The 57,671-nt window shown below is 71.5% G+C and carries 52 protein-coding genes and 1 pseudogene (2 of these 53 running past the window's edge); 20 read left to right on the top strand and 33 right to left on the bottom strand.

The annotated features are described in order from the left end of the window. Positions 1-7, bottom strand: partial view of a hypothetical protein gene (locus BLS21_RS08575; RefSeq protein ID WP_091216384.1) — the 5' portion only. 509 nt of this gene lie to the left of the window's left edge; only the first 7 of its 516 coding nucleotides appear in the window; it begins with the start codon at positions 5-7; the stop codon falls past the left edge of the window. A gap of 443 nt (positions 8-450) precedes the next feature. Between BLS21_RS08575 and BLS21_RS08570 the strand changes: the two genes are divergently transcribed. Continuing rightward, the gene (locus BLS21_RS08570) at positions 451-1,230 is read left to right on the top strand and encodes an esterase/lipase family protein (RefSeq protein ID WP_245700180.1); all 780 of its coding nucleotides are present in this window, start codon (positions 451-453) and stop codon (positions 1,228-1,230) included. A 937-nt stretch (positions 1,231-2,167) separates the two neighbouring features. Here BLS21_RS08570 and BLS21_RS25845 read toward each other — a convergent pair. Continuing rightward, positions 2,168-2,434 carry a hypothetical protein gene (locus BLS21_RS25845; protein ID WP_245700178.1) on the bottom strand — a complete coding sequence of 89 codons (267 nt, stop codon included), beginning with the start codon at positions 2,432-2,434 and terminating at the stop codon, positions 2,168-2,170. Positions 2,435-3,382: 948 nt separating this feature from the next. Between BLS21_RS25845 and BLS21_RS08555 the strand changes: the two genes are divergently transcribed. The 4 genes from BLS21_RS08555 to BLS21_RS08540 all read left to right on the top strand — a co-directional run bounded on the left by BLS21_RS08555 (position 3,383) and on the right by BLS21_RS08540 (position 9,736). Next, positions 3,383-4,042 (top strand): response regulator transcription factor, encoded by a 660-nt coding sequence (locus BLS21_RS08555; protein WP_091216537.1) that lies wholly within the window; start codon positions 3,383-3,385, stop codon positions 4,040-4,042. Positions 4,043-4,044: 2 nt separating this feature from the next. Further along, on the top strand, positions 4,045-5,220 hold the full coding sequence (locus BLS21_RS08550; protein ID WP_091216377.1) for a sensor histidine kinase: 1,176 nt from the start codon (positions 4,045-4,047) through the stop codon (positions 5,218-5,220). A 252-nt stretch (positions 5,221-5,472) separates the two neighbouring features. Next, positions 5,473-6,627 carry a heparan-alpha-glucosaminide N-acetyltransferase domain-containing protein gene (locus BLS21_RS08545; protein WP_217636041.1) on the top strand — a complete coding sequence of 385 codons (1,155 nt, stop codon included), beginning with the start codon at positions 5,473-5,475 and terminating at the stop codon, positions 6,625-6,627. A 568-nt stretch (positions 6,628-7,195) separates the two neighbouring features. Continuing rightward, complete coding sequence (locus tag BLS21_RS08540; RefSeq protein WP_091216374.1) at positions 7,196-9,736, top strand: HAD-IC family P-type ATPase; 2,541 nt, start codon at positions 7,196-7,198, stop codon at positions 9,734-9,736. Positions 9,737-9,903: 167 nt separating this feature from the next. Here the strand turns inward: BLS21_RS08540 and BLS21_RS08535 are convergent, their stop codons facing one another. The 10 genes from BLS21_RS08535 to BLS21_RS08490 form a co-directional block, all read right to left on the bottom strand. After that, complete coding sequence (locus BLS21_RS08535) at positions 9,904-11,397, bottom strand: UbiD family decarboxylase (protein ID WP_091216372.1); 1,494 nt, start codon at positions 11,395-11,397, stop codon at positions 9,904-9,906. Beyond that, positions 11,394-12,038 (bottom strand): non-oxidative hydroxyarylic acid decarboxylases subunit B, encoded by a 645-nt coding sequence (locus tag BLS21_RS08530; protein ID WP_281241919.1) that lies wholly within the window; start codon positions 12,036-12,038, stop codon positions 11,394-11,396. Before BLS21_RS08530 ends, BLS21_RS08535 begins: the two co-directional genes overlap by 4 nt. After that, positions 12,035-12,685, bottom strand: coding sequence for a UbiX family flavin prenyltransferase (locus BLS21_RS08525; RefSeq protein WP_091216370.1), 651 nt, complete (start codon positions 12,683-12,685; stop codon positions 12,035-12,037). The genes BLS21_RS08530 and BLS21_RS08525 overlap by 4 nt, the downstream gene beginning before the upstream one ends. A gap of 100 nt (positions 12,686-12,785) precedes the next feature. Continuing rightward, on the bottom strand, positions 12,786-13,805 hold the full coding sequence (locus BLS21_RS08520) for an amidohydrolase family protein (protein WP_091216366.1): 1,020 nt from the start codon (positions 13,803-13,805) through the stop codon (positions 12,786-12,788). After that, entirely contained in the window at positions 13,802-14,581 is a 780-nt protein-coding gene (locus tag BLS21_RS08515; RefSeq protein WP_091216364.1) for an NAD(P)-dependent oxidoreductase, read from the bottom strand. Before BLS21_RS08515 ends, BLS21_RS08520 begins: the two co-directional genes overlap by 4 nt. Beyond that, entirely contained in the window at positions 14,578-15,582 is a 1,005-nt protein-coding gene (locus BLS21_RS08510; RefSeq protein WP_091216361.1) for a VOC family protein, read from the bottom strand. Before BLS21_RS08510 ends, BLS21_RS08515 begins: the two co-directional genes overlap by 4 nt. Positions 15,583-15,622: 40 nt before the next feature. Continuing rightward, positions 15,623-16,702, bottom strand: a complete 1,080-nt coding sequence (locus BLS21_RS08505; RefSeq protein WP_091216358.1) for a 4-oxalomesaconate tautomerase — start codon at positions 16,700-16,702, stop codon at positions 15,623-15,625. Then, entirely contained in the window at positions 16,699-17,403 is a 705-nt protein-coding gene (locus BLS21_RS08500; protein WP_091216356.1) for a 4-carboxy-4-hydroxy-2-oxoadipate aldolase/oxaloacetate decarboxylase, read from the bottom strand. The genes BLS21_RS08505 and BLS21_RS08500 overlap by 4 nt, the downstream gene beginning before the upstream one ends. A 92-nt stretch (positions 17,404-17,495) precedes the next feature. Beyond that, a complete protein-coding gene (locus BLS21_RS08495) occupies positions 17,496-17,954 on the bottom strand; it encodes a universal stress protein (protein ID WP_091216353.1) in 459 nt (152 codons plus the stop codon). A 45-nt stretch (positions 17,955-17,999) separates the two neighbouring features. After that, entirely contained in the window at positions 18,000-19,382 is a 1,383-nt protein-coding gene (locus BLS21_RS08490; RefSeq protein ID WP_091216350.1) for an MFS transporter, read from the bottom strand. Between the two features lie 288 nt (positions 19,383-19,670). Here BLS21_RS08490 and BLS21_RS08485 point away from each other — a divergent pair, with 288 nt between their 5' ends. Next, the gene (locus BLS21_RS08485; RefSeq protein WP_091216348.1) at positions 19,671-20,603 is read left to right on the top strand and encodes a LysR family transcriptional regulator; all 933 of its coding nucleotides are present in this window, start codon (positions 19,671-19,673) and stop codon (positions 20,601-20,603) included. A gap of 349 nt (positions 20,604-20,952) precedes the next feature. Here BLS21_RS08485 and BLS21_RS08480 read toward each other — a convergent pair whose 3' ends face one another. The 5 genes from BLS21_RS08480 to BLS21_RS08460 all read right to left on the bottom strand — a co-directional run bounded on the left by BLS21_RS08480 (position 20,953) and on the right by BLS21_RS08460 (position 27,326). Beyond that, positions 20,953-21,957: an alpha/beta hydrolase gene (locus BLS21_RS08480; RefSeq protein ID WP_091216345.1), complete on the bottom strand. Its 1,005-nt coding sequence runs from the start codon at positions 21,955-21,957 to the stop codon at positions 20,953-20,955. Positions 21,958-22,756: 799 nt separating this feature from the next. Continuing rightward, positions 22,757-23,476 carry a response regulator transcription factor gene (locus BLS21_RS08475; RefSeq protein WP_091216342.1) on the bottom strand — a complete coding sequence of 240 codons (720 nt, stop codon included), beginning with the start codon at positions 23,474-23,476 and terminating at the stop codon, positions 22,757-22,759. Beyond that, complete coding sequence (locus tag BLS21_RS08470) at positions 23,473-24,675, bottom strand: sensor histidine kinase (RefSeq protein WP_175479494.1); 1,203 nt, start codon at positions 24,673-24,675, stop codon at positions 23,473-23,475. The genes BLS21_RS08475 and BLS21_RS08470 overlap by 4 nt, the downstream gene beginning before the upstream one ends. 40 nt (positions 24,676-24,715) lie before the next feature. Then, on the bottom strand, positions 24,716-26,131 hold the full coding sequence (locus BLS21_RS08465; protein ID WP_091216336.1) for a HupE/UreJ family protein: 1,416 nt from the start codon (positions 26,129-26,131) through the stop codon (positions 24,716-24,718). 1 nt (position 26,132) lies between these two features. Further along, positions 26,133-27,326: a DUF3500 domain-containing protein gene (locus BLS21_RS08460; protein WP_091216333.1), complete on the bottom strand. Its 1,194-nt coding sequence runs from the start codon at positions 27,324-27,326 to the stop codon at positions 26,133-26,135. A 474-nt stretch (positions 27,327-27,800) separates the two neighbouring features. On the opposite strand from BLS21_RS08460, the gene BLS21_RS08455 reads away from it, so the two are divergent. After that, positions 27,801-28,886 carry an FUSC family protein gene (locus BLS21_RS08455; RefSeq protein ID WP_091216331.1) on the top strand — a complete coding sequence of 362 codons (1,086 nt, stop codon included), beginning with the start codon at positions 27,801-27,803 and terminating at the stop codon, positions 28,884-28,886. A gap of 945 nt (positions 28,887-29,831) precedes the next feature. On the opposite strand, the gene BLS21_RS08450 is transcribed toward BLS21_RS08455, so the two are convergent. The 3 genes from BLS21_RS08450 to BLS21_RS25840 form a co-directional block, all read right to left on the bottom strand. Next, a complete protein-coding gene (locus BLS21_RS08450; RefSeq protein ID WP_245700177.1) occupies positions 29,832-30,530 on the bottom strand; it encodes a SixA phosphatase family protein in 699 nt (232 codons plus the stop codon). A gap of 193 nt (positions 30,531-30,723) precedes the next feature. After that, positions 30,724-31,161 carry a hypothetical protein gene (locus BLS21_RS08445; RefSeq protein WP_245700175.1) on the bottom strand — a complete coding sequence of 146 codons (438 nt, stop codon included), beginning with the start codon at positions 31,159-31,161 and terminating at the stop codon, positions 30,724-30,726. A gap of 198 nt (positions 31,162-31,359) precedes the next feature. Further along, positions 31,360-31,770, bottom strand: coding sequence for an Lsr2 dimerization domain-containing protein (locus BLS21_RS25840; protein ID WP_245700173.1), 411 nt, complete (start codon positions 31,768-31,770; stop codon positions 31,360-31,362). A 190-nt stretch (positions 31,771-31,960) separates the two neighbouring features. Here BLS21_RS25840 and BLS21_RS08435 point away from each other — a divergent pair, with 190 nt between their 5' ends. Next, complete coding sequence (locus BLS21_RS08435; protein ID WP_281241922.1) at positions 31,961-32,551, top strand: PP2C family protein-serine/threonine phosphatase; 591 nt, start codon at positions 31,961-31,963, stop codon at positions 32,549-32,551. A 1,196-nt stretch (positions 32,552-33,747) separates the two neighbouring features. Here BLS21_RS08435 and BLS21_RS08425 read toward each other — a convergent pair. Next, positions 33,748-34,443, bottom strand: coding sequence for a GAF and ANTAR domain-containing protein (locus BLS21_RS08425; RefSeq protein WP_175479493.1), 696 nt, complete (start codon positions 34,441-34,443; stop codon positions 33,748-33,750). A 701-nt stretch (positions 34,444-35,144) separates the two neighbouring features. Here BLS21_RS08425 and BLS21_RS08420 point away from each other — a divergent pair. Together BLS21_RS08420 and BLS21_RS08415 are read left to right on the top strand one after the other, a co-directional pair. Then, a complete protein-coding gene (locus tag BLS21_RS08420; RefSeq protein WP_091216319.1) occupies positions 35,145-35,375 on the top strand; it encodes a hypothetical protein in 231 nt (76 codons plus the stop codon). Between the two features lie 199 nt (positions 35,376-35,574). After that, entirely contained in the window at positions 35,575-37,689 is a 2,115-nt protein-coding gene (locus BLS21_RS08415) for a putative bifunctional diguanylate cyclase/phosphodiesterase (protein ID WP_175479492.1), read from the top strand. Between the two features lie 97 nt (positions 37,690-37,786). Here BLS21_RS08415 and BLS21_RS08410 read toward each other — a convergent pair whose 3' ends face one another. Then, entirely contained in the window at positions 37,787-38,503 is a 717-nt protein-coding gene (locus BLS21_RS08410; RefSeq protein WP_091216314.1) for a Crp/Fnr family transcriptional regulator, read from the bottom strand. Between the two features lie 341 nt (positions 38,504-38,844). Here BLS21_RS08410 and BLS21_RS08405 point away from each other — a divergent pair, with 341 nt between their 5' ends. The 4 genes from BLS21_RS08405 (at position 38,845) to BLS21_RS24590 (ending at position 41,461) form a co-directional block, all read left to right on the top strand. After that, positions 38,845-39,600 carry a GAF and ANTAR domain-containing protein gene (locus BLS21_RS08405; RefSeq protein ID WP_091216311.1) on the top strand — a complete coding sequence of 252 codons (756 nt, stop codon included), beginning with the start codon at positions 38,845-38,847 and terminating at the stop codon, positions 39,598-39,600. 82 nt (positions 39,601-39,682) lie between these two features. After that, the gene (locus BLS21_RS08400) at positions 39,683-40,456 is read left to right on the top strand and encodes a GAF domain-containing protein (protein ID WP_091216309.1); all 774 of its coding nucleotides are present in this window, start codon (positions 39,683-39,685) and stop codon (positions 40,454-40,456) included. A gap of 13 nt (positions 40,457-40,469) precedes the next feature. Beyond that, positions 40,470-40,823, top strand: a complete 354-nt coding sequence (locus BLS21_RS08395; RefSeq protein WP_139177060.1) for a hypothetical protein — start codon at positions 40,470-40,472, stop codon at positions 40,821-40,823. A 275-nt stretch (positions 40,824-41,098) separates the two neighbouring features. Next, positions 41,099-41,461 (top strand): hypothetical protein, encoded by a 363-nt coding sequence (locus tag BLS21_RS24590; RefSeq protein ID WP_139177059.1) that lies wholly within the window; start codon positions 41,099-41,101, stop codon positions 41,459-41,461. A gap of 362 nt (positions 41,462-41,823) precedes the next feature. On the opposite strand, the gene BLS21_RS08385 is transcribed toward BLS21_RS24590, so the two are convergent. Further along, entirely contained in the window at positions 41,824-42,534 is a 711-nt protein-coding gene (locus tag BLS21_RS08385; RefSeq protein WP_139177058.1) for a GAF and ANTAR domain-containing protein, read from the bottom strand. 302 nt (positions 42,535-42,836) lie between these two features. On the opposite strand from BLS21_RS08385, the gene BLS21_RS08380 reads away from it, so the two are divergent. Continuing rightward, positions 42,837-43,823, top strand: coding sequence for a helix-turn-helix domain-containing protein (locus BLS21_RS08380; RefSeq protein WP_091216299.1), 987 nt, complete (start codon positions 42,837-42,839; stop codon positions 43,821-43,823). 892 nt (positions 43,824-44,715) lie between these two features. Here the strand turns inward: BLS21_RS08380 and BLS21_RS08375 are convergent. The 5 genes and pseudogenes from BLS21_RS08375 to BLS21_RS25835 form a co-directional block, all read right to left on the bottom strand. Continuing rightward, on the bottom strand, positions 44,716-45,210 hold the full coding sequence (locus tag BLS21_RS08375; protein ID WP_091216529.1) for a hypothetical protein: 495 nt from the start codon (positions 45,208-45,210) through the stop codon (positions 44,716-44,718). Between the two features lie 547 nt (positions 45,211-45,757). Next, complete coding sequence (locus BLS21_RS08370) at positions 45,758-46,795, bottom strand: hypothetical protein (RefSeq protein ID WP_139177057.1); 1,038 nt, start codon at positions 46,793-46,795, stop codon at positions 45,758-45,760. Between the two features lie 114 nt (positions 46,796-46,909). After that, positions 46,910-47,197, bottom strand: a complete 288-nt coding sequence (locus tag BLS21_RS08365) for a hypothetical protein (protein WP_091216294.1) — start codon at positions 47,195-47,197, stop codon at positions 46,910-46,912. Positions 47,198-47,238: 41 nt separating this feature from the next. Continuing rightward, on the bottom strand, positions 47,239-47,466 hold the full coding sequence (locus BLS21_RS08360) for a hypothetical protein (RefSeq protein ID WP_139177056.1): 228 nt from the start codon (positions 47,464-47,466) through the stop codon (positions 47,239-47,241). Between the two features lie 645 nt (positions 47,467-48,111). After that, positions 48,112-48,263, bottom strand: a pseudogene (locus tag BLS21_RS25835) (IS30 family transposase); the annotation flags it as partial. A gap of 526 nt (positions 48,264-48,789) precedes the next feature. On the opposite strand from BLS21_RS25835, the gene BLS21_RS24580 reads away from it, so the two are divergent. From BLS21_RS24580 to BLS21_RS08350, 3 genes are all read left to right on the top strand, one after another. Then, complete coding sequence (locus BLS21_RS24580; RefSeq protein ID WP_139177055.1) at positions 48,790-49,446, top strand: DUF6338 family protein; 657 nt, start codon at positions 48,790-48,792, stop codon at positions 49,444-49,446. 374 nt (positions 49,447-49,820) lie between these two features. Then, the gene (locus BLS21_RS08355) at positions 49,821-50,093 is read left to right on the top strand and encodes a hypothetical protein (protein WP_139177054.1); all 273 of its coding nucleotides are present in this window, start codon (positions 49,821-49,823) and stop codon (positions 50,091-50,093) included. A 3-nt stretch (positions 50,094-50,096) separates the two neighbouring features. After that, positions 50,097-50,600 carry a hypothetical protein gene (locus BLS21_RS08350; protein WP_091216288.1) on the top strand — a complete coding sequence of 168 codons (504 nt, stop codon included), beginning with the start codon at positions 50,097-50,099 and terminating at the stop codon, positions 50,598-50,600. Positions 50,601-50,678: 78 nt separating this feature from the next. Here BLS21_RS08350 and BLS21_RS08345 read toward each other — a convergent pair whose 3' ends face one another. Both BLS21_RS08345 and BLS21_RS08335 read right to left on the bottom strand, forming a co-directional pair. Next, positions 50,679-50,801: an SRPBCC family protein gene (locus BLS21_RS08345; protein ID WP_245700169.1), complete on the bottom strand. Its 123-nt coding sequence runs from the start codon at positions 50,799-50,801 to the stop codon at positions 50,679-50,681. Between the two features lie 775 nt (positions 50,802-51,576). Further along, positions 51,577-51,828, bottom strand: coding sequence for a hypothetical protein (locus tag BLS21_RS08335; protein WP_139177053.1), 252 nt, complete (start codon positions 51,826-51,828; stop codon positions 51,577-51,579). An 80-nt stretch (positions 51,829-51,908) separates the two neighbouring features. Between BLS21_RS08335 and BLS21_RS08330 the strand changes: the two genes are divergently transcribed. Further along, positions 51,909-52,124, top strand: a complete 216-nt coding sequence (locus BLS21_RS08330; RefSeq protein WP_245700168.1) for an excisionase family DNA-binding protein — start codon at positions 51,909-51,911, stop codon at positions 52,122-52,124. A 41-nt stretch (positions 52,125-52,165) separates the two neighbouring features. Further along, positions 52,166-53,284, top strand: coding sequence for a site-specific integrase (locus BLS21_RS08325; protein WP_091216282.1), 1,119 nt, complete (start codon positions 52,166-52,168; stop codon positions 53,282-53,284). 204 nt (positions 53,285-53,488) lie between these two features. Here the strand turns inward: BLS21_RS08325 and BLS21_RS08320 are convergent, their stop codons facing one another. From BLS21_RS08320 to BLS21_RS08310, 3 genes are all read right to left on the bottom strand, one after another. Continuing rightward, entirely contained in the window at positions 53,489-56,203 is a 2,715-nt protein-coding gene (locus tag BLS21_RS08320) for an N-6 DNA methylase (protein ID WP_139177052.1), read from the bottom strand. A 73-nt stretch (positions 56,204-56,276) separates the two neighbouring features. Beyond that, the gene (locus BLS21_RS08315; protein ID WP_091216277.1) at positions 56,277-57,206 is read right to left on the bottom strand and encodes a restriction system modified-DNA reader domain-containing protein; all 930 of its coding nucleotides are present in this window, start codon (positions 57,204-57,206) and stop codon (positions 56,277-56,279) included. Next, positions 57,203-57,671: the 3' portion of a hypothetical protein gene (locus BLS21_RS08310; RefSeq protein ID WP_091216274.1), read on the bottom strand. It continues 134 nt past the right edge of the window; the window shows 469 of its 603 coding nt (coding positions 135-603); the start codon falls outside the window, past its right edge — the gene reads right to left on this strand; the stop codon is at positions 57,203-57,205. The genes BLS21_RS08315 and BLS21_RS08310 overlap by 4 nt, the downstream gene beginning before the upstream one ends.

The following is a 57,671-nucleotide window of genomic DNA, read 5'->3' as shown; positions in this document are numbered from 1 at the left end:
CCGACACGTCAGCTGACGTCGTCGGCGCTGGCCCGAGCTACCACGCTGCGATCCGGCCCCCCAGGGGCGCCACCTCGCGCTCGATGTCGACGATGCCGCCCCTCGGACACCGGAAGCTGGGGGGCTCAAGTCCCCCATCCCCGCACTGCCAGGGCGGCTGGTAGGGGTCCGCGGACGTCCGCGACCATCCGTTCGTCCAGGTCAGGCGCCAAGGCGGTCGTCAGGGAACCGCTGCGGACCACCGGGAACGCCGTCGTTTGGCCACCACCGTGGCACCACGCTGAGGCCGTCTGACCAACGCGCTGCGCCTCGTCGCCGTGGGACGACAACGGGACTCCTCGCCGACCAGGAGGGCGATGGGCCCGGATGAACAGCTTGCCTCTCGAAGATCCCGGTCATGCCCAGAAGGGTCTGCGGTGGACGGCCTGCCGGGGCGGCACGTTCCGCGCCATGGATGCTGTCCGGGTGCCTGCCGTCAAGCGCCACCCCTCACAAGCCGCGCTGCTCACCGAGCCGCCGCGGGCGGGCCTGGACGCCGCCGCCCTGACGGCTGCCTGGCCGCTGCTCGCGACCGCCCGCCGCGGTGACGGCCACCCGGTGCTGGTCCTGCCGGGGCTGATGACCGGCGACCCCGCCACCCTGGTGCTGCGGACCGCGCTGCGGGCCCTGGGCCACAACGTGTCCGGCTGGAGCCTGGGCCTCAACCGGGGCCCGACCGGCCGGGTGGTCCACACGCTGCGCGCACGACTCCAGCGGTTGCACCGGACCACGGGACGACGGGTCAGCCTGGTCGGCTGGAGCCTCGGCGGGCGCTACGCACAAGAACTGGCCAGAGCCGCACCGGGCAGCGTCCGCGGACTGGTCACCCTCGGCACGCCGGTGCTGCGATCGGCGCCCTGGGTCCGCACCGCCTCGGGCACCGTCGACGGCGGCACCCGCCTGCTGCGCGGAGCGGCAGCGGTGCCGCGGCCCTGGGCCGAGCGCGGCCCCCTGCGCGTGCCCGCCACATCGGTCTACACGCGGGCCGACGGCATCGTGCACTGGTCGTCGTGCCGGTACGAGGTCCGCTCCCGGCGGGAGAACGTGGAAGTCCGCGGCAGCCACCTCGGCCTGGCCTACAACCCGGCGGTGCTGTGGCTGCTGGCCGACCGACTGGGAATGGCCGAGGGCGCCTGGACACCATTCCGCCCCCCACCCGGACTCAGCCTGCTCTTCCCCCGCCGTCGATGACACAGGCAGGCCCACCCTTGGTCGTCGCCAGGTGGGCCGCTCGGTCATCTAAGCCGGTCGACCCGACGCCGACATAATCCCCAGTCACATTCGTGCGGTTTGCCGTCGTCGTCCGTCCCGGTGCGAGCTCGTTCGGACCGCGTGGCTGTACCCATTGCTGTAGTGATCCCCCGCGCTCGAGAGCGTCGTCCACTGTGCTCAGCGAGCCCAGCGCTGGACCCGGGCGGACACCTGACGCATTTCCGGACTGACAGGGCGGGTACATCCTCCAGTACTTCTCCAGTACGTCTCCAGTTAGTTCACCAAAGACGTTCGCTACTCTGACACGGCACTGCGGCGATGTGGTCCCGCGGGTGGGCCGAAAGCGACCACACCGCGGAGGCTCACCGACTCGTCCGCGGCCCAGACCTCGTCGGCTGGTGCCCTCTGGACCCGCCCTGCCTTACCGACGTCCGACTACGGCGGATGAACCGCGAATCGCGCGAAGCGGGGTCCTTAGGGTCGGAAACACAGGTGACCTGCGATTTGATCTCGGGATGGTTGGCCACTGTTGACTCGCATCGAACTTGCAGGTGGAGCGGCAAGCGCGGCATTGGTCGTGCATGGCTTACATGGGCTGTCCTCAAGAGTATTGGATGAATAAAAGGTGACTGACCCTGGCCCGTCACTCCCCGCGGGTGATGACTGGGTCCGTCTCGCGGCGCTGCCCACGATGTCGGAGCTCAGCCCCCCCGGGGTCTATGACGAGTTCGAAGCGAGGCAGCTCTCTACCGAAGATGGAGCTGCTGGCGACCGACCCGACCCGACCCGTCGCGCGCCCATGCACACGTAGAAGCCGGCGGCATGGGGGTCGGCGTCGACCACGAGGCGGGACACGCCCAGCTCCCGAGCGCGGTCGACGGCGTCCGCCAGTAGCGTCGCGCCGACTCCGCGGCGATCACCATTGGGTCGACGAACAGGTCGGCCAGTTCGGCGACCGGTGCCTCGCCGGCCAGCCGGTAGAACCCCAGCAGGGCGTCCCGCGCTTGGCGACCACGGTGTGGACGCCGTCGCACTGCTCAGGCTGCAGCGTCAGCTCCACACGACAAGCAGCCAAGAACTCCTCGTCGTAGCCCCAGTGGCCCTTGCTGCGCAGGGCCAGGCGGCTGAGGGCGTCCGCCTCGTTGGGAACGGCGGGACGAGGGGTCACGGTGAGGGTCGGCACACCAGCAAGGGTGACCCAGGCCAGTGGCGCAGCCGCAGGCCCCGTGCACCGGCGGAGCATCGGCCGGGCGCACCTCGCGCCCTCAGATGCGGTCACGGAGGGCGAGATACGCAGTCCAGCTACCTGGGCGCGGGCTCGGGGCCCGCCAAGGTGACCGGATCGGTGGACGCGTCCATATCGATGTCCCGCCACAGCGCGAGGACCTGCGGGGACGTGAGGCTGCTCCCCGGGGAACGGTCTGCACCCGGCGAACAGGATCCTGTGGTGGCGGAGCACCGACGCGGGGGCGTAGCCAGCGTCAAGCAGCGCCGTGGACAGCTGATCCAGGCGCTCGGGCCGGAGCCCGTCGAGCCGGTGGCGGCCGAGGCCAGGCACGAGGTGGCGCCGGACCGCGGACTGGTGGCTCTCCAGCGTCCGCTGGCGACGCGGTGCGGCGCGATGGTGGTGAGCCAGTGCTCGTGCCACCAGGCGACGGTCCGGTTTCCGGTCACACGGCCACCGGGGATGCCGATCCGGACACCGCCTCGGTACATCTTCAGGTGTTCCTTCCGGGTGATACGGGTCGCGGAGCCCAGCTGAGTCGGGGCCTCGGTCACCTGCCAGGTCCCGCTTCTCGTCAGCGCCTCTCCGGCCTGTCCGGCCTCCTGCCGGACGAGAAGGGCCCTACCGGACGAGCAGACGAAGGACTCAAGTGCGACGTGTGGTTGTCCGCGCGCCGACGAGGATCACGGCGTGGACCTCACCGCCTGCTGACCACGCCGCCCACCACGACCAGTGCGTGGCTGACGGCGGGGCGCTGGCGCCGACAGAGGCGAGACTCTCGCGCCGGCTCAGACAGAGCGGTCCAGTCGCGGTGGCTCTACGGGGTGATCACGGCAGGACGGGCGGGGTCAGGTCTCCGCCGCTCTGTGGAAGATGGAGTTCCCGACGGCGCTGGGAGGCAGCCGCATGCACCGCGTCATGGTGGTGGACGACGAGGCCCTGGTCCGGTCCGGTCTCCGGATGATCCTGGGCTCGGCGGCGGACGTCGACGTCGTCGCCACCTGCGACGGGGCCGAGGCCGTGGCCGAGATCCGTCGCCACCGGCCGGACGTCGTGCTGCTGGACATCCGGATGCCCGAGGTCGACGGCCTCACCGTCCTCCGTGAGGTGGTCCGTCTGCCCGATCCTCCGGTCGTCGCGATGCTGACCACGTTCCACTCCGACGATTTCGTGGCCGAGGCGCTCGGCGCCGGGGCGGCGGGGTTCCTGCTCAAGGACACCGAGCCCGCGCACCTGATCGCCGCCGTCCGGGCGCTCGCCGGCGGCGGAGGAGTGCTCTCCCCCTCGGTCGCCCGCACGGTGATCGACGGCTACCGCGACCGGGCTGCACCGCCGGCGAGCGTGACCCGGATCGGGGCGATGAGTCCCCGCGAGCGGGAGGTGCTGGGGCTCATGGGCCTGGGACTGTCCAACGCGGAGATCGGTCGGCGCCTGTACCTGAGCACCGCCACGGTGAAGGACTACGTCAGCGCGGTCCTCGCCGAGCTGGGCGTGGCCAACCGGGTCCAGGCGGCCGTGGTGGCCCAGGAGGCCGGGATCGTGCCGGTCGAGGACGAGGGGCGCTGACCGTGGACCGGCGGCTCCGTGCGGCGCTCGTGGACGCCGGGCTGGTGGCCCTGGCGCTGCTGGACGCCTGGCTGAGCAACGCCTACGCCGTCCGCAGCACACTGACCCTGTCCCTGGTCGCCGCCCTGGCGCTGGCCGTCCGGCGTCGGCACCCCCTCGCGGTCTTCGCCCTGACGGTGCCCGCGCTGTTCAGCGGCTACGTCCTGATCGCCCCGCTGGCCGCCCTCTACACCGTGGCCGCGGTCGCCCGGTCCCGGCTGCCGATCGCGGCCTGCGCGGTGGTGGCCGGGCTGGGCTACTTCCTCCCGTGGCCCCTGGACCGGGTGGACGTCGGTGACCTGTTCGGTGACCCGCTCGGGCTGATCTACGCCGCGGTCTTCGCCGGCGCCCCGGTGGCCCTGGGCCTGCTGGTCCGGACCCGTCAGGAGCTGTCCAACCGGTTCGACGAGCTGACCGCAGGCCGGGAACGGGAGCAGCAGCTGGTGGCCCAGACCGTGCTGACCGAGGAGCGCACGCGGCTGGCACGCGAGATGCACGACGTGGTCTCCCACCAGGTCAGCCTCATCGCCGTGCAAGCGGGAGCGCTGAGCACCACCACTGCCGACGACGACGTCCGTGCGGCCGCCGACACCATCCGCCGCCTCAGCGTGCAGACCCTCACCGAGCTGCGGCAGATGGTCGGCGTCCTGCGCTCGTCCGGTGAGCCGGCGCAGGAGCTGGCCCCGCAACCCGGCATCGGCGACATCCCGCGGCTGGTCCGGGACAGCGGCCAGGACGCTGCCCTGCGCGTCGACGGGGTCGCCGACCGCAGCTGGCCCGACGCCGTCCAGCGGGCGGCCTACCGGACCGTGCAGGAGGCGCTGACCAACGTCGGCAAGCACGCGCCCGGCGCCCCGGTCACGGTCACCCTGTCCCCGGCCGGGCCGGCCCTGCGGGTCACGGTCCGCAACGATCCGCCACCGCAGGCCGCCCCCTCGCCCGCGATGCCCGGTGGAGGTGGCCACGGCCTCGTGGGCCTGCGCGAGCGCGCCGAACAGCTCGGTGGAGTCTTCCGCGCCAGCTCCATCGCGGACGGTGGCTTCGTCGTCGAGGCCGTCCTCCCCGGGGAGGCGCAACCCGCGCCGGTGAGCACCTCCCGTCGTCTCCCGGAGGCGTCATTGGAGCGCCCGGGGAACTGACGGAGTCGAGAGCTCGACGCCGGCCGGCCGGTGGGAGGACCCGCCGATCGGCGGGTGCACAGCAGCCGGTCGATGGGATGTGCTGCGCAGCCGGGCTCACGCATCGTGGTGACCATGAGCTGCCCGCACCAGCCGGACGCACCATCTCGCGCTCCAGGACTGCACCGCCCACCGCGAACCGGCCGGGAGCGGACGGACCGGCGTCGATCCCCGGAGCCGCACCGCCTGGCGGCACCCGGCCGGCTGGTCGGCGTGGACGTCACCCGGGGCCTGGCCCTGCTGGGGATGATGGCGGTGCACTCGCTGTGGGCCTACGACGAGAACGGTGACGTCACCTGGCACTACGCGCTCGCGGCCGGTCGGTCGGCGGCCACCTTCGCCCTGCTCGCCGGGATCGGCATCGCGTTCATGACCGGCCGGCGGCAGGTCGAGGCCGGTGAGTGGAAGCCGACCGCGGCGTCCCTGGCCGCCCGCGCCGGGGTCATCGCCGCGGTCGGCCTGTTCCTCGGTTGGACCGATGCGAGCCTGGCCACCGTCATCCTCGTGTACTACGCGGTGCTGTTCCTCCTGGCGATCCCCATGGTGTTGCTGTCCACGCGGGTCCTGCTCGCCGTCGGGACGGCGATCGCGGTCGTCGTCCCGGTGCTCAGCCACCTCGTCCGGCCCGCGCTGCCGGCCGCGTCCGGTGACAACGTCACGCTGGGGCAGCTCGTCACCGACCCCCTCGGCTCGCTGCTGGAGCTGACCGTCACGGGGCTCTACCCCGCGCTGCCCTGGATGGCCTACCTCTGCATCGGGATCGCGATCGGCCGGCTGCGGCTGTCCGAGCGCCGGGTCGCCGTCCGCCTGCTCGCCACCGGTGCCGCCGTCGCGGTCGGCGCCTGGGCGGTGTCGACGGTGCTGCTCGGGCCCCTGGGCGGGGAGTCGCGGCTCTACGCGACGGCTGCCGCGAGCGGCTCCAGCGAGACCGCGGTCAGCAACCTGCTCGTCTTCGGCGGCGACGGCATCACGCCGACGGACACCTGGTGGTGGCTGGCGACCGCCGCGCCGCACACCTCGACGCCACTGGACCTGCTCCACACCATCGGTGCGGGCACTGCGCTGCTCGGAGCCCTGCTGCTGGTCGCGCCCCGGGCGGGGAGGTGGCTGTCCCCGATCGCCGCGGCCGGGGGCATGACCCTGACCCTGTACACGGCACACGTCCTGTTCATCAACTCGCCGCTGGACGTGTTCGCGGCCACCCCGGGCTACCTGCTCCAGGTGGTCGCGGCCCTCGCGTTCGCCGTCGCCTGGCGGAGGACGGTGGGCCGGGGTCCGCTCGAGCGCCTGGCGGCCGACGCGGCTCGGCGTGCCCGACGAGCGGTCGACGGGCGCGACGGTGGGCCGGTCGCGGCGACGCGGCGGTGAGCTTCTCGTCGACCCGACGTCCCGGACCAGCCAGGGCGCCGCAGCCGTCGGTCGCTCCCGGTCGCCCGGGTCCAAGCCCTGCACCTGGCCCAGCAGGGTGGCCCGGTCCTGCTCGAACAGCTGCCGCGCGTCGACCTTCGGCCCGACCGTCGCCAGCGCGTCCACTACGGTCTCACCACAGCATGCGCGGCCGGGTTCCGGTCGCTGCTCTGATGGCCGCTCGGTCCGCGCTCGATGCGCTCCTCGACGCCGCCGGTGCCGTGGTGGCAGAGCTGCTAGTGGTGAGGATCAACCGACGGAACCGCTCCGTACAGGTCGGGTAGCGGCTCGCGGGGACCCCCGTGACGTCGGGCACGGACACGGGGCTGCTCCCGCCGGGATCGGCGCCGAGGTCGGACCTGTCCGTGGCGGGGTAGGACATGCCGCCAGTGAGCAGACGCGGTGGCGGCCGGAGAGACTGCCGAGAGGCGGAAACGAGCCCGCAACCCACCGGACGGGATGACGGCCCGGGTGACATCGCCGTCCGCTGTGCCGGGATCCGGGGGACGAGGCTGAGGGAGCGAGCGGGATGGACGTGCACGCGACCGGTGCGACTGCGGTTCGCGGCGCGCTGCAGGGGCTGTCCCAGCAGGAGGCCGACGCCCGACGGCGGCGCGGCGAGGGCAACACCGCGGTGAGCAGGTCCTCGCGCAGCTATGCGCAGATCCTGCGCACCAACGTCTTCTCCTCCTTCAACCTGGTGCTCTTCGGGATCGGCGTCGCGCTGCTCGCACTGGGACGGGTCAACGACGCGGTCGTCAGCGTGGGCCTGGGCCTGGTCAACGCGGCGATCAGCGCGGTGCAGGAGATCCGGGCCAAGCGCAAGCTCGACCGGCTCCAGCTCCTGAGTCGTAGCACCGTGACCGTCGTCCGCGACACACGGGACGTCCAGGTGCCTCCGGAGGAGGTCGTCCGCGGCGACGTGCTGCACGTGCGCCCCGGGGACCAGGTCATCGTCGACGGTCCGGTGCTCGACGGTGGTCGCATCGAGGCCGACGAGTCGCTGCTCACCGGCGAATCCGACGCCCAGGTCAAGAAGTCGGGGGACGACCTGTTGTCGGGCAGCTTCTGCGTCGGCGGGGAGGGGCATCAGCTGGCCCGTGACGTCGGCGCGGCCAGCTACGCCAGCCGCCTCACCGCCGATGCCCGCCGGGCGTCGACCGACACCACGCCGCTGCAGCGCCGCATCGCCTTCGTCGTCCGCCTCGTCATCTGCCTGGTCGTGCTGATGAGCGGCGCCATCCTGGCCCAGGCGGCGCTGGAGGGGTTCACGTTGGTCCGGGTCGTACAGACCACCGCGGTGCTCTCCGGGCTGGTGCCCTACGGCCTTTTCTTCCTCATCGCCGTCGCCTACACCGTCGGCGCGGCGAAGAGCGGCGGTCGCGGTGCCCTGGTGCAACAGGTGAACGCGGTGGAGTCGATGAGCAACGTCGACGTCGTCTGCACCGACAAGACCGGCACGCTCACCACCGGCCGGCTGAGCCTGGCCGAGGTCGTGCCGCTCGGAGGGCGGGCGGCCGCTGACGTCGAGCGGCTGGTCGGCTCGATGGCCCGCAGCACGGCCGCGGCCAACCTCACCACCAGCGCGCTGGCCGCTGCCCTGCCCGGCGACCCGTGCCCGGTGCGGGAGGAGATCCCGTTCTCCTCGTCGCTGCGGTGGAGCGCGGTGCGCACCGACGACGGCGTCGTCGTCCTCGGGGCCCCCGACGTCCTGGCTCCGCACCTGTCCGGTGCACCCCTCACCGGCGTGGTGGGCGAACGAGTCGCGCAGGGGCTGCGGGTCCTCGTCGCCGCACGCGCGGCCGACCCGCTGGCCCCGCTGCGCGACGGCACCGGACGGCCACGGCTGCCCGCGCTCGAGCCGCTGGCCGTGGTCGCCCTCGCCGACGAGCTGCGGCCGCAGGTGCGCGAGACCATCGGCCGCTTCCTCGCCGACGGGGTCGCCGTCAAGGTGGTCTCCGGCGACGACCCGCGCACCGTGGCCGCCCTGGCCCGGCAGGCCGGGCTGGATGGGGCGGAGCCGGTCCATGGCGCCGACCTCGACGGGCTGTCCGACCCTGAACTGGACACGGTGGTCGCCCGCACCACCGTGTTCGGTCGCATCGCTCCGGAACAGAAGGAGCGCCTGGTCGGCGCGCTGCGCCGGCAGGGCCGCTACGTCGCCATGCTCGGCGACGGCGTCAACGACGCCCGCGCGCTCAAGGCCGCGCAGGTCGGTGTCGCCATGCGCAGCGGCAGCGCCGTCACCCGCGACGTCGCCGACATCGTGCTGACCGAGGACTCCCTGGCCGCGCTGGTGCCCGCCCGGCAGGAGGGCCGCCGCATCATCAGCGGCATCGCGACCTCCATGCAGGTGTTCCTCGCTCGGGTGGCCACCCAGGGCCTGGTCATCCTCGCGGTGACCATGCTCGGCCTGGGGTTCCCGTACTCGCCCGCGCAGGTGGGCCTGACCCTGCTGACGGTCGGCCTCCCCACCCTGTTCCTGACGATGTGGGCGCGGCCGGAACCACCTGATCGGCACCTGCTGGCGAACCTCGGGCGGTTCGTCATCCCCGCCGCGCTGGTCACCGCCGCCGCCGGCGTCGCAGTCTACGCCTACCACTACACGTCCCTGCTCGCCGGCCCGCCCAGCGGCGAGGTCCCGGCCGACTTCGTGGCCCGCTTCGAGGACTGGACCGGGGTGTCGGCCGACGATGCCGGATTCTCCGAGGCGGTCGCGACCATCGGTGCGCAGACCGCCCTGTCGACGTTCGTGTCCTACGCAGCCTTCCTCCTGCTCCTCTTTCTCAAGCCGCCGTCCAGGCTCTTCGCCTCCTGGACCCGGCCGGACGGCGACCGGCGACCGGCCGTACTGGTCGCCGTGCTCGTCGCGACCTTCACCGCGGGGCTGGTGATGCCCTGGTTCACCGGCTACTTCGGGCTCACCGACGCCGCGGAACCGGTGTTCGCGACGGTGCTCCCCGCGCTCGTCCTGTGGTTCGTCGTGCTGACCGCCGCCTACCGGTTCCGGCTGCTCGACCGCGCCCTCGGGCTCGCTCTCCTCGCCGAACCCGACACATCGCGACGCTGATCGTGGTCGGGAGTCCCTCGTGCTGTGCCGCACCCGGTTCTCATCAGCGCCCCCGCCGGCAAGCGTGAGGGGCGCACGACACGCTCCCGTCATGGCCCCCGGTGAGCTGCCGGCCCGAGCTCCTGGCGGGGCTCAGTGACGGCTCTGCCCTCCGGAGGCGAGGCCTGTCAGTCCCCGGCCCAGTCGGGCAGGAAGCGTGTGACGTCGACGTCCTGGAACGGTGCGCGGATGAACCGGTCGCGCAGGCTCCACGGCACGGTGCAGTCGAAGATCACCTTCGTCGAGATGCCGTGGTCGGGGTTCGTCCAGAGGAACTCCGGATCGGCGGACGGGTCGAGCGGGTGGCACCGCACACCGGGGATCGGGATGACCGAGCGCTCGGCCTGGAACCGGGTCGTCATGGCCCACAGCACGTCGTCGGTGTCGAAGATGTCCACGTCGTCGTCGACCAGGATGACGTGCTTCATCTCCGGGAACGCGCCGAAGGCGACGAGGGCGGCCTGCCGCTCGCGGCCCTGGTCGTTGTGGTCGCGCTTGTGGATCTGCAGGATCCCGACGTACTTTCCGCCGCCCGCGGAGTGGGAGTAGACGTTCGTCACCAGCCCGGGCAGGGCGTCGTCGAGGGCCTGGGTGAGTGACCCCTCCGTGGGGATTCCGGCCAGGCTCACGTGCTCCTCACCCGGGCCGACCAGGGTCTGCAGGATCGGGTTGGTGCGGGTGGTGACCGCCTTGACCTTGATGATCGGCAGCGAGGGGTTGGCCACGCCGTCGTAGCCGGGGAACTCCGGCATCGCGAACCCGGTGTTCGTGTGCTGGTCCTCGGCGACGCGGCGCTTCGGCTGGATCTCGCCCTCGATGACGATCTCGGCCGACGCCAGGGCGGCCTCGTCGACGGTCTTCGCCTTGATCAGCTCGACGGGCGATCCCTTGAGTCCGCCGGCGAACTCGAGCTCGTCGAAGCCGTACGGCGTCGAGGGCGGCTCGAAGGAGATCGCCATGTACTCCACTGGAGAGATGCCCATGGAGATGGTGATCGGCATCGGCTCGTCCATCGCGTCGTACTTCTCGTACATGAAGCCGATGTGCCGGCCGGTCTGCATGAAGACCGAGATCTCGTCACGACCCTGCACGCACAGCCGGTGGATCGTCACGTCGTGCTGGCCGGTCTCCGGGTCGGTGCCGCGCAGGACCGCCATGCAGAAGTACGGGCCCGCGTCCTCCGGCGTGTTCGTCGGTGCCGGCAGCAGCGTGCGCAGGTCGAAGTCGGGTTCGTCGGCGAGTTGGACGACCTCCTGGCAGGGGGCGCTGTCGACCAGCACCGGGTCGGTGGCGTGCTGCATCGCATCGAGCATGTGGCGGCCGAGGAACTCCTCGTCGGCGTCCATGAACAGCGCGATGCGCTTGCGGGAGGCCAGGACGCCGACGATGACGGGGATGTCGTAGCCCTTGACGTTCTCGAACAGCATCGCGGGGCCGACACGGGTAGGACGCTGCACGGTGCCGCCGGCACCGACCTTCTTGTAGACACCGGCGAGCTCCGCCTCGGGGTCGACCTCCACGGCCGTGGACACGAACTGCCCGTCGTGTGCCTTGAGCAGCTCGATCGCCTCGCGCAGGTCGCGGACGGCCGCCTTCGGTGCGGGGGTGGTGGATCCGGTCACGTGTCTGCTCCCTCATGGGTGTCGTCGGCGGACGGGCCTCCAGCCGGACGCGATCCGCTGCGCCGGGCGGCGGCCAGGCCGGCCCAGCGAGGGGCGTCCGGACCGGCGAGCCCGAACTGGTCGAGGACGCGGCCCACGATGTGCCCGACCACGTCGTCGAGGGAGGCGGGCTGCGTGTAGAAGGCGGGAACGGGCGGCATGATGACCGCGCCCATGCGGCTGAGCGCCAGCATGTTGTCCAGGTGGACCTCGCTGAGCGGGGTCTCCCGTGGCACGAGCACCAGCCTGCGTCGCTCCTTGAGGCAGACGTCTGCCGCCCGCCCGATCAACCCGTCGGCGTAGCCGGTGCGGATGCCGGCGAGCGTCTTCATGCTGCACGGGACGACGACCATGCCGTCGGTGAGGAAGGACCCGGAGGAGATGGTGGCCGCCTGGTCGCCGGGGCCGTGTACGACGTCGGCGAGCTTGGCGACCTCTCGGGTGCTGTAGGGCGTCTCCAGCTCGATCGTGGACCGCGCCCAGCGGCTCATCACGAGGTGGGTCTCGACGTCCTCGCGCTCCCGCAGCACCTCGAGCAGGCGGACGCCGATCGGGGCACCCGTGGCCCCGGTCATGGCGACGACCAGGCGCACGGCGCTCACATCCCCCCGGACCGCTGGACCCGGTCGCGCGAGGCAGCGGTGCCGCCCGGGTCCTTCCACTCGTAGTACTCGGTCCGGTCGAGGCCGATGAAGCCGAGCAGCCGGGACACGAACTCCTCGTCCATCTGCTGCAGGTCCTGCGGCACGTTGTAGTAGGTCGGGATCATCGGGTAGACGACGGCCCCCGCCTCCGTGAGCTGCACGAGGTTGCGCAGGTGGATGAGGTTCAGCGGCGTCTCCCGGGTGCACAACACCAGGGGACGGCGTTCCTTGAGGCAGACGTCCGCGGCCCGCTCGATCAACGTGTTGGCCAGGCCGTGGGCGATGCGGCCGGCGGCGCCCATCGCGCACGGCAGGACGAGCATGCCCCAGGAGCGGTAGCTGCCCGAGGACGGTGGGGCGGCGACGTCGGTCTCCGGGTCCCAGACCGACACCTTCTCCGACCGCTGGCCGAGCAGCAGCCCGACCGGGTCGTCGCGCTCGCTCGCTCCGTGCTCGTGCGCCATGAGCCTGCGCCCGTTCGCCGAGACGAGCAGGTCGACGTGGCTGACGCGCTCGTCGGCGACGAGGGCGGAGAGCAGGCTCCCGGCCAGACGGGTACCACCGGCTCCGGTGACGGCCAGGATCACGCGGCGTGGTTCGGGCATGGGTCCTCCAGATTCGTGTGCGGGCGGTGACGAGCGGGCTACCGCGGCGCCCCGGGGAACGCCGTCCTCCAGGTGCCTACGAATGCGGACAACCGCGACCTCAGCGCCCGCGGGCAGCCAGGGCGGCGTCCAGCCGGGGGTACACCCGGCGGGCGTTGCGCTCGAAGACCTTCTCCCGGTCGCCCGGCGCCAGCCCGAGCGCCTCGACGTAGCGACGGGTGTCGTCGAAGTGGTGGCCGGTGCGCGGGTCGATCCCCCGGACGGCCCCCACCATCTCGGAGCCGAACAGGACGTTGTCGACGTCGACGACCTCGAAGAGGAGGTCGATGCCGGGCTGGTGGTAGACGCAGGTGTCGAAGAAGACATTGCGCATGACCGACTCCTCGACCGGCGGCCGGCCGAGCATGTCGGCCAGGCCCCGGAAGCGGCCCCAGTGGTAAGGCACCGCTCCGCCGCCGTGCGGGATGACGAACCGCAGGTCGGGGAAGTCGGTGAACAGGTCGGCCTGCAGGAACTGCATGAACGCCGTGGTGTCCGCGTTGAGGTAGTGCGACCCGGTGGCGTGGAAGTTCCCGTTCGTCACCGCCGACACGTGGACCATCGCCGGCACGTCCAGCTCGACCATCGCCTCGTAGAACGGGTACCAGCTCTTGTCCGTCAGCGGCGGGGAGGTCCAGTGGCCCCCGCTGGGATCGGGGTTGAGGTTGCACCCGACGAAGCCCAGCTCCTCCACGCACCGCCGCAGTTCGGCCACCGAGCGCGCGATCGGCACGCCGGGTGACTGGGGCAGCTGGCAGACGCCGATGAAGGACTCCGGGTACAGCTCCACGACCCGGGCGATGAGGTCGTTGCTGAGCTGGGCCCAGCGGGCGCTGACCGCCTCGTCGCCGACGTGGTGGCCCATCGCCGAGGCGCGCGGCGAGAAGACCGTCAGGTCGATCCCCCGCTCCCGCATCAGGCGCAGCTGGCTGCCCTCGATCGACTCCCGGATCTCGTCGTCGGAGACCACCGGGGCGGGCGGCGGCTGCTCGCCGGCGTCGAACGCCGCCCGTTGCGCCTCGCGCCAGGAGGTGTACGACACCGGGGCCGTCGTGTAGTGGCCGTGGCAGTCGATGATCATGAGGGGTCCTCCCGGTCGCGCAGATCGGCGAGCAGGTCGCGGGCAGCGGCGGCGACCCGTGGCGCCACCCCGAGGTCGGCCAGCTGGTCGGCGGCGGCGGTCATCTCGTCGGCGCGGCGCCGGGCGTGCCGGTGGGTGCCGTCGACCAGCCGGTCGACGGCCCGCTCGTCGAAGCCGGCCAGCTCGGCGCCGATGTTGCCGCGCAGCCAGTCCGCACAGCCGGCGGCCTCGGCCGCCGCGAGGGCCTCGACCACCGCGGCGGCCAGGCCCTTGTAGAAGACGCTGCGCAGCAGCTTGCGCGAGATCGCCTCCCCCGCGGGTCCGGGCTGGATGGCGACCTCGACCCCGAACCCGGCGAGGAGCTCGGCGTAGCGGGCCGCCCCCTCACCGGAGACCAGCATCGGGGTGCGCAGCCCCCTGCCGGGCACGGGCGACAAGAGCGCCACGTCCACCACCGGGACGTCCCGCCAGGCCAGCTCCTCCACCAGCGCCGCCTTCACCCTCGGCGAGGCGGTGTTCAGGTCGGCCCACACGGTCCCGGCCCGCAGCGCCGGAAGGGCGTTGAGCAGCGCCGTCAGGGCGTCGTGCGAGCTGTTGACGCTGAGCACCAGGTCGGCGTCGCGGACGGCGTCGGCCTCGCTGCTGCGGACCTCGACGCCCTCGACGACCAGCCCCTTCGGGTCGTAGCCGCGGACGTCGGCCCCGGCGGCGACCAGGTCGCGGGCGATCTCCGACCCGGCCTCCCCCAGTCCCAGGACGGCGATGCGCAGGCTCACCAGACGCTCCCCTCGATGGGATCCTGCTCGACCGTCACCGGCTCGGCGTCGTCGAGGGCGACCGGCGGGGTGCCGTGGGTGTGGAAGGACTCGATGGTCTGCAGCCCCCACGCCTGCCCCTTGGCCCGCTCGGCCTCGGTCCAGGTGACCGTCCGCCAATCGGGGGCCAGGACCAGCCGGGACCCGGCGTTGCACAGCTCGACGCGGTTGCCGCCGGGCTCGTAGACGTAGAGGAAGAAGGTCTGCTGGATGGCGTGCTTGTGCGGGCCGGTCTCGATGAACACGCCCTGCTCGAGGGCGATGTCGGCCGCGCGGAGGATGTCCTCGCGGGTGTCGGTGGCGAACGCGATGTGGTGCAGCCGACCGCGGGAACCGGTCCAGTCCCGGGTGTAGACGGTGTCGTAGCTCTTGTTCGTGAAGGTCGTCCAAGCGGCCGCGATGGTGCCGTCGTCCAGCTGGATCTGCTCGGAGACCATGGCGCCGAGGACGTCGCGCATGAAGTCCCGGTTCACGACGGGCTCGGCGCCCAGGAAGTTGATGTGGTCCAGGCGGCGCACGCTGGCGCCTCGGGCCGGGTAGGCCTGGGCCTGGTTCTTCAGCGAGGGCCGCAGTTCCGCCGGGGGCGTGTACCACTCGCTCTCGTAGTACAGGCCGAACTCGTGCCCGTCGGGGTCGGTGAACACGTAGGTCGGCCCGTAGCCGGGGTCGCCGTCCTGCCACCCGACGCCGTGGCCGCTGGCCTCGATCTCCTTGACGCGGCGGTCCAGCGCGTCGGGGCCGGTGGCGCGCAGATTCGTGCGCCCGACACCTGACGTCGGGTGGGCGACCAGCTTGATCGAGACGTTCTCGTAGTCGTCCCAGGTGCGCAGGTACACCGCGTCCCCGGCCGAGCCGGTCACGGTCAGGCCGAGGTACTGGGTGAAGAACTCGACGCTCTGGTCGAGCACCGGGGTACGGAGCTCGACGTGGGCGAGGTGGGCGATCTCGTGCATCGGTGGCATGACGGTCTCCGAGGGATGGCGGGGGCAGGGGTCGGCTTCGTCAGGCACGGGGGTAGGCCGTGCCGTCGAACAGCTTTCGGGCGGTACGGACGACGCCGGAGCGGACGACGCGCGGCGGGGTGGTCGAGGTGTCGACGACCACGTCGACGAGGAGGTGGCCGGTCGGGTGCTCGACGTCGACCGTCGAGCGGTCGGTCGGCCAGTCGGCGGTGAGCTCGTGCCCGACCGCGCCGGGCAGGAGCATCCCGGTCGCCACGCTGACCGCGGCCAGGACGCCGATGGAGGTGTGCGGCTGCACCGGGATGAACGACCGGGTGCAGACCTGCCCGCCGTCCCGGGCCGGGGCGAGCAGTGCGGTCTTGGGGACCGACGAGCGGCTCACGTCCCCGAGGCCCATCAGCTGGCCGGCCTTGGTGCGGAGGGCGTCGATCCGTTCGAGCAGGGCGGGATCGGCAGCCAGCTCCGCGTGCGACTCGTAGCCGGTCAGCCCTAAGGACTCGGCCATCGCCACGACCACCGGCATGCCGTTGTCCACGCAGGTGACCTCGACGCCGTCGACGGTGTCCCGGACCCGGCCGGTGGGCAGGAGGCTCCCCGTCGCCGAGCCCTCGGTGTCGGTGAAGGCGAGCACCACGGGAGCGGCCGTGCCCGGCACCCCGGCGATCGCGACGTCCCCGCGGTACTCGACCCGGCCGCCGGGCGTCGGGAACGTCGCCACGGCGACGCTGCCGGAGTTCACCATGCGGATCCGGACGCTGGTCTCCCCGTCCCCGGCCGGCACCAGGCCCCGCTCGACCGCGAACGGCCCGACGCCGGCCAGGATGTTGCCGCAGTTCTGCTGGTCGCTGACGGTGGGCGCGTCCACGCCGAGCTGGAGGAACAGGTAGTCGACGTCGGCGTCGGAGTGCTCCGACCGGCCGACGACGGCGACCTTGCTGGTGAGCGAGGTGGCCCCGCCGAGGCCGTCGATCTGCCGCGGGTCGGGGGTGCCCATCAGGCGCAGCAGGAGGTCGGCACGAGCCGCGTCGTCCGCGGGCAGGTCGCCCGGCTCGAAGTACAGGCCGCGGGAGGTGCCGGAGCGCAGCATCGTGCAGCGGACCCCGGTCTCGTCGTAGCTCACGGCGTGCCCTCGACGTACTCCTCGTACTTCACGTACTCGATGCCGAACTCCGGCAGCCGGTCGCGCAGCCCGTACCGGTCGAGCCCCAGCTCGCCGCGCTGGAAGGCGGCGCGGTTGACCGCCTCCTTGTCGAGCCGGGCCCGGGAGGCGGTGAGCGCGCGGGGGACGTCGGCCCGCGGCACGACCGTCACCCCGTCGTCGTCGCCGACCACCACGTCGCCGGGGTGGACGACCTGCCCGCCGAGGACGACCGGCACGTTGACCGCGCCGGCGGTCGCCTTGACCGACCCCTGCGCACTGACCACCCGGGACCACGCCGGGAAGCCCATCTCGCGCAGCTCGGCCACGTCGCGCACGCCGCAGCCGAGCACGACGCCGCGCACCCCTCGGTGGGCCAGGGCGGTGGCGAACAGCTCCCCGAACAGCCCGTCGGTCGACGGGGAGTTGGTGGCCACCACCAGGACGTCGCCGGGTCGGCACTGCTCGATCGCGACGTGGATCATCAGGTTGTCGCCGGGCCAGCACAGGACCGTGACGGCCGTGCCGCCCATGCGCGCCCCCGGCCAGGCCGGCCGGAACTCCGGGCCGAGGTAGCCGACCCGGCCGAGGGCCTCGTGCACGGTGGCGGCGCCGAAGGTGCCGAGGGTCTCGGCGTCGCCGACGTCGGCGCGCGGCGGATCGGTGACGACGACGGTCCTCATGAGTGCTCCTTGGTGGTGGTGGGTCCGCTCGCTGCGGATGCGGGGACGGGGGACACGGGGTCTCCCGTGGGTGGACGGGGAGTCGGCACCGGTCACCGGCGTCCCCGGTGGGACTCCGGCGGCCGGGCCAGCAGGATCGAGCAGTGCGGCCGCCGCCGGATGACGTGTTCGGCGACGGTCGACCCCCGGTGGTGCTGGTAGCCGAGGACGATGAGGTCGACGGCCAGTTCCTCGGCGCGCTGGACGATGACGTCGGCGATGTCGTGCTCCGTGGCCCCGACGAGCTCGCCGTGGACCTCGATGCCGGCCGAGGCCAGCCGATCGACGGCGTCCTGGACGACCTGCCGGTCCCGGACGTCGACGTCGTCCTCGACCGGGTCGACCCCGAACCCGGCGCCGGCCGTGATGTCACGAGCGCCGAGGTGCCCGCGGGTGACGTGCAGCAGGTGGACCGAGGCCCCGGCCATCGTCGCGAACTGCGTCGTACGCGCGAGCGAGTCGTCCGGGGAGTCGGGGGACGCGTCGACGGCGACCAGCATCCGGTCGTACACGGTGGGCCTCCAGGTGGCCGAGGGCGGTCAGGACACCGGGCCGGGTCAGCGGCCGAGCTGCGCGGCCTGCGCCACACCCGGCGTCGTCGCGGACGGCTCGACGACGGTGGGGTGCAGCTCGTGCGCCCGGCGGGTCGGCACCAGCAGGGTCAGGACGACGCCGGCCAGGGCGATGCCGGCCAGGATGAGGAAGATCGAGTTCAGCGCGAGGCCGGCGCCGACCAGCAGACCGCCGAGCAGCGGGCCGCCGATCCCACCGAGCCGGCCGAACCCGGCGCACCACGCCACCGCCGCGCCCCGGACGTTCGTGCGGAAGTAGTTGGCCACGAAGCCGTAGACCAGGGTCTGCGTGCCGCTGGTCCCGACCCCGGCGAGCGCGACGAACAGCAGCAGGAACCCCAGCGGCAGGCTCAGCGTGAGCAGGGCGATGGCGACCGCACCCAGCAGGAAGAAGCCGGCGACGACGGGCTTGGGACCCCAGCGGTCGGCCAGCCGGGAGCCGATCAGCTGACCGACCACCGCAGCGCCGTTGAGCACGAGCAGGAACGCCAGCGAACCCTTGGTCGTGAAGCCCGCGCGGCCCATCAGCTCGGGCAGCCACGTGTTGAGTGCGTAGACGAGCACCAGGCCGGTCACGCTCATGAACCCGAGCAGGATGGCCGGCAGGGCGTTGGCCCCGCTGAAGAGCCCGGCGAAGCCGACCCGCTCGCGGCGGTCGGACGTCGCGGCCACCGCCGGTGCCTCCGAGAGCGGCACGCCGGTCCGCTCGGCGAGGGCACGGGCCTCCTCGAGGCGGCCGCGGGCCTGCAGCCACACCGACGACTCCGGCAGCTTGACGACCGCCAGCGGGAGCAGCGTGACCAGGGGGAGCGCGCCGATGAAGAACATGCCCCGCCAGCCGATCGCGGGGAGCAGGAAGATGGCGAGCAGCGCGGACAGCGTGCTCCCCACCGCGATGCCCGAGTACGTGAGCGCGTTGTAGAGGTTCTTCTTGCCCGGCGGGGCGTACTCGGAGACGAGCGCGGCGGTGGTGGCCAGCAGGCAGCCGATGCCGAGGCCGGTGAGGAACCGCATCAGCCCGAACACGGTGGTGGACTGGCTGAACGCGGTGACGCCCATCCCGACGGCGAACCACCCGTAGGCCAGGAGCATGAGCTTGCGCCGGCCGAGGACGTCGGACACGGTGCCGGCCAGCAGCGCGCCGACGAGCACACCGACGAGGGCGTAGCTGCCCAGGGCCCCGCCCACGGCCGGTGTGACCGGACCGATCTGCGTGGGGTCGTCCAGGAAGATGGGCAGGACGGTGCCGTAGACGACGAGGTCGTAGCCGTCGAAGACCAGACCGAGGAAGCCGAGGCCGGCGACCCAGGCCACCGTCCGGCGCCGTCGGGTGTCCTGCTCGGCGGTCTTCGTGATCGCTGTGGTCATGCAGAGCTCCTCAGGGTGGCGCGCCGGATCCAGGCAGTGCGGTCCCGCGCGGAGTGCACGAAGGGGGCCGGCGGGGACCGTCCACGGGTCCCCGCCATGAGTCCGTTCGCCAGTGGCCCTGCAGCGGCCGGCCGACGACGAGCCCGACGGCGGATGCGGTCGGGGTGAGCCACGCCCGGGCCCCGGGGGGTGTACCGGCCCCGGCGGGCGTCCTTGCACCTACGAGGATCCGAGACCGCCGTCACAGAGTCCAACGCCATGATGTGGCCCGAACGATCGGAGACGGTGATGGATCTGCGGCAGCTCGAGTACGTCGTGGCGGTGGCCGAGGAACGCAGCTTCACCCGGGCCGCCGCCCGGTGCCACGTCGTCCAGTCCGCCCTCAGCGCGCAGGTGGCCCGGCTGGAGCGGGAGCTGGGGGTGACGCTGTTCCACCGCACCAGCCGGTCGGTGCGGGTGGCTCCTGCCGGCGAGCTGCTCCTCCCCCACGCCCGGGAGCTCCTGCGTGGTGCCGAGGTGGCCCGGGCCGAGCTCGCCGGCTTCTCCGGCGTGGTCACCGGGCGACTGCGGCTGGGGGTCATCGGGACGGCCGCGATGCGGTTGCCCCGCTTCGACCGGGCCCTGCTCGCGTTCCACCAACGGCACCCCGCGGTGGAGATCGCCGTGCACGACACCGGGAGCCGGCACATGGCCGAAGCGGTCCGCACCGGGGACCTGGACCTGGCGTTCGTCGGCCTCTACGCCGAGCAGCTCCCGCCCGGCCTCGTCCACCACCTCCTCGCCGACGAACCGCTGGTCGCCGTCGTCGCGCCCACCCACCCCCTCGCCGGGCGCGACGGCGTGGCACTCGACGAGCTCGCCGCGACCGGCCCCTTCATCGAGATGCGGCGCGAGTCCGGGCTGCGCCTGCAGGCCGACGCGGCCTTCGACCGGGCCGCAGTGGAACGCACCGTGGCGTTCGAGCTGGGTACGCCCGACGCCGTCGCCCGCTACGCCGGCCTGGGCCTCGGCGCGGGCCTGGTCCCGGCGTCCACGGCGCGGGCCGCCGCCCGGGTCGCGGTGCTCCGGCTCGACGACCCGACGGCACGGCACCCGATCGGGCTCGTGCACCGAGCCCCGGCGCCCTCGACGCCCAGTGCCCGTGCCTTCCTCGCCGTCGTCCTCGGCACCGGCGGTGAGTCGCCGGGTCGCGCCGGGCCGACCGGCGACCCCCGGCGCTGAAGGCGGCCGACTCCCTGCCCCGCCTGCCGACCGCCGGTCCAGGAGGTCGCCGGGGAGCCGGTCGAGCAACAGGCCCGGTGGCGACCGCGCACCCGGCAAGCTCCCGGTCAGCGGGCGCTGCACCCGCCCGACCGGCTGGTCGGGCTCCATCGACCGGGATGCGGCCGCCTACATGCGCATCGCCGGCCCGCGGCCGTGGATGGAGTGGGTCAGCACCGGCAACCCCAGCGCGTCCGGCATGGACCACCACGCGACCTAGCGTGACGAGCTGCTTGACTACGGCACCGGCACCGGCGAGTGAGGACGGCGCCGCTGCGGGCCGCGGCGGCGGGTCGGCGCCGCCCGGCGGTCACCGCCTCAGGTGCTCGTCGAGGAACGCCAGCAGGGCGTCGTACGTGGGAGCGGGTTCCGAGCCCGTGCTGGTCCGGCCGCCACGGGTGTGCTGCACCGTCCGACCCGCCGAGTCGTCAGCCGAGTCGAGGTAGCTGTCGGTGTGGGTGGCCTCGGGCACCAGGGTGAGACTGGCGGTGGCCCGCGCCGCCTCGTACGCGGTGAACAGCAGCTGGGACTGGTGGTGCGGCACGATCGGGTCGGCCAGCCCGTGCGCGATGTACACCGGCGGGCTCTCCCTGCTCACGTAGGCGGCGGGGTTCGCCCGCTGCACCGCCGCCGGGTTCGTCTGGATGGCGAAGCCCAGCAGCTGCGACTCCGGGGAGGTCTCCGGGTCGTGCAGCTGGCCGTCGGGCAGCCGGTGCGCGTCCATCTGCAGGAAGTCGGTCGGGCCGAACAGGTCGATGACCGCCTGGACGTCGCTGCGCTGATCGGCGTTGCCCAGGTCTCCCTCGAGCTCCGGCACCCCCGCGGTCGTGCCGGCCATGAGCGCAGTCCACGCGCCGCTGCTGGTCCCCATCGCGGCGAACCGGTCGACGTCCAGGTCGAACTGCGGGGCGGAGGCTCGCAGGTAGCGGATCGCCGCTTTGACGTCGTGGACCTGGGCGGGGAACTTCGCCTGGCTGCTGCTGCGCACGTTGAGCCCGACGGTCGCGTACCCCCGCGGGCCCCACCGCTGGGCGAGCACCTGCGCGGTGGTCATGCCGCCCAGGCCTGTGGGCGCGTCCGCGGACCCACCGGGCAGCGGCGGCAGGACCCCCGGTGGCGGTCCGCCCGCAGGCCTGCCGGACTTGGTGTCGTCGCTCATGAAGGCCGACCCCAACTGCACGATCACCACCGGGAAGGGACCTCGCACACCGGTCGGGACGTAGAGGTCCAACAGGTGCGCGCGACCCACCCCGGCGGCATAGGCCAGGTCGCTGTGCTTCGTGTAGCCGGGCGCCGTCGATCCGGTCGAGGTCACCGCTGCCGCCGTCCCGGGCCCTGGCCCGACCGCGGTCGAGTCGTCGCCGCCTGTGTGGCGGAGGCGGCTCGCAGAAAGGTCCGTCTGGTCATCGTGTCCATGCGCTCCTCGATGTGGTCGATGGGTACCGGACGACGGCCTCGGGTGCGCCAAGGGTCCGGCGCGGGCCGGCCAGGGAGGCGTGACAGCCGAACTGGCCGACGCCGCGAGGGAGGTGTCGAGGTCCGTACGTGCTGCATGCTCGTCCGGCGACCTGAGGCGCGGCTTGACCGGAGCTGTGTGTCTGCAGGGACCGTCGTGGGGACGCAGGTGCCCACGGCGTCTCGCCCAGGGTGGTGTCGGAGATCCTCGGCCACGCGTCGATCGCCGTCACCGGCGACGTCCACCGCCATCGACGTCAGAAGTCGGCTGACCAGTGAGGGAGGGGTGCACCGGACCCGGGGCGCACCAGAGCCTCCACTGAACCCGGGACGGTTCAGGCCGCCACCGGCTCGTGCTCCTTGCGCAGCAGGCCACGGCGGGACGGTAGCCGCCTATCGGCGCGGTCGTCGCCACCCTCCGGGTGGTCTCCGCGCACAGCCGGTGCCCGCTTGGAGCGGTGCCTGCGTACACGCCTCGACTGACGCCGCTGCGCGCGGTCGGGCGCCGTTGATCGGTCACCTTCCCCGCCGGGTCGGGTCAGCGGCATGCTGCGCCCGGTTCGGTGGCCAGCGCGGACGCGGGCGGCAGGGTCGTCGCGGACCAGACGGGGCGTGCGGCGGTCAGGCCCCGTGTCGTGAGCGAGCCCGACCCCGCGCTCTCATGCTGGGCCAGGCGGTCCCGGTCGCCGCATCCGTGGGTGGACCAGCCCGGTGCGGTAGGCGAGGACGACCAGCTGCGCCCGATCCCGGGCCCCGACCTTCGCCATCGCTCTGTTGACGTGGGTCTTGACCGTCAGGGGAGACAGCACCAGGGCCGCGGCGATCTCGGCGTTGCTCGACCCGAGCGCGACCCAGGTCACGAGCTCCAGCTCCCGCTCGGTCAGCTGCCTGAACGCCGCGCGGGCGTCGGCCTCGTCGTCGTCGGCGGGCCCGGGTTCCGCGCCACCCAGCACGTAGTCCTCGACGAGGGCCCGAGTCGCCCGCGGGGAGAGCAGGGCGTCCCCGGTGGCGACGACCCGGACGGCCTTGATCAGGTCGGCCGGCTCGGCGCCCTTGCCGACGAACCCGCTGGCCCCCGCCCGCAACGCGAGCAGCACGTTGCGGTCGCTGTCGAAGGTGGTCAGGACGACGATCCGCACGCCGGCCAGCGCGGGCTGCGCGGTGATGGCACGGGTGGCGGCGATGCCGTCGAGGACCGGCATCCGCAGGTCCATGAGGACCACGTCGGGCCGGTGCAGCTGGGCCAGCCGGATGGCCTCGCTGCCGTCGCCGGCCTGGGCGACGACCACGATGTCCGGGGCGCTGCCGAGCATGGCCGCCACCCCGGACCGGATCAGCGGCTGGTCGTCGGCCAGGAGCACCCGGATGGGCGTGGTCATGCGCGGGCCGGCCGGCGGGCCGGGATGCGGACGCGCACCGCGAAACACCCGTACCCGGTGGGTCCGGCGCGGAGCTCGGCACCCACCAGGGCGGCCCGCTCCCGCATGCCCAGCAGCCCGTGCCCGCTCCCCTGCCGGGCGACCGCCCGATCGCCGGTCGCCAACGGACTGATCACGGTGATCACGACCGCGCCCGAGTGGGCCTCGAGCGTGAGCTCGGCGTCCCCCGTCCCGTGGCGCAGCGCGTTGGTGAGCGACTCCTGCACGATGCGGTAGGCGGCGATGTCGGCCACCTCGTCCAGGCCGGTCGCCGCCGGGAGCTCGGGCTGCGGGATCACGGTCAGCCGCAGGCCGGCGGCCCGGACCGAAGCCAGCAGTTCCGGCAACCGCGCCAGCCCGGCCGCGGCCGGCCGCAGGTCGTCGTCGTGGGTCTCGTCGTCGTCCGTCGCTGCCGAGCGCGTGCGCAGCAGGCCGACGACCGCGCCCAGTTCGGCCAGCGCCGTCCGCCCCGAGGCGCGCACCTGGGCGAGCGCGAGCCGGACCTGGTCGCGGTCGGTGTCCAGCAGCTGCTCGGCCGCTCCGGCCTGCACCCCCATCACCGCGACGTGGTGGGCGACGACGTCGTGCAGCTCGCGGGCGATCCGCAGCCGCTCGTCGGCGACCTGCCGGTCGGCCTCGTCCTGCCGCGTCCGCTCGGCGGCGGCAGCCCGTTCGGTGGCCGCGTGCACCAGGGCCTGCTGCCCGGCCACGGCGACACCGGCGGCGGTGCAGGCCGCCATGAGGGCCAGCGGGGCGAGCACCCGGCTGTCCCAGCCGCCCGTGGCGAGGTCGGTGGCCAGGTAGACCAGGCAGCAGACCACCAGCAGCGTGAGCGCCACGCGCAGCGGCCGCCGGAGGGCGACCAGGAGGAGAGCGAGCAGCACGAGCACGACGAGCCCGGTGGGCCCGCCGACGAGAAGCTGAACACCGGTGCAGACCGCCAGGCAGACCAGCACCGCCGGCACCGGCCGGCGGTGCAGCAGCACGAGCGCCGCGCCGGCGACCAGGGCCCCGACGAGCACGGTCCAGTGCCGGCCGTCGCTCGGCCCGGGTGGCTCCCCGCCCGGGACCACCGCGGCCAGCAGCGTGGCTGCGGCCACGGTCACGCCGAACCGCAGGGACGCCCGCGACGGCGGCCGTCCTGCCGGAGCTGCACCCACGACCGGCACGCTACGGGCGCACCGCGCCCGCCGTGCGGTGTCACCGGGCGGAACCCACCAGCGGCACGTCCTGCCCGGTCGCCGCCGGGGAGGAACCGGCCCCGGTCCGCCCCCGCGCCACCACGACCACGGCAGCCACCCACAACAGCCCGGGCAGCCACGGCGAGGCCGGTCCCAGCCCATCGGCCGCCGCGGCCAGCGGGGTGTCGACACCCAGCCGGTCCAGCAGCCACCCGGTGGCGGCCACCCCGGTCAGCACCGCCCCGGCCACGCGCAACCGCCGGTAGACCGGGGTGCGGGCGAGCACGACCAGCGGCGGCAGCACCAGGACGACGACGGCCAGCTGCACGAGCTCGATGCCGACGTTGAACCCCAGCAGGCTGCGCGCCAGCTCACCGCCGGAGAGGTCGAGCTCGGCCAGGGTGCCGGAGAAGGCGAGCCCGTGGACGAGACCGAACAGGCCGGCGACCAACGGCTCCCGGCCGGGGAACAGCGGCCGGCCGGCGTGCGCGGCGGCCACCAGGATGCTCACCGCGATCGCGGCCTCCACGGCGCGGCCGGGCACCGGGAGCCCCAGCGCACCCAGGACGAGGGTGACCGAGTGCCCCAGGGTGAACGCCAGCGTCGTGCCGGTGATCCGCCGGATGGCCAGCCGTACCGGGACGGTCCCCTGCCACCGGGCGGCCGCCGCCAGCAGCGGGGCGGGCAGCAGCAGGGTGAGCAGGAACAGCTGGTGGTCGGTGCCCTCGGCGATGTGGGAGACCCCGAGGGCCACCATGCCGCGGAATCCGGCCTGAGTGCCGCTCGCCGTGTTGCCGGTCAGGTCCACTTGCAGCGCGGGGATCGCGCCGGTCACCGTGTCCACGGCCACCGCGCCGAGGGTGGCCGGCAGGTTCCCGGCCGGGACCGCGCCGGTGTCGTCGCTGCGCAGCACCACGTAGACGTCGGCGGTGATGACCTGGTGCACCACGGCGTCGTAGTCCAGCTCGAAGCGGTGCACGTCGGCGCCGGCCGGCGGCGTGAGGACGACGTCGGCGGTCACCGCGGGGAAGCTCCCGGTGCCGTACTGCTCGGTCGTGGTGACCGCGACATCGGTGACCTGGACATCCCAGTCGCCGGCGTCGGAGGTAACCGCGACGTGGTCGGTCAGGTAGTCGACCACGGCGCCGGCGGTGTCCGCGTCCACGGGCAGGCTGGCGCCGTCCGCACCGACGAGGGACAGCCCGCTGGCGGCCGCCAGATCGGTCGCCGGCACCAGCAGGTCGCCGTCCACCCGGTCGCTGTGCACGTCGAGCTGCAGCACGGTGGAGGGGACCACGTGTGCCCAGGTGGGGCCGGCGGAGGACAGCAGGGCCACGGCGGCCAGCAGGACGGCGCCGGCCGCCCGCCGCCCGAGGGCCCCGGCCCGGACCCCGCGCAGGGGACGGCGCGGGGTCCGGGCCGAGGTCACCGTCATCTCAGGAGGTCAGACCGGCGTAGTCGGACTGCTTGTCCCGCCACACCGCGTGCGGGTGCGCGCCCTCCAGGACGATGCCGTTCTGCAGGGAGAACTCGATCCACACCGACGGACCGTCGATGCGGATGTAGTCCCCGACCTCGCTGATCGAGCTGTTGCCCGAGAAGGCGACGTAGGTGTCGTCCAGCTCGCTCTCGTACCCGGCGAGGATGGACTCCGCGTTCGCGTCGTCGACGTCACCGACGTAGGTGGCGATCGCGGCCAGCAGCAGCGCCTTCTGCTCGTCGTCGAGCTCCGAGCCGACCAGGCCCTCCGAGGTCTCCGGGAACGCCCAGTCGTTGCCGGGGCCGAGCAGGATGTCGCCGTAGGTCTCCGAGAGCCGCGCGGTGGACAGCTGCTCCTCGCTGAGCGACGCCAGCAGCGCGGCGAACGCGGCCTGCTCCTGCTGCTCGGGCTGCACCGTCTCGCCGTCCTGCTCGACGGTCTCGAACGGCTCGATGCCGCGGAAGGACGGCGTGGCGCCGGCCAGTGCCCCGTCGACGTAGGTGTTGGCCACGGCCAGGTGGTGGCCGCCGAACTGCAGCTCCCAGGTGCCGGAGTCGCTGGGCTCACCGAGGAAGGCGATGAAGTAGTCGCCCCTGCCGTAGTCGTCGCCACCGCCGTTGTCGGTGAGGTAGTCGTCGGCCGCGAGGTGCTGCAGGATCTCGTCGAAGCCCTCGTTCGCCGCGCTGCCGGTGACGCCCGCGAGCAGGTCCTCCAGGGCTGACCACTGCTGGTCGGTGAGGCTGTCGGTCTGCAGGCCCACCCGGCCGGTGCTGCCGGTCGAGCCCGCGCCGCCGCCGGTGGGCGGGCCACCGCTGGGCGGGCCACCGCTGGGTGCCCCGCCGCCCGGGAAGCCGAAGTCGCCGGTCAGCAGGGCGTTGGGGAAGTTGGACCAGTTGGTGGCGTTCTCGAACGTGTAGTCCTGCTGCAGCGCCTCTGCCTGGTCCTCGTCCAGGGTGGCCACGAACGCCTCGGCCAGGGCGACGACGTCGCCCGACCCCGGCGTGGAGGTGGACGACCCCGACGACGACGCGGACGCGGAGGAGGACGAGGACGAGTCGCTGCTGTCGTCCGAGCGGCAGCCGACGAGACCCAGGGACAGCAGCACGGCCGCGCTCGCGGCGATGCTGGTGGTGGAGACACGGGAGTTCACAGCGGCAGCCTCCCCGCCGGCGGGCACTCACGGCGTCGTCCCCGCGCAGGCTTCCCCGGGCGGCGTACTGCGCTCGCAGTAGTCCACGGGGCCGGCAGCGTCGTCGGCCACGGTCCGCCCGACGCTTAGCACCGCACGTCCGCTCAGGAGGACGTCCGGCCGTGCCGCCGGATGGCAGTTGCTGGCATCGACGCGACCGACGGCGTGGGTCTGAGCGCGCCCCCAAGCGGCGCGACCCGTCCCCCGGGTCAGCCGAGCACCGCGCGACACACCATGTTGCCGCTCAGACCGTCGGTCGACAGCGGACCACCGTGATGGAGGACGTTCCTCGCCGGCGTCGGGACGGTGACGCAGCTGCTGGTGTCATCTCCACCGAGGACGCGCGCACGTCAGCGAGTCCCCTGGACGCCGTCCGAGGCAGGAGCTGGAGGGCCCGCGACCATTCGCCGGTTCGCCGACGGTCATCCTCTCCCCGTGACCTCCGACCCGGCCGCGTCCCGGTGGCGCGGAGCCGTCGCCCGCCTGACCGAGGTCACGCCCCAGTCCGCCACCACCCCGACCGCCGTGCGCGCCGGGCTCTCCATCGCCGTTCCGTTGCTCCTGCTGTGGGCGGCGGGCCGGCCGGAGTGGTCGCTGTACGCGACTTTCGGCGCCTTCACCGCCGTCTACGCCCGCGGGGTGACGAGGACCGCCCGGGTGCGCACCCAGGCGGCGGTCGGGCTGGTGCTCACCGCGGCGGTGGCCTCCGGCGCCGCCGTCGCCCTCAGTGCCGACCGTGCATGGCTGGCGGTGCCTGTGACGGCCCTGTGGGCGTCGGCGGCGGCCCGCGCCTCCGACCGGTTCAGGTGGCGTCCACCGGGGCCGATGTTCGCCGTCTTCGCCGTGGCCGCCTGCGCCGCGGTACCCCTCGGCGCACCCTCCGTTGTGGTGTCGGCGACAGCTGTGGCCGCCGGCACCGCCGCCTTCGCCGTGCTGCTGGCCGCGCTCGAGCCGGCCCGCTTCGGTGCGCCCGCGAGCGGACCTGCGCCCGCCGATCCCCCGCTGCACCGGCAGCGGATCCATGCCGTCCGGTGCGCAGTCGCCGTCCTCCTGGCCGGCGGGCTCGCCACCGCCACCGGCATTGGCCACCCGTACTGGGCGATGGCCACCGCCGTCGTCCCGTTGGCCACCGTCACGCTGCGCCGTCAGGTGGTGCGCGGCGTGCACCGGGTGCTCGGCACCGTGGTCGGCTTGGGCGTGGCCGCACTCCTGCTGGCCCTTCCCTTGACACCGATCGTGACGATCCTCGTCGCCGCCGGGTTGCAGCTCATCACTGAATTGCTGGTCGCCCGCCACTATGGGGCGGCGCTGGTGACGATCACCCCGCTGGCACTGCTGCTGGTCGACCTCGCACGCCCCGAGCCGATCGGACAGCTGCTGGTCGACCGGGCCCTCGAGACCCTCCTCGGGGTGGCGGTCGGAGTCCTCGTGGCGCTGGTGACACGCGACCGGCGGACCGGACGCCACACGACCTCCGCCGGGGGTCCTCGCCCGGACACCGATCCCGGTGGCGCCGGCTGACGTCCGGGGACCAGAGAAGCTGACGGGCATCGGCAGCACGTGATCAACATGGTCCGAACGAGGCGCTACGCGCGAACCACGTATGGGCGGCCTCCGCCCCGGCGCCCCGCTCCGCGCTGAGCATCCGGCCGATCGGCTGCATCCTGCCGGCTGGCATGGGCCTGTCTCACCTCGCTGCTGTCGCCACCCCTCCCTCCTCCTGGCAGCTGCTGGTCGCAGTACCGCCCCGGGCAGCGCCTTGCGGAGCGCGCCCGAGAGGCTGCGGCAGAGCGACGATCTCGGCTCTGTCCGCAGGTCGCGCTACGTTCCAAACATGTCCACGAAGCCGCGCACACCGCGCCCCTCCCCCACCGGGACGGCGTTTGGTGGGACGGCTCCCACTTCGCGGTGCCCAAGTCCCCCCTCGGACACCTGGACATAAGCGGCGCGAGCTCCCCGGTTCTCACACTGCCAGGCCGTCATGATCGCGTTCATGGCGGTTCGCCACAGTTCCGTAACCCGTGTGACCAGCGGACAAATACGGCCGCGCACGGCTACGAATAGCCGCGAACGCGACCAACTGCAACCAGAACTGCCACCACGCCGGCCAGCTCTCAGCACTCGTCGTCGGCGCTGACTGTGGCCTCAGCCGGCGGCTGCAGGCTTCTTCCGCGCCGCAGCTCTTCGGTCATAGCGGCGACGTTGGACACGTGACGGTCGCTTGCTGGCCGGACGCCGCTCGCACCGACCACCGCGAGCACGTCCGATGGTGTCCGTGTAGACGGCCCTCAAGAGATTCCGGCGGCACACCGCTTCGGTTCGGCCCTCTCGACAGGCCATGACCGACGCCCTCACTCGCTGCCTCGGCGGCAAGCGCTGGTTCCGGCGCCGTCAGCAGCCGTCGCGCTCCAGGTCAGTTTGCTTGATTCCGCGCCTTGCCCTCGAGGCAATCAAGGGGTGTCCCCTTCAGTCGCCGGGCACCCGGAAGTTCCTCAGCGTCGCCACGCCCGGCGCGACGGCGGCGAAGGGCACGGCGAGGTCGAACACCGCCACACCTGCGGCCGGAACCCCGGACTCGACGCCACGTCGCGCCACCGGATCGCCCCGACCATCGTCGAGGACGCCCGCCAGCTCACCGATCGAGGGGTTGTGCCCGACGACGGCCACCGACAGCGCGTCCTCCGGGGTCTCCCGGATCGCCGCGAGCAGCGCATCGACGGTGTTGTCGTGAATCCGCGCGTCGCCGATCGGCTGCACTCCCGTCGACAGTGCGGCGCCGACCTGCTCCCAGGTCTGTACCGCGCGGCGGGCCGGGGACACCAGCACCCGGTCAGGCACCAGACCGGCGTGCTCCAGCCAGGCCCCGAGCGCCGCGGCCTGCCGCACGCCGTCGGCAGTCAGTGGCCGCTCCCGGTCGACCGGGCCGCCGGCGGCCTTGGCATGGCGGATCAGCAGGAGACGCCGCGGCTGCACCGGCCGAGTCTGGCACCCATCCGCGCCTTGCTCAGCCGGGCGACAGAGCGCCGGCGCCAGAGCCTCGGGCGCCGGGCGCGGCCGGCCGGCGTCCTCGACCCTGCGACGCCGAGGATCGACGCGAGCTCCGCTGCCGCCCGTGGGGGCTCGAGACACCTTCCAGGCTGGCCATGCGGGTTCGATTCCGGTCACCCGCTGAATGCATTTCCGCAGGTCAGCCCGCCTGTCAGGCCTTTGGCGAAGGTCTGGAGGACCCTCCGGACGGCCCGTTCCAGGCCCTGGAGACCCCTGTTCTCCGCTCCATTGGTCATGGATCGGTGACGCGAGCCGGCTCTCTACGGCCACGTGGAGGCCTGTGGTCGCCCCTCCCCGGGACCCGAACTGGTCACGCGGTGAGCTCGAGGCCGTGCCGGGCGGCGATCTGCCGGGCCACCTCGCCCACCGGCACCGTCAGGCGCTCAGCCGCGGCCCGGCTGTAGATGACGACGGCGAACACTGCGTACTGCCACAGCGGGGTCTGCCACCAGCCGGCGTCGCTGAGCAGATCGGGCTGCAGGCCGCCGTGCATGCAGGCGGCGGCGTAGAGGGCGTACTGGGTGTTGCGGTGCTCGACCCGGCCGCGGAACGTCACCTCCGGCAGGTAGCGCTCGCGCAGCCCCTCGTACTCCAGCGGCCCGGCGCCGGCCGGGCACGCGAGATCGAGCGCCGTGACGGCCAGCTCGAGCAGAGCCACATCCGGGGTGAACCAGCCGGGCACGTGGCTGGGAGCCGCGGCTGCCATCAGGTCGTCGACGTCGTCGCCCCGAGCCAGACCGGACGGCACCGCAACCTGAGCGCGGCGATGCAGAAGGTCCCGGTCGATGCGCTCCCGCTTCGTCACCGCGACATCGTCACCCGAAGGCCTCGTCCTGCACTGCCACGCCGAGGACGCCGCCCAGCCCACCGAACCGAGAGCCCCTGTTGAACCCTACGAGTTGATCTCTGCGTCGTCGCAACCGTTGATCAATGATGGATATGCAGGTCAGCGCGTGAACCGACCGTCCGCCACCTTTGGTTGGTGCCTGCCGTTGACGGTGATTTGTTGGTCGTAAGTTGGTCGCCCCAGCCGCCGACTGCCCTCCACCGCGGTGTCTCTGATGGCGGCTTGAGGGACACCCGGTTGTTCACATGTCTGCGCCGGGGACACCGAACCGCTTACGCACACCGGCCGGTGCGGAGGACTGGCAGCGCTGAATCTCGCGTACGGCGGGTGATCGGTGTAGCACTGGTGCGTGAGCAGTCGGGGGACCGATAGTCCTTCCCGCATTTTCGCCGCGTTCTCGTGCGACAGATCGATCTGGTACTCGGTCTTGTCCGAAGCGAACTTCACGGTCGTGTCGGCCGGGTCACCGGTGAGGTCATCGACCAGAACAGCCTGAGTCTTCGTAGCCATGGAGCAAAGAGATTAGGAGCGCGGACCGGTTGTCAACCGAATGGAACCCCGCAAGGGCGAGGATGAGCAGACCTCGGCGACGTTCGCCGTCGGGCGAGACGAACAGCGGCTGCCTGGAAGGCGACGGCTCATGACCGACCAGGGCATTGCCGGGCACTGAACCTACGCGGTCAACGGCGACACCGCCGAGCTGCTGGTCATCGACTCGGTCGGGCACGGGCTGCCGGCTGCGGTGCTGGCCAGCGTGGCGATCAGCGCCTACCGGCACGCCCGCCGCAACGCACTGGACCTGCCCGACATCGCCGCTGAGGTCAACGGGGCCATCGCCGGCCAGCTCGGTGGCAGCCGGTTCGCCACCGCCGTCCTGGCCCGCTTCGACATCGGCACCGGCCGGCTGCGGTGGATCAACGCCGGCCACCCCGCCCCGCTGATCCTGCGCGCTTCGTCGCTGGTGCGGCTCCCGCGTTGCCCACCGGCCCGGCCGCTGGGCCTGCAGGAGGACAAGCCGGTCTGCTGCGAGACCCGGCTGGAACCGGGCGACCGGCTGCTGCTCTACACCGACGGCATCACCGAGGCCCGCTCTCCGGCCGGGGAGTTCTTCGGCGAGCAGCGGCTGGCCGACTTCATCAGCGCCGCCGCGGCAGCCGGCCAGCCCGCCCCGGAGATGGTCCGCCGCCTGATGCGCCACGTCCTCGACCACCAGGCCGACCAGCTGCAGGACGACGCCAGCATTGTCGTCCTGGAGTGGCGCACCGGCGGAGAGCGCCAGGTCCTGCCCTGATCTGGCGGAGTCGCCCCGGACCACCGACAGGACCATGGCGCCTGACGTCCGAGAATCCGCCATCTGGCCGACGCCGGTAAGGCGTCCTCGAAGGCGGCCTACGGGACGGGGTGGGCCGCGGGCGACGGCACCACCGAGGGAGTGCTCGCCGTGTCCGACTTCGGCCGGCTCTGGGCGGTTGGCAGCACCACGCTGGCGAGCAGAATCGCCACGCCCCCCAGCCCAGCGCGGGCAGCGCCTCGTGCAAACGAGGACGGCGATGATCGCGGCGACGGCGGCTCGATCAGGGACAGCGTGGTGGCGGTGCTCGCAGGGACGGCGGCCAGGCCCCGCCGAACCGCACGTAGCCGAGGAACATCGCACGAGGGCCGGGGAGGCCACGGCCGCGAAGTTCTGCCAGGAGGAGAGGATGCGCGCCGGTGAGCAGCAGGACGCCGCCGATGCCGAAGACCGCGCCCATGACCGGACGGGAGGGCAGTCCCGGCGCATCCCCCGCGCGGCGCCCCAGGAGTACAGCGCGTGGGTCAGGCCGGCCAGCAGCACCGCCACCGCGACGACGGCCACCGCCAGCGTCTTCCACTGGCGGCCAGGCCGGCGCGGTGAGCACCCATGACGCGGTGCGCGGCCGCCGCCTGCAGCAGGCCGCCGACGCCGCATCACCCTGCTGCTCGTGGCCGGGCCTCGTCCCGGTACCCATACATCCTCGGGCCAGGGATCACCGTCGAGGACGCCGCCGCACCCGACGCCGTGCGGGACGCAGTGCGGGACGCCGTCCTGATCAGCCTCGCTGTCGGTGCCGTGCTGCTGGTTCCGTCGCTCGTGTGGCTCTACGTCCTGTTCCAGTGTGAGGACGAGCGCCCGCACGCCACCGGTGTCATGCCGCCGAAAGCACGGGACTGAGCTGGGTGGTGGCACCGGAGCTGGGGGCGGTGGCGCCCGAATGGGCGCGGCGGTCGCCCTCCGTCCTCCGCCTGCCGCAGGCGGCACCGGACACGACCGCTGGCACCCGGAGATCTCGAGGCCTGACCCTGCGCCCGGGCGGACCTGACGGATCGAGGGCAGGGTGTGGCATCGCGACGTTTCCCTCCTCAGTGAGGAAGGCGGCCCCGCCACCCCGCGGTTAGGAGTGGCGGGGCCTGACCGCGGCACGCCCCCCGGGTGGCCGCCGCGGCTGCATAGGGACCTACGAGGAAACGCTACTGGTCTCGCTGCTGGACCGCCCGGGCAGCGGACTGCGAGGACCGGGTCCGGACGAGTGGAAGTTCACCGGTGCGGACCAGGTGCTCGGCGATGTCGCGGACCTTGACGTTCCTGCTCATGGAAACGGTGGCGAGGGCGTCGAAGGCCTGGTCGGGGGTCAGCTTGTGGCGCTCGATCAGGATGCCCTTGGCCTGCTCGATGACCGCTCGGGACTCGAGCGCGATCTGGAGGTTGTCGGCCGTCGTCCGGGCGCTGCGGTACGCCTGGACGGTTCCGGCGGCGACCGCCGCGTAGGGGGCGAACCCGGTGGCCACCGCCCGGCTGGCCTCGTCGAAGGCGTCCGGCCTGCGGGCGTAGACGTTCAGCGATCCCGCGACCTGCTCCTCCCCGGCGAGCAGGAGGGGAACGGCCAGCATGCTGAGGACGCCGTGTTCGGCGACGTACCGGGCGTAGTCCGGCCACCGGCTGTCCGCGCGCGTGTCGCCGATCTCGACGAGGACGCCGTTGCGGGCGGTGTGCAGACACGGCCCGTCCCCGCGTTCGTACTGGACCTCATCGAGGCCGAGGGCCAATGGCCCGGTGTCGACGACGGTGCTCGGCTGGTCCTTGATCAGCAGCGTGACCGATGCCTCGGGGTCGCCGGGCATGACCCGCTTGGTGAGGTCGGCCATCGATTGCAGCAGGCTCTCCATGGAGAGTTCCCGCAAGGACCGCTGGCCCAGGTGGTCCAGTGCTTTTTCGGCTTCGGTGGATCGTTGGTTCTCGCTGCGGGCCACCGCGGGCCTCCGGTCTGATTGATACCGGGGCGTGACCTCGGCGGCGAACCCCAAGGTGGGTTCCGCAATGCGTTACGCCGCTGTGTGACGCAACATGGACGCCCGGGCTGCGCCCGGCGTCGCGCTGAGCCTACGCGCCTTGGCTGTGCGCCGGTGCCCGTCACCGAGTCGACGCCCACCACGGCCTCGAGCACCATCTGCTCAGGCTCACCATGCGGGTTCGACTCCCGTCACCCGCTCTGCGCAGTGACCGGCTCCTCTGCCTGTCGATGTATCCGCTTCAGGGCACTTGGTTCCAACGGACTGTGAGCTGTGCTACTCCTCGGCTGACGGTGCACCGAAAGGGAGCCGGCCCCAGACCCACGTGAGGTAACGCCTGTCCGAAGGTGCTTCGCCAGGTAGCGCTGCTCACCCTCGGAATGGTACGAGGCCAGAGCCCAGGTGGGCCACGGGGAGACAGGGGTGGGCCCCGATCCTGACCTCCCTCATTTCGTCCTATGCCGTTCCGTTGACGCACAGCGATGACGCGCCCAGGTGCGATTGCCACTTCCCACCGAGCCCCGTTGTCTGCTGGGACCAGGCGCCGAGAAGCGGCGCCGCAAGCCGGGGAGCACGGGATGCCGATCTGGACGGTGCAGGTCACCGACCGCGAGGACGAGACGATCGAGGCCGGGCTGCTGACAACGGAGAGCGGACCCCTGGTCGCGCTGTCGGAGGACGGCCTGCTGACCCGTGCCTGGGCACCAGGCCAGTGGCGAGCGGTCCGGCAGCTCACTGGCGTGCATGCCCATCCGGCGAACCGGTCCGATGAGACCGACACGCTCCTGAGCGGGCGGCCTTGCCGCTGACGCGACCCGCGTGCAAGGACCCTGCTCCGATCCGGTGGCAGAGAGGTATCCCTGACTGGGCCACTCGGGGACACCGCTCCGCCACCATTGCAATGGCGGGAACGTCCGGATGAACCTGCCTTGGACCGGTGCCGGTCGGGAGGGCCGACGCCACCCACGCGACATCCCCGGCGACCTCGGTGAACTCAGGAGCGACACGGTGCACGACGCGGCCGACGGCGAAGACGACTGGCAGATCTCCTGGGACGCACCCCTGCGGACCGCTCGGGCGCAGGCCGCCGCCCTGACCTCGACCACCGACGCGGTCTGCCGGGTCGACCGCGAGTGGCGCTTCACCCTCGTCAACGCCGCCGCCGAGCGGCTGCTGGGCCACCCCGCGTCCGACCTGGTCGGCCGGAGCGTCTGGGACGTGTTCCCGGACTGGGTCGACCGTGACCTGTACGAGGCGCTGCACGAGGCCGTCGAGCATCGCGCGCCGGTGAGCCTGTTCACCCTCGAGGCGCGGTGGCGGCGGTGGTTCGAGGTCCGCGCTTTTACCGACGCCACCGGGCTGTCGGTCTTCTTCCGGGACGCGGACGACCTCCGCCGGATGGCTCAGGAGCAGGCGGCGCGCACCGAGCTGCTGCGGGCCGCGCTGGAGGTCTCCCCCGCCGCCACCGTGCTGCTGGACGCCGACGGCACGATCCTGGCCACCAACCGGCAGTGGTTCGCCTTCGGCGAGCGCAAGGGCGAGGCCCGGGAGTTGCGCGCCCCGGGCACCAGCTACCACGACGCCGCGCTGCGGCACGTCACCCCCTTCGACGCCCGGACCATCCACCGGGGGCTCGAGGCGCTCGCCGCGGGCACCGAGGACGCCTTCGCCCACGACTGCGCGGTCCCGGTCGAGGGCAGCCTGGTCTGGTTCCACGTGCAGGCCTCCCGGGTCGACGACGCCGGGCGGATGGTGGTCACCCACACCGACATCACCCACCGGGTGCAGGCCGAGGAGGCCGCGCTGTGGCGGGCCCGGCACGACCACCTGACCGACCTGCCCAACCGCGCCTATCTGCACGAGCTCATCGCCCGGGCGCTGCGGCGGCCGGGTCGCGGGCCGGTCACGGTGCTGTTCATGGACCTCGACGGCTTCAAGGCCGTCAACGACTCCCTCGGCCACGAGGCCGGCGATGAGCTGCTGCGCCACGTCGCCGCCCGGCTGAGCGCCCGCACCCGCGGGGACGACGTCGTCGGCAGGCTGGGCGGGGACGAGTTCGTGGTCCTGGCCCACGACTGCGACCCCGCGGGCGGCGTCGCGCTGGCCGAGCGGATGCAGACGGCGTTCGACTCTCCGTTCGTGCTCGGCGACGCGCAGCTGTCGCTGACGGCCAGCATCGGGATCACCACCTCCGACACCGAGCACCAGACCCCCGAGCAGCTGATCCGCGCGGCCGACACGGCGATGTACGCGGCCAAGACCGGCGGCCGCGACCGCTCCCACGTCCCCGTCCGGGGATTGCCGCAGTCGGCGCGGCACCGCCCGCGCGCCGGAGCCGGTCTGGACCGGGCGATCGCGGAGGACCAGCTGCGGCTGCACTACCAGCCCTTCCTGGACCTGCGGTCCGGTGCGGTGGCCGGGTGCGAGGCGCTGCTGCGCTGGGACCACCCCGAGCAGGGGATGCTGGCACCGGAGGACTTCCTCCCCCTCGCGGAGGAGGCCGGCCTGCTCGGCCCGCTCACCCGCTGGGCGCTCACCACCGCCACCACCGCGGCCGCGCGGTGGGCCGCCGCCGGACGGCCGGCCCTGGTGACCGTCGACATCCACCCCCGGCTGTCCTGCGCCGTGTCGCTGGCCGACGACGTCACCGCGGCCCTGACCGCCTCCGGGCTGCCGGCCTCCCGGCTCGGCCTGGAACTGGCCGAATCCGCCCTGGCCGAGGACCCGGGACGGATCGCCGACCAGCTCCACCAGCTGCACGCGCAGGGCGTGGGCCTGTTCATGGACAACTTCGGCACGGGCGGTGCACCGCTCGGCCGGCTGCTCACCCTGCCGATCACCACCCTCAAGCTGGACCCCGGCCTGCTCGCCGACGAGCCGGAACCCGCTATCGGCGCCCGGCGTGGCGCCCTGGCGGCACTCGTCGCCCTGGCCACCGCGATGGGCGCCGACGCCCTCGCCCAAGGCATCCGGACGCCACAGCAGCTGGCCCGCGCCCGGGCCGCCGGCTGCCGCCACGGCCAGGGACACCTGCTCTCCGCCCCGATGCCGGCCGACCACGTCGTCGACTGGCTCGCCGCACATGGCGTCGGCGATCAGCCCCCACCGGCCCGTGGTGAGTAGCAGCCCCGGGTCTACGGCAGCAACGGACCACCGGGGCGATGCCGCAACCCCGGCGTCATCGGCGGCCGACCGTCAACAACGCTCGTGGACACTGCAGCTAGCGCGCCGAGAGCGCGGCGTCGGTGGCTCGGCGGATCGCCTCGTAGCAGTTGCAGGCGTGCGCCTGCAGGCGTGGCCGATCGGTGAGAGTGATGCGGCCGCGGCTGTAGGTGATGCAGCCGTCCTCGGCCAGGGACTGGGCGACCTCGCTCACCGAGGTGCGGCGCAGGGCGAGCATCTGGGCGAGGAAGTGCTGGGTGAGCTCGAAGCGCGGGCTGTCCATCCGGTCGGCGGTCGTGAGCAGCCAGCGGGCGGCGCGCTGGCGCGCGGTGTGGACCCGGTTGCAGGCGGCGTTGCGGGAGACCTGGGTGAACAACGCCTGCGCCGAGCGCCGCAGCATGGCGGTGAGCGGGTCGTCGACGTCGGCGAGGTGCGGGCGGAGGTCCTGGGCCGCCATGCGCAGGGCCCGTCCCGGGACCTGTACGAGGAAACGTTCGCTGGGAGCGGCGGCGCCGAGGTAGACCGAGATGCCGACCACGCCTTCCCGGCCGATGGTGGCGATCTCCACGGTCTGGTCGTCGCCGAGGTCGGCGAGGACGGAGACCACGCCGGCCAGCGGGAAGTACACCTCACCGACGGCCTGTCCGGGTTCGTGCAGCACCTGCCCGGCGGGCAGCGGAGTCTCCGTCAGGTCGGGGAGCAGGGCGGCCAGGGCGCCCTCGTCCAGACCGCCGAGGACGGTGTTGCGGCGGGCCAGGTCGAGGTCGCTCGCCACGGTGGTGTGCCTCCGGTGCCGTCCGAGGGGTGTGCCCGGACCTGCCGGCGGCATCCTGATCCCTGTCCGGGGTCGACGCGCTCGGGCGGAGGCTGCACCCTTGCACAGCGGGCATCACCATCCTGGCGCGGCCGGGCACCGGGCGCCAGGGCAGGACGCCCCCTGCCCTCCGCGCCAATGTCGGGTACCGTGCACATTGCCGTGGGGTGTGCCGTGGAAGCGGCGTGACCGGCGGCGCACGGCGGCGGTGTGACGCTCCAGCCACGGGTGCTCTCGCCGCCGGCGCTGGGGTGGTCCGGAGTCTCCGCGGCCGACCAGCCGAAGTGGAGAGGACCAGGCGCATGGCCGGTCCCACGGATCGCTCGAGCCCGCGCACGCGGGCGGCGCTGGACGAACTCGGCCGGCTGCTGCTGGCCGACCACACTCCGCCGTCGGTGCTGCGGCGGATCGTCGAGCTGGTCCAGCAGGCGCTGCCGGGGGCCGCTGACGTGTCGATCACGCTGATGCGCGACGGGAGCCCGACCACGGCGGCCTTCACCGGCCGGCTGGCCGAGGAGCTCGACGAGACGCAGTACGAGCGCGGCTACGGCCCGTGCCTGGACGCCGCGATGAGTGGCCAGTTCACCGAGATCCTCGACGCCCGCGCCGAGGACCGGTGGCCGGAGTACGTGCCGGTCTTCCTCGAGCACGGCGCGTTGAGCTCGCTGGCCGCGCCGGTGCCCGCGCCGCACCTGAGCGCGGGGCTGAACGTGTATGCGCGCACCGCGCGGGCCTTCGGCGACGACGACCGGTCCGCCCTGGCCGAGTTCGCCGCCTACGCCGGTGCTGCGCTGACCAACATGGACGCCCTGCAGGACGCCCGGGAACTGGCCGAGAACATGCAGAAGGCGATGGAGTTCCGCTCGGTCATCGAACAGGCCAAGGGCATCCTCGTCGAGCGGTACAGGCTCACCGCCCAGCAGGCGTTCCGGCTGTTGGCCGAGGCCTCGATGCACACCAACCGCAAGGTGCGCGACATCGCCGAGGACCTGGTGCTCACCGGCGAGCTCCCCGCCGCGCCCCCGATCCGCCGGCCACCAGCCGACGGCGGCAGCTGAGCGCCGGGCCGCCGCACGCATCGGCCGTGGCGAGCAGAGCCACCCGCCGCCCCCCCACGGAGCACGATCTCTGGACGGACCCATGACCGACCCCGCTCAGCACGCCGACGGAGCCGCGCCGCAGCCCTTCGAGGATCCGGTCCTGTCCCCGCCGGTGGACCTCGGCGCGGCGCTGAACCAGATGGCCGGGCTGGTGCTGTCCCGGGAGACCGTCGACACCGCCCTGGCACTGGTCACCACGCTGGCCGCGGCCACCACCGCCGGCACGCTGGGCGCCGCGGTCACCGTCGTCGACGAGCACGGCAAACGCTCCCGCGCCGCGTCCAACGCCGCCGCCGAGCAGGCCGACGCCCTGCAGTACGAGCTCGACGAGGGACCCTGCCTGACCGCCTGGCGCACCCGGCAGCTGGTGCGGATCGACGACACCACCACCGACGGCCGCTGGCCCCGCTGGAACGCGGCGGTCAGCGCACTGGGCGTCCGCTCGGTGCTCAGCGCACCCCTGCTGGTGGGCGAGGAGTCGATCGGCGCGATGAAGGTCTACTGCGAGCGGCCGATGAACTACGGCCCGCACGACGAGCACGTCATGCGCCTGCTCGCCGGTCAGGCCGCCATCCTGCTGGCCAACACCCAGAGCCTGGCCGAGGCCCGCCGGCTCAGCCGGCAGCTGACCGAGGCGCTCGCCAGCCGCGACGCGATCGCGCGGGCCACCGGCGTGCTGATCGCCACGAGCGCGACCGGCGAGCAGGAGGCATTCGCCACCCTGGCCGCGGCCGCCCGGCGCACCGGCCGCCCAGTCCACGACGTGGCCTCCGCCCTCGTGGCCGCAGCGGTCGCCCGCAATGCCCGCGGCTGACCGATCGCCGACCATGACCAGCGACGAGCCCCGGCGGCGCATGGACGCCGCCCGGGTCCGCGCGGAGCTGACCGTCCAGGACCTGTGGCTGCGCTACGTGGCCCTCGGCGGCACCGGCGACGCCTTCGACCTGGACGGCTACCTGCAGGGACTCGTGCCGTTGGAGACCTTCCAGCAGGACATCCTCGCCCAGGCGCTCAACGAGGCACTCGAGGACAGCTACCGCGCCTACCGCGTCCCGCTGTCGTCGCTCCCGCCTGGCGACGCCGTCGACGAGCCGCTCCGCCGCTTCGTCGACGACCTCCTCGACCGCGGACCGCCCGCGTCCCCAGAGCAGTCCGAGCCACCCGCGCACCACTCCGAGTGACCCTCGTCCGCGCCAACCCCGACGAGGCCAAGGGTGGTCCGACGGCCACTGCTCAACCGCCGGACCTGGGCCGTCGGCACCGGCGGTGACGACAGCCGTGCGACCAGCCTCGCGCTGATCCCACGGCCCAGGCAACCTGCACTGATCTAAGTCGACGACGGGCCTGGCGCGACTCGAGGACTGCCACGCCCGCCAGTCCTGATCGAAATGCCGGCCTCTGGGACCGGGTCCCAGCCGGCCCAGGCCCGCACGCCCATGGCCTCGATGGACGCGGGGTGGCCGCGGTGCGCTCGTCGACGGTGACGTCGGCGAGCACGAGCGGCTCGCCGCCGAGCACGTACTGGCAGAACGACTCAGCGACGGTGTTCTGCGTCGGGCTGCCCGGGGCCAGGCCCTGGCTGCTCAGCCAGAAGGAGCGGACGCCGTCGACGACGGTCATGAATGCCAGTGGCGCCCCGGTCACCCGCTGGGCGATCCGGGTCAGCCGGTCGAAGGACTCCTCGGCCGCGGCGGCAAGCAACTGGGTGGCGCGCACCGCGGCCAACTGCGCGGCCGCGGACGCCGTGCTGCGATCCGCGGTCGCGTCGCGGTCAGCGGTCGGGCGGGCACACTCACGTTCATCGTGCTTGACCGGTTGATGGCGCCCGCCCATCCGCCCGGAACCTCCGGCGCATGACGTGTGCACGGCGGCGGACACGGCGGGTCTGGCGTAGACAGGAGGCGAGCGGCGCCGTGACCACGTTGGCCCTCACCGCAGACGGCCGGCACCACGTCGGACACAAAGCGTGCACCCCAGCCACCCCAGCCAGCGGACGGCGGCCATGACGCGGCTACCGTTGCAGCGGCACCGGGGGACTGTCACGACGCCCTGGTCTACGACGAGGTCGACCACCTGACCGCCATCGCGGCTCCGTGGCTGCTGCAGGGGTTGGCCGACGGCGACGCCGTACTTGTCGCGGCCGGACCGGCGACCACGCTGGCCACCGCGTCGCCTGCGACCTCAGCGCGGCTGGTGGTTCGGGATCTCCCCGGTCTCTACCAGCCGCCGGGCCACCTCCCGCAGCTTGACGTTGCTTTCCATCGAGAGCCGGCTCAGCACCCCGAACGCCTGGTCCGGCGTGATCTTCAGCCGCTCGATCAAGATGCCCTGAGCCATGCCGATCACGTTGCGGGTGTCCATCCCCGACCGCAGGTGCTCCTCCGTTTGGGCGCTGCGCAGCGCGACCGCGGCCTGCGCCGCGAAAGCCAGGGCCTCAGCCCGTGTCTCGGCGTCGAAGGCCCCCGGCTGTGGCGAGTACAGGTTGAGCGCGCCGAGGCTTTTCTGCTCAGCGTCGGTGAACAGCTGCAGGGACAGGCTGCTGCGGATGCCGGTCTCCTCCGTCACCGCGCGCGTCCAGCGGGGATAGCGCTCGTCGACGGTCATGTCGTCGATCTGGAAGGTCTCCTGCTGCCAGATCGCGTCCAGGCAGGGACCCTGTTCCAGCTCGTACTGCAGCAGGTCCGCGCGCCCCGCACGGTCGTCGCTGGTGGCCGGGGTCTCCACCTCGCGGCGGTTCTTCACCAGCGACACGCTGGCCCACGTCTCGCCGTCGAGGTTCTGCGCGGCGGCCTCGACCACCCGCTGGAGCGTGTGCTGCATGTCCGGCTCGTTGACCAGCTCGCGAGCGATCGCGGCCAGCCGCTCGTTGAAGTTCGACATCTCGGCTACCACGTGCTCCTCCCAGGACGCCCGCTCACTGCGGATCTGCCGTCGAGGTGGAGAGCACGAGCGAGACGCCGAGCCCAACCACTCGGCGGCTCGCCGGTCGTGGCGCTCGAGCGGGCCGCTTGTTCGACCCGCCCGAACTACATCCTCAGTGGAACCCGGGTTCCACCGGACGTCCCACCACGGTCACACCGCGCCGCTCCGGTGCCAATGGGCCCCGCCCAAGGGCTTCGTCCGGCGGCCCCGGGTTGCGTAATCTGTCCGTCCGGTGAGCGGCCACCCCCGCCGTCTGCACCTCGGGAGGCAGCGTGTCGGCGCCTCAGGAACAGCCTGATCCGGTCCGGCGGTCGTCGTTCTCGTTCCACGACGAGGCCGAGATCACCGACTTCATCCGGCAGACGTACGCCGAGAACGCGACACGGTTCGCGCCGATCCGGAACGGCGCGCGGTTCTCCGCGCTCACCAACGACACACCCGTCCTCGGCGCCGACCGGGTACGCACCTCCATCGACTACACCGGCACCAGCACCGAGGGCTTCTCCGACTACGTGTTCTTCGTCGTCCACGCCGGCAGCGTGCAGGTGAGCAGCCGCGACGCCGACACGATCGCCCACGGCGGGGATGTCGCGTTCTATCCCCTCCGGGTCCCCGTCCAGTTCGACATGCACGGGTTCGATGTGACCACCATGCGGCTACCAGCCGACCGGATCGCCCGGGTCGCCGAGGAGACGACAGGTGTACCCGCGGCGGAGCTGCGGTTCCACGGCATCACACCGGTCTCGGCATCGATGCACCGGTACTGGCGGTCCCTGCTCGGCCTGGCCAGCGGAGCCCTGATGGACCCGGACTCCCCGCTGAGCTCGCCGCTGCTCGCCGAGGACATGGCCCGCACCGTGGCCACCGCCGCCCTGCACACCTTCCCGAACACCACCATGACCCGGGGGCACGTCCCGGGCCCGGGCCCCATCACCTCGGCGGCCGTCCGCCGCGCCGCCGCCTACATCGAGGCCCACGCGCACCGGCCGCTGCAGCTGGGCGAGATCGCGACGGCGGCAGGTGCCAGTGCCCGCGCCCTGCAGTACGGGTTCCGGCGGCATCTCGGCACGACACCGCTCGGCTATCTGCGCCGGGTACGGCTGGAACTGGCGCGGCGCGATCTGCACCGCGCCGACCCGACGCGCGGCGACACCGTCGCGGCCATCGCGACACGGTGGGGGTTCGCCAACCCCGGCCGCTTCGCCACCGCCTACCGCGCCGCCTATGGCGTGCTCCCGGGGCAGACCCTGCGGGACTGAGGGCGCGAAGGCGCGGGCGGGGAGCGATCCTGATCCGCGAACCGCGGCACTCGGTTGGCAGGGGCGCCGGACAGCGAGGAGCCGCTCCAGCCGCCAATGTGGCACTTAAGTGCACGTGAAGGGCACAACACCCGCCTGATTCGGCGCTGAACAGCAAAGATGGCGCCTGGAGTCCCCAACCTTTCCAAGGTCGCCGCGGTCGTCGAGTCGTGGGCCGACGCGGAGCGATTGCTGCGCTGACATTGGCAGTTGCGGCCTGCTCGCACCGCCGCTCCGGCCCTTGCCCTGGCGCACGTCGTCCGCGCCCATCTCAGGTCTTCGACGCCGACGCGCTCCTCGGTGCCGGGGCGGTGCCGGGCGGATCGCGGACGGGGCGCTGTGGGTCGGCCTGTGGCACTAGGCCTGGCCGTGCTCCCGCTGTTGGTCGCCCGCCGGGCACAGGTCCGCCACCCTTCCGTGCGGCCCGTTGACGGCCGTGCCCGTCGGCCTGCTCGTCACCGTGGCCGACCTGTCCAGCACCTTCCCGTTCCTGAGCGCAATCGAGCGACCGCCGGCTGACGTGGTGACCCTCGTATCGGTAAAGGCACGCTGAAGGCACGGCGATCGGCGAAGAAGCCTCTGACCAGCACAAAGGGACGCTAGGAACCCTAGCCTTCCAAGCTGGCCATGCCGGTTCGATCCCGGTCACCCGCTCCACACAAAACTGCAGGTCAGACGGGCTGTTAGATCTCCCGGAGGAGTACTGGAGGACCGTCTGGAAGGCCCGTTTCAGGCCCCTGTCGACCCCTGTTTTCCGCTCCATTGGTCATGTTGTGGTCACGCCGGGCGGCTCGATACGTCCAGGTGAGAGCCCTCGTTCGATCCCTCCGACGGGGTCCGTGACCAAAATTGGTCACGTGGTGAGCTCGAGGCCGTGCCGAGCGGCGATCCGCCGAGCAATCTCCTCCACCGGGACCGCCAGGCGCTCGGCTGCGGCGCGACTGTAGACGACGACGGCGTAGACGGCGTACTGCCACAGCGGGGTCTGCCACCAGCCAGCATCGCTCAGCAGGTCGGGCTGCAGGCCGCCACGCAGGCAGGCGGCTGCGCACAGGGCGTACTGGCTGTTGCGGTGCTCCACCCGTCCGCGGAACGTCACCTCGGGCAGGTAGCGCTCACGCAGGCCGTCGTATTCGAGCGGTTCGGCTCCGGGCGGACACGCATGGTCGAGCGCGGTCACGGCAAGTTGCAGTAGAGCGACGTCCTGCGCGAGCGTATGCGCCAGGTCAGCGGGGGCGACGGCCGCCAGGATGTCGAAGGCGTCGTCTCCGCGAGCCAACGCCCCGAGAACCGCGCCCTGGGCATCGCGACGGAGTGCGTCCACGTCGATCGGCTCACGCTTCGCCACCCCGGCATTGTTGTCAGCACGGGGGGAGAACCGGATCACCCCGTGCCGCCGCGCAACCGAAAGCCGCCACCTCGCGGTGACGGAGAGTGTTGCCCTCAAGAGGGTCTCGCGTACGACGGCGCGCTACAGCGGATGACCGGCCCGCACACTGCCAGGCCGTCATGATCGCGTTCATGGCGGTTCGCCACAGTTCCATAAGCCGTGTGACCAGCAGAGAGCTACGGCCGCGCACGGCTACGAACGACCATGAACGCGACCAACTGCAACCAGAACTGCAACCACCGATGTCGACCGGCGCCCTTCGTCAACACGGCACTGACCGTTCTCCCCGACCCCCACCCGATCACTCTGAGGGGTCCACGTTCGTTCAACTCGAGGAGCAAAGAGTGACGGCGAACTTGGCGCACCTGTGCGCGTCCAGTGCGCCATCGGGATGACCGCCAAGACCACGGCTCAACCTTCGCCTGCACCCGAGGATTAGGTCGCGACAGGCTTGTGCCGGCGCTCCACAGCGGCCGCGACTGCGGCAGGGATGGGGATGGCAGGGTTAGGCCAACCGCGAAGATCGATTCCCCGATGCGGCGCCAACGCATGCTCTCAGCTCGGCGATGAGGTTCGAGGCGTCGCCAGGAACTTGCACCACCTCTGCGAAATCAAAGGGCGCCGAACCTGCCATGTCCTGCAGGCAGGCAGCAAACCGCCTATCGCCCGTCAGGAACAGGTCACACTGCACCAGGTAGCTTGCGTGCTGGGCATCACGGGGGCTGCTGCTGGTGACCTTGGCGAGCACCTGTTGCCGCTGCGCGGTGTTGGCGAGCCAGTGGTGCGGCACGTCGGCGGCCTCGATCTCACTAATCCAGAATTGAGCCCAGGCGCGGTCGGTGATGCGCCGCGGATCGATGTGGGTCTCCAGCCAGTCGGCGAGCGTGCGGAGGGTCCCGTTCCCAAGATTGCCCTGCACCGCTTCCGCGAGGGCCAAGCTGAAGATCCCATGGCCCTCGGATCGCCAGGCTGCCAGCCCGGGCTCCGGCGGCCAAAGGTCCCGCAACCAGCCAGGGCTGGTTGGGGCAGGTGAGTACCAGTCGGCGGACGTCTCACCGGCGTCCCGGGCCACCTTGTGATTCTCGCGCTGTACCGCGTAGACGGCGTCAGCGTCCGCCGTCGGCAACGTCCGAACCTGCTTCACCACAGCCGGCCAGTTCTGCCGCGTCTCGTGCCAGAGTTCGACCGTCCAGTAGCGATGCAGTTGCTTCCAGCGCGCGACATCGGGGTCCGGCCGAAGCCAGCCTGGATGCAGTCGCCGCACCTGCGTGATGACGTCGTGACAGGCCAGCTCCGCCTCGGTCGGAAGCGCCCGGCGGGGACCGGCCAGCATGGCGCGAACGTCCCGACCTGACGCGACGACATTTCCCGACCGGGCCAGTTCAAGAAGGATGCTGGGCGCCAGCACCACCTCAACGCCAGCCTCGGCCATGGCGGCATAGAAGGCGGGCCCGCCGTCGATCCGGCCGAGCATCGACCAGACATTGGTGTCGAGCAGCAGCCGCGGACGGGCCGCGCCCTCTTCTGGCGTCACTCGGTGCACCGCACCACGATGGCGGCTCACGAGCGGGAGGTGGCTAGTCGCGGGTTCAGGGTTACCCCCACACGGGGGACGACACGGCAGTACCCAGCCAGACGAGTCTGCCGACTGGGCCGGCTACCGCTCATCGTGCGACCGCCAGAGGTATGCCGAGTTGAGGCCGGCCAGCGTCCGCCAGCCGATGCACGCGCCGACATCGCTGAAGGCGTCGTCCATCCGTGCGATGACCGATTCTGCCATGTCCGCAGTCAAGTACGCCGCTTCGCTGCCAGCGTCGATGCCGCTAGCACGTAGCCGCTCGCGGGCCCGCGCGTCGTCATGGACGAGGTAGTTGCGCCAGCTACTCAGCCAGCGCAGCGTTCTGACCGTCTCGGCATCGGCCTCGTCCTCGGTGATGGTCTCCACGCCGGAGACAGTCCGGAGACAGCGCCCACCGTCACGCAGACCTAGGCGTCCGACTTGTCCTTGGACCTGGTCTTGGCCTTCAGGTAGGCGAGCGCCTTGATGAGGGCCTTGGCGAGGGAGGCGAAGCCCGAGAAGCGGAACGCCTTCACGGCGACGGCGGCGTCCTTGTAGTGCTCGGGCTGGATCTTGCTCAAGAAGATGAGGTAGGCGACCCAGCCGAGCAGTGAGCACACGGCGGCGATCGCGAAGAGGACCACAAAGGGCGACACGGACGGCTCCAGTCCAGCCCCGATCACCCTGGCTGACCGAGACGGGTCGGCAGTCGTGTCCTACTCCCCCTCGCGTGGTGCGAGGAGACGTTGCTGGAGCAGGCCCGCTTGGGGGGCTCTCTCCGATGAACTGAGGAAGAAGTTGTAGCGGCCCACTCTTGGAGCCACGCGCACCTCACGGCCTTCAAGGGCCCAGTGCAACTCGGTCACTCAGGCACCCTGCCAGGGGAGGTGGGAGCCGCTGCAGCCGATCTTCTTCTTCAGTTCGAGTTGCTGCTCGTTCTTCCGTGGCTCGCTAGGCACCACTGAACGAGGTACTGCGGGTACTACGGCCTTGCGGTACTACGGCCTTGCGGTACTGCGGTGATGCGGTCTTGCGGTAACGCTGTGTTCCACCAACCTCGCAAGCTCTCCGCGAGGTGGACTCAGAGTAGCGGCTCCCGTGCCGATACGCCACAGGTGCAGAAAGCAACAAGGCCCCTGCCAAAGCAGGGGCGCAGTCGCTCAGTTGGGTCAGGGGGTGACAGGTGCAGCGGCTGCGCTGGTCAGGACAGCGACGGGCGCCTCACGGTCAGCAACGGCGACGTCCCGGTGGCACCGGAGAGGGTGTCGTCCACCTGGTAGGCGATGCGCAGGGTGGACGCGGGGTGTCTTCCAGCCGAGGACCTTGCGGGCTCTGCTGTTGACGGCGGACTGGACGGCGAGGAGGTCCTCCTGGGCGCAGCGCGACAGGTCGGCGCCCTAGGGAAGTACTGCCGCAGCAGCCCGTGGGTGTTCTCGTTCGTGCCGCACTGCCAGGCCGTCATGATCGCGTTCGTGTCGGTCGCTGTAGTTCCGTAAGCCGCTTGACGTGCCGGTTCGCACTATGGGGAACAGTGGGGCACGAGCGCGAACGCCGCCAGCTGCAACCACGACCGTCGCATCCAACGGAACGCCGATGACGCTGGAGCAGCATCGCCGCCGATGTCCCAGAGAGAGGCCTGAGGGACAGCCGCGGGCAACCACCCGTCGACACTGTCCCTGGAGCGGATCTCCAGCTCGGCAGCATCACGTACCGCTCCCTCTCGTTCACATCGCGAAGTGGTCGCGGCGACGAGATCATGGGCGTATGAGCGAGCGGGAACAAGTGCTGCGGCCTGAGCCTAGTGAGAGCCCGGATGTCTTCCACGGGAGCATGGACAGTCTGAACGTGCCCGCGCCAACGCCGGTTGATCAGCCGGTCAGCGCACTGCTTGGTACGCCGACCCCCAGTCCCGCCCCCGCTCCAGAGTCAGCGCCCACCCCTGATTCGCAGCCCACGCCGCCGACCGACTACGAGGGGTAGTGGCCCCTTCCACCTGGGTCTCGGTGCTCCTTTTCGTGATCTTGATCGCACCGGGCCTCCTGTTCGACATCCTCTCGGCCCGCCGTCGAGTAGGGGCCCCCGAGTCGGCGTTCCGAGAGACAAGTCGGGTCATACTCGCATCCTTGGCATTCAGTGGATTCGCCTTTTTGGTCATCGCCACAATCAGAACCTTGGTGCCAGCATGGATGCCGGATCCGACACCGCTTATCGCAGACTTCCACGGCTACATGCAGCGGCACTACCGCCTTGTCCTGCGAGCTTTGGTGCTCGAATTATTGCTGGCCCTTGCCGCCGCATCTGTCGCACATGCATTTCTAGCTCGGCGGCAAGGAGCTGGACTGCGCCCCGTATCGGCCTGGGTAAAGGTATTTCGCAACAACGCGCCGGCTGGCCGATTGCCGTACGTGCGAGTGAGACTTACCAATGGAACCGTTTACATGGGTTACGTCGCCCACTACACGGCTAACATCGAAGGTGGGGATCGAGAGATTGTCCTGTCTCCCCCCATGTTCGCCAAGCTTGAAGGCAAGCCATTATCCCCCATCCCCGCAGAGTGGGAAAGATTAGTGATCGGAGGTGGGGTCATAGAAAACATCAATGTTCAATACAGGCCAGCGCCATCAGCCCAGAGCTGAAACGGGTTACTCTCCGCATGTGTCCTTCAGTAACCCTTTTGTTGTCGCTTCGTGCACCATCTAATGCATAAGCTCGGCTCCCTCCAGGCCGCGAGGGCCGCCGTATACGCCAACCAGCCGTTCTTGAAACCGGTCGACGCGTAACGATCGCCATATCGCGGGACCGTGCCCTCGTCCATCCGTATGTCGATCGCGGCCGGCCCGCGTTCCCCCTGCTCACTCGCTTGACCTTGCCACGCTAAGCCCTGGCGACGCGGGGGTGAGTCTCAAGCGGGCCCGCCCCCGCCCAGGCACGCGGATTAACTTAGCGGCCGAAGGTCGCTCAGCCAGTAGAGGGGTCCAGGGCTCAAGAGGCCCACCTACGCTGGCCGACCATGGCAGGCGCCCCGTGGCCGGGAGGTCCCCACTACACGGAGTGGGTCGGAGCCGAGCGCTGGCGGGGCTGGGTGCTCTACAAGCTGAAGTCCGCCGACTGGTACATCGACCGGCTCGAAGAAGTCGGCGAGCGCTTAGGCTTCGACCGGCACGTGGGTGTGGAGATGGCGTTGGACGGTGCGCTGGCCGCCCTGGTCGGCGCCTTCGACGCCGCGGTCGGGGCGGTGATCCGGGCAGCAGAGCTGTTCGAAGAGCAGCACGCCAAGGACTGAGGCATGACGCCCCGCGCGCCGATGGAACCGCATCGCTACGAGTGGAAGCACGCGAAGAGCAGGCTGCGCATCGAGGCCGCCCAAGTCGGCGTGGACAGCACCGAGTTCCGGAAGTCGGTCGACATGGCGCTGAAGCGCGAGAAGCACGGATGGCTCGTCCACCTTCGCGATCTGCGCAACGCCGCCATCCACCACGACACGCTCGCCCGGCACATCGACGTGACCGTCGGGTCGGTCCAGCAGCAAACCGTGTGGGGCATCACCGTCGACGGCCGTGGCGAGGAACCGGTCCGGTACCTGCGCGGCAGGCGCCGGCTGGTCGAGCTCGTCGTGCTGCCGATGCTCGAGGCCTGTGACCGCATGGCTCCTCTCGGCATCCCGCCCTCGAGGGACATCCAGAACGTGACCGTGCGAGGCGTTACCGCCGTCATGATGATCCCGCAGGACGAGATGCAGGAGCTCCTGCGGAGCCAGGGCCTCATTGACGGGCCGGCACCGGGAGCCTAATGGCCAGCGCGTTAGGGGTCCGATGCTCGCTCAGCTGATCGTCCACATCCCCGGGGACCGGGAGACCGACCCCGACGCTTACGCCGCGGCGTCACCGCCCGAAGCGTTCGGCGCCCACTCCGGCCACCGCTCCACCGCGCGCAGCACCTCCCAGACCTGCTCGACCGGGGCCTCGACGTCGATCCTGGTGCTCTGCTCCACCGGGCCATCCTGCTCCTGTGCGCTACTAGAGACAGGCCAAGATCAAGTGCCACACACGTCTTGCACCGTCGGGTTTCGGAATTCGTGGTGACAGGTTCTCTGGAGGTCTGCCCGCACCGTCGGGAGCATGACAAGCAAGACGAACGGCAGCTATCGAAGTCGGCGGCTCCAGCGAGAGCGGCAGCGCCGTGAACCACGTACGGATCAACCGCGAGAACATGCAGCAGCGCCACGGCCAGAGGCCGACGGTCGGGCAAGACGTGCCGCCGCGACGCGATGCGTCTGGTGCGGTGGGCCGATCACCGCTGGCAGTCGCGGGCCGATCCCGAAGTGGTGTTCGGCCACCTGTCGACACCGCGCCTGGGAACAGGTGCGGGCCGCCGCCTCCGGACGAGTTGCGGTCCAGGTGGTCGAACGACAGGTCGAGGTCCGCGTCCCGGCCGTACCCACTCGTCGGGACTGGACCGGACTCCTCGGCGAACTCGCGCGCCAACTAGACGACGGCCGGGTCTACGACCGCGACCTTCCTAGCCTCGCCGCGGCGCTGGGCATCGTCCTCGACGCCTACAGCCGGCGCACCAGCGCCAAAGGACGGCCTGCCCATGTACGGCGCTGATGCAAAGGCGCTGGCTAGTGTCGAGAGACCGGTATCCAACGCCCGTTCGGCCACTAGAGACGGAAGCAGCCAGTGCCTCCTCGAGCACCCACCGAGCATGGCCACTCTGGCCACGGTCGGCGGCACGGGCCAGACGCGCGTGAGTGGCGGCGATGACCCTCACCGATCGGGAAACTCCGGACCAGACTCGACGTCCGCTACGGCCAATCGGCTGGCGGCTTCGAAGTCCTCCCAGGACACATCAGCAAGCTGTCCGCGGAGCGCGCCGTACGCCGGGCGGATCGGCGGGCGTTCGTTCTCAGCCACGATGCGCAGGTGCGCGCCCGGCCGGACACCATGGCGCGCCAGCTCCTCGGGTGCGATGCCGCCATCAGCACCCACCACGACCTTGAAGCCCGGATCCGCACTCACGCGTCTAATGATCACACGGCGAGCCAGGACCGGAAGCAGGACTGGAGGAGTACCGGAGGTCGCCGGCGACGCTCGATCGCATGACGATGCGAGCGGCACAGGATCAGGATTTCGACCGCGGTCCGCTGCTGACCGTCGCGCAGGCCGGTGAGTACCTCGGAACCGGCGAGCGGTTCGTCCGCCGGCTCATTACCGAGCGCCGGATCAGTTTCGTCAAAATCGGCAAGTATGTGCGCCTCGAGCGCTCGACGCTAGACGCCTTTGTGGACGCCCGCCGCGTCCACAGCCAGCGGTAACGACGGCGGACAACCGCTGACGCTCCCACCAGGGTCGTGGTATGGCCAAGCGGACGTTCGGGTCGGTCGACCGGCTCCCCAGCGGCCGCTACCGCGCCCGGTACCTCGGCCCCGACGGTCGACGCCACGCCAAGGTCTTCGACACCAAGGCTGACGCCTGGGCGTGGTTGGCAAGTCAGCAGACCGACCTCCTCCGCAAGAGCTGGCGAGCGCCGAACGTCACCAGCCGCACGGTCGGCGAGTACGCCGAGGACTACCTCGTCCGCAACGACCTCCGCGAAAGCACTCGCGTCCTCTACGCCGGTCTGTGGCGACACCACCTCACCGAGCCATGGGCCGACGTCCCCGTCGACGAGGTCACCCCCGCCGCCGTCCGCTCCTGGCACGCCAAGGCCGGCCGGACGACGGGCCCGACTGCGCTGGCCCAGTCGTACCGGCTTCTGCGCGCCATCCTCAACGTCGCGGTCGCCGACGAAGCCATCGCCTCCAACCCGTGCCGATTACGCGGCGCCGGCACGTCGAAGGCAACCCGGCCGTCCCGTGCACTCACCGCCCCAGAGGCACTGCAGCTCGCTGAGCAACTGGGGCGGGACCGGAGGACCGCTCGGTACCGCGCACTACTGCTTGTCCTCGCCTTCGGCGGGCTTCGGTTCGGTGAAGCCACTGCGCTGCGCCGATCCGACGTCCTGCCCGGCGGCCGGCTGCGCGTCGGGCGATCTGTTCGACGCGTCGCCGGCCGATGGGTTGTCGGCGAACCCAAGACCGACGCCGGACACCGGACGGTGACCCTCCCCGCCGCGGTCGCGGCGGTACTGGAGGAGCACCTGGAGAAGCACGTCCCAACTCCTCCGGACGCCCTCCTGTTCGCCACCAGTACCGGCGGCTACCTCGCCCGCAGCAACTGGAACTCGACCTTCCGCCGCGCCGCCGACGCCATCGGCTTGCCAGCCGTCCGACCGCACGAACTACGCCACACGGGGGCTACCCTCGCCGCGGCGACCGGCGCGACCACCAAGGAGCTGATGCGCCGGCTGGGTCACTCCTCCCCCGCCGCCGCGCTGCTCTACCAGCACGCCGCCGACGACCGCGACGCCGACATCGCCCGGGCCCTCGACGCCATGCTCGGTGCCATCACCGAGGCGCGGGACGACGTCGAGTAGCGGCCGGAGTGACGCCGCCTCAGAGGCGAATGGTCACGTAGTGAGCAGGACTAGGAGCGGCTTCTCTCCGAGTCCTCCATCGTCGAAGCTCTACGCCAGGTACGGGGGTATCCCTCGTCTTCCCGGGGGAACTCCCGCCGTCACACGCCATGTCCGCCGCCTTCGGCCTGCGAGGAGTCAGGCAGCGACTGAGCAATTGCGCTGCTACTCCGCCGGCAAGGTGTCAAGGAGGTCGTGGACCGCAGCGGCGACGTCTTCGAGTTCCTCGGTGACGTCGCTGCGATCGGTGAGGTGGTACGACACGATGCGAACCATCTCGCCCTGCATGCGGTTGTAGAAGTAGCAGGCGTAGCGCGCATTATCGGGGCTTTCACGCATAACGAGCAGGTGTTGGAGTCGCAGGGGCTGGGCGCAGCCATCCGTGGCCAGGTACAGGTCGCCCCAATCCATCAGTTCACCGACGCGGATTTCGCTCTGCCGGAACGGGGTGCTCGGCCCCATCGCCAGCTCCACCTTCTGGTGGATCTGGCCCTGGCGACGTCGGCCGTCACCAGCCCGTACGCACAGAAGCTCGCGCCAGGCGGGACCGACCTCGTCGCGAAGCTCCTCGAGCCTCGCAGTGAGGTAGTCGAGATGGCCTCGAAGTTCGCGCTCAGGCGCCGCGCCCGTGTGCCCTGCCCACTCATTGCGCTTTGCATTGGCGTCGTTCAGCAGCCGCACCACCGTCGGGCTGAGCAAACGCGCGAGGCTGTCGTGACTCGGACCGCCGAAGATTTGCAGCAAACGAGCTCGCTCATCGAGATCGTCGCTCGAGAGCATGTCTCGAAAGCGTGCCGTGAGCCGCTGCGTGATGACGTTCCATGTCCCCAGCGTTGCGCGCTCCATCGACACGGCAGCGTTGGCTAGGGCATCCCGCAGTTGAGGTACTTCGACTTCCCGCAGAACAGGGTCTTGAGCCAGAGCAGAGAGGACCACCGTCCCCGTGAAGGCGGCATAGGCCTCCCACACCAAGAACATCTGCTTGTGTCTGGCGTCGATCGTGTTCCGTGTCTCAAGGGTCCAGACCGCGGATGCCACGGGATAGGGCAGGTCACTGGCCCACGTGCCCAGCGTCTCGTCGAACAGGGCGTCGAACCGGGACACCACCTGCTTGCCGCGGCTCGGCGCCTCCCACAGCTCCTGCCGCGCCCGATCGGCAAGACCTGCAACCGCAGTCAGCCTGGCCTCGGCTGCTGCTAGCTCCTGCTGCACCGCGGGCGGCGGAATGGGGACGATCAGCTCGTCAGTCAGCTTGAGAAGCGATCTGTTGTCAGTCCGAACCGCCGCAATCACGGTTCCCGAACTCGCGAACACGTGTGCACGACGGCGGCTCTCACGGCCGAGGCCCGTGTTGAGCCACGACACGAGGAAGTCAGGGGACACAGGGCCCGGCGCAAGTTCCAGCGCGAGGACTCGCCCCCGCCCGTCGCCGCGGTCGGTCCCGAGGGAAGCGGCGTCGGGGTTGGTTGGGAGCATCAGCAGGGGTTCGGCGCTGCGAGGGTCGCCTGGCTCCACGACATGCGGCCGCCGCGCAAGGAGCGCAGAGAGCCGCGTCGAGTCCCACGCCTGCTCACGAAGCCACCGCTTCAGGCGGTGCCGACTCGGATCGAAGACGGAGTCGGTCTCCAGTCGCGCGCGCACGTGCTCGGTCAGCTCCCACGTGAGTCCGACGGGCACTCCGTACCTTTCACGGAGGAACTCGTCTGAGTCCTGGCTCTCTGGGATCTCCACATCCCAGGTCATGCGGGTGTTGTCGAGGGCTGCGTCGTTCCGGCGCCCACCCAGCATGACGGTGACACGGCGCCGCAGGAAGTACTCAGTTGGAAGCGTGCGGGATGCCATCCCGTCGCGAACCGACGCAAGAGAGTTGCGCAGCACGTCGAATGCGTCGCCCTGCAACTCACGTTGGGTTGTGTGGCGGTTCCGTGACGTTTCGAAGTACGGGCGCAGGTTGATCACCTGCACCTTTCCCCGCCGGGAAGCCGCCTTGCAGTTCGCGAAGATCAGCGCGTACAGCTGAATGTTCGTCGATGGGCTCAGCCCCGCCGGCAACGCAACGACAGCTTCGAGCAGGTCCTCAGCGAGGATGGCCTTGCGAACACTGTCACTCGAGTCGGCGGTCAGCGCGCCGAGCGCGGTGAATACAATGGCGCGGCCGCCACCGGCCTCGGGCACGCGCAGCTTCTCCAGCATCCGACTGGCGAACAGCCATGTGGCGTCGCTCTTGCGCGGCAATCCGAACCGGTACCAGCCTTCGGCACTCTGCCGCTGACGCACTCGCTGTTCCTGGCGCTCCCATGACAGATTGAACGGGGGCTGCGAAACCGCTAGGTCGATCGACTCGTCGGCGAACGAATCTTCGGCCAGTGAGTCAGCGACGCGGACCTCCGCTCTGTGACCCTGCAGATACAAGGTCGCGGCCGCTACGGTCGCGAGTTCGGAATTCAACTCTTGGCCGAGGACTCGCGAGGTGTAGCCGAGACCAGCGACGGCGCTGGCTAGGCCGCCCAGCATCGCCCCTGAACCGACCGTGAGGTCCAGCAGGTTGAGAGCACCCGTTCCGGGACGAACCCGCGCCAGTGCTGAGATCAAGGCGACGCGCACGATGGAAGGGCTGGAGAGGTGCTCTCCTGCCTCCTGGCCGCCGAGCCGGTACACCAGCGCTGGGAGGTAGTCGGCAACCGCGCTCTCATCCGCTTCCTCGAGCCAGCGTCTCTGGATGTCGAGCGCGGGACGCAGTTGCGGATTCTCTTCATCGCGTTGGAGGAGATCCGGCAGAGGGGCCGCGCTTCGCAGTGACCATGATCTCGCGGCATCGACCGCGAGAGCCGGGACCGAGCCTGCGTCCATCCTTGCGCGGTGACGCAGCTGCTCGAGCACCGTCCACACGATGCCGTCGGCTGAGGCTCGAACCTTGTCCTTCACCTTGCCGCCAAACCTGTGGTTGTTGTCGTCACTGGAGCCTCGTCGAACCGGTATTCAGGTCAATCGAGGCAGCGGATGCGCTTCGACTGCTTGCTGGCCCGTTGTCCGATTGGGCCGAGTCGAGCCAGCGCGCGCGCAGGGTCGCCAACGGCACACGGCCAGTGGACCGTTCGACAGCCCAGAAGTCCCAACCGTTGGCTGCGAGCCCACCTTTCGCCTCGCTGGCCGCCTTACTGGGACTGGGGTAGGGCGTGCCGTCGTACTCGACGGCGCCGTCGGCGCACAGCACAGCCGTAGCGGGAAAGACACCGTTCGTGGACGTCAGGGTCTCCCCCGGCGTGAGAAGACCAGCGTCGAGCAGCTGCTTGGCGGTGATGCCGTAGAAGCGGTTGCTACGGGCCTTTATCACCGGCCGGATCGTCAATTGGTCGTCGGGGGTCTCGGTGTCATAGCCGAGCAGCCGGAGGACGCGCCGGATCGGCGGGACAATGCTCTCCAACGCCGCGCGCTCGTAGGGCGGCAGCGTCTCATCGCTGGGCCGGTTGGCGTTGTGCAGGCGGGTGTCGGCCGCGGCGTCCAGCAGGTCGTACAGTCGGCCTTCCAACCACCCCACGTGGGCACTGTTGAACCCAAATGTCGCGTCTCGCCGGATGAGCAGTGCCCGGCTCCAGTGGTCCTTGCCCTTCAGGTGCTGACCCAGCCGGGTCCGGACGCCGCCGGGGGCCTTGCCGACGTAGCAGCCCCAGGTGCCGTCGGCGTCATGCCGGTCCAGCAGGACGTAGACGCCAGGAACATCCCAGTCACCGGTCACCCCGGCGACCGCTCCGCGGTCGACCACGGCCATGGCGAGCGCCGCAGTTGTGTCGTAGATCAGCGCGGGCGCCGCGGGGCCGTCGGGCAGCAGCACCGACAGCGGCAGCTGGTCGGCGGCACCGGGGCCCGGCGCGGCCGCGGTCATCGATTCTGCACCGGCTGGACCGCGGCAAAATGTAGAGCGTCCAGGGCCGGGGCCGCTGCGTCCCACAGCTGGCGGAAGGCGATCAGGACGTCCCGGATGAGCGCGGCGGGGTCCAGGGACGCGCTGGATAGGGGCTGCACGTAGCGCCAGAACGGGAAGGTCCGAGACGACGATCCCTTGAGCTGGGACCGCACCGTTCTCATAGCGTCGCTGATCTGCCGACGGCGCTCCTCCTCTGCCGCGTCGGCGGGCAGGCGCACCGCGACGTAGGGCCACTCATTCGATCCCGGCGTGAGCAGGCGCGCGCGTTCCCACTGGATGACGACGCTGACGTCCGCGGTTCCGTGGTACTGCCAGGTCGGGAGGCGCAGTCCGGCTCTGGGCCAGGAGCCGGAGTCCAAGTCGTTCGTCTCCAGCTCGGCGTCTAGTTCCTCGGCCAGCTCTTCCAGCTGCGCGGCGACACCG

Origin of the sequence: Geodermatophilus siccatus (assembly GCF_900103785.1) — a bacterium.
Classification (GTDB): domain Bacteria; phylum Actinomycetota; class Actinomycetes; order Mycobacteriales; family Geodermatophilaceae; genus Geodermatophilus; species Geodermatophilus siccatus.
The sequence above is the reverse complement of the archived record's forward strand: the minus strand, read 5'-3'. Positions and strand labels throughout refer to the sequence as shown.

Excerpts from the sequence above, each read along its gene's own strand:
- BLS21_RS08570 (WP_245700180.1), top strand. The coding sequence starts at position 451 with ATGGATGCTGTCCGGGTGCCTGCCGTCAAGCGCCACCCCTCACAAGCC.
- BLS21_RS08555 (WP_091216537.1), top strand. The coding sequence starts at position 3,383 with ATGCACCGCGTCATGGTGGTGGACGACGAGGCCCTGGTCCGGTCCGGT.
- BLS21_RS08540 (WP_091216374.1), top strand. The coding sequence starts at position 7,196 with ATGGACGTGCACGCGACCGGTGCGACTGCGGTTCGCGGCGCGCTGCAG.
- BLS21_RS08525 (WP_091216370.1), bottom strand. The coding sequence starts at position 12,685 with ATGCCCGAACCACGCCGCGTGATCCTGGCCGTCACCGGAGCCGGTGGT.
- BLS21_RS08520 (WP_091216366.1), bottom strand. The coding sequence starts at position 13,805 with ATGATCATCGACTGCCACGGCCACTACACGACGGCCCCGGTGTCGTAC.
- BLS21_RS08510 (WP_091216361.1), bottom strand. The coding sequence starts at position 15,582 with ATGCCACCGATGCACGAGATCGCCCACCTCGCCCACGTCGAGCTCCGT.
- BLS21_RS08500 (WP_091216356.1), bottom strand. The coding sequence starts at position 17,403 with ATGAGGACCGTCGTCGTCACCGATCCGCCGCGCGCCGACGTCGGCGAC.
- BLS21_RS08490 (WP_091216350.1), bottom strand. The coding sequence starts at position 19,382 with ATGACCACAGCGATCACGAAGACCGCCGAGCAGGACACCCGACGGCGC.
- BLS21_RS08485 (WP_091216348.1), top strand. The coding sequence starts at position 19,671 with ATGGATCTGCGGCAGCTCGAGTACGTCGTGGCGGTGGCCGAGGAACGC.
- BLS21_RS08475 (WP_091216342.1), bottom strand. The coding sequence starts at position 23,476 with ATGACCACGCCCATCCGGGTGCTCCTGGCCGACGACCAGCCGCTGATC.
- BLS21_RS08465 (WP_091216336.1), bottom strand. The coding sequence starts at position 26,131 with ATGACGGTGACCTCGGCCCGGACCCCGCGCCGTCCCCTGCGCGGGGTC.
- BLS21_RS25840 (WP_245700173.1), bottom strand. The coding sequence starts at position 31,770 with ATGGCTACGAAGACTCAGGCTGTTCTGGTCGATGACCTCACCGGTGAC.
- BLS21_RS08425 (WP_175479493.1), bottom strand. The coding sequence starts at position 34,443 with ATGGAGAGCCTGCTGCAATCGATGGCCGACCTCACCAAGCGGGTCATG.
- BLS21_RS08420 (WP_091216319.1), top strand. The coding sequence starts at position 35,145 with ATGCCGATCTGGACGGTGCAGGTCACCGACCGCGAGGACGAGACGATC.
- BLS21_RS08405 (WP_091216311.1), top strand. The coding sequence starts at position 38,845 with ATGGCCGGTCCCACGGATCGCTCGAGCCCGCGCACGCGGGCGGCGCTG.
- BLS21_RS08400 (WP_091216309.1), top strand. The coding sequence starts at position 39,683 with ATGACCGACCCCGCTCAGCACGCCGACGGAGCCGCGCCGCAGCCCTTC.
- BLS21_RS08395 (WP_139177060.1), top strand. The coding sequence starts at position 40,470 with ATGACCAGCGACGAGCCCCGGCGGCGCATGGACGCCGCCCGGGTCCGC.
- BLS21_RS08355 (WP_139177054.1), top strand. The coding sequence starts at position 49,821 with ATGGCAGGCGCCCCGTGGCCGGGAGGTCCCCACTACACGGAGTGGGTC.
- BLS21_RS08350 (WP_091216288.1), top strand. The coding sequence starts at position 50,097 with ATGACGCCCCGCGCGCCGATGGAACCGCATCGCTACGAGTGGAAGCAC.
- BLS21_RS08330 (WP_245700168.1), top strand. The coding sequence starts at position 51,909 with ATGACGATGCGAGCGGCACAGGATCAGGATTTCGACCGCGGTCCGCTG.
- BLS21_RS08325 (WP_091216282.1), top strand. The coding sequence starts at position 52,166 with ATGGCCAAGCGGACGTTCGGGTCGGTCGACCGGCTCCCCAGCGGCCGC.
- BLS21_RS08315 (WP_091216277.1), bottom strand. The coding sequence starts at position 57,206 with ATGACCGCGGCCGCGCCGGGCCCCGGTGCCGCCGACCAGCTGCCGCTG.